Below are 57671 nucleotides of genomic sequence, written 5' to 3' on the forward strand. Positions count from 1 at the left end.
GGGAGAGTAGGCCGCCGCCAGTTTTTATTTTATTTTTAAAAATCCTTTATCTTATTGATAAAGGATTTTTTTTTGCTTTATACCCAAGCAGGGAACACCTAAACTCATACATAATGAGCAATGAGTAATAATTGATAAACGATACATCAATCAACTATCATTGATCAACTATCACTTATCATTTATTACTTATGCTGGACAGCATACACTCCAGTTGTCACTCCGCAGGAGTCTGAACAAAGTATTATCAAATAACTCAGTATTACTTTTGCTTTTTTAACCTTTGAACTCTTAAGACTCTAATAAAGTTGGCTGGATTCCTGCGGAATGACACAGTAGGAAAGAAGCAGTCCAAATAAAAAGAAATAACCCCATTGCAACCAATAACGCTATTGGAAAAGATAACCACGGAACCCGTACCCTGACCTTGTCACATCATTTTATAATTTATCATTGATGATTCATTCACCATCCTAGCCCCGATAGGAATGGTTACCCCACAGCTTGTGTTGGAGGGTGAATGGGTTTGAGTGTGGGAAAGCACAGGCGCGAGGAGTATGAATGGATAGCGGGAAACAGCTCCTGAAATCTCAAGAGTCCTTCAGTAAACTATTTCCTCCTATAACCCTATTTTACTCGAATAAATTCAATAAGTTTGTACTAGTTTTCCAAAAATAATTATAATGTCAGGAAATATTCTGATCATCGATGATGAGATCAAACTCCTTAAATTGTTAGGAATGATCCTTTCCCAAGAGAATTTTAATGTAAAAGAAGCTTCTACGGCACGGTCGGCAATGACAATGCTGGAGCAATATGAGTTTGATGTTGTTCTGAGCGATGTGCGCCTGCCTGATGCTTTTGGTGTAGAGCTGGTAAAGTCTGTCAAGAATAAATATCCTCAAATTGAAATTATTCTTATGACTGCATTTGGTAATATTACGGATGCGGTGCAGGCTATGAAGAATGGAGCTTATGATTATCTGGTGAAAGGAGATGATAATGAGAAAATAATTCCATTGGTATATAAAGCTCTTGATAAAGTGAAAGATAACAAATCAAGAGTTGTTCAGCAGGCTGTGACAAAAGGATTTGATCAGATTATCGGTAAATCTCCATTAATTTTGCAGGCTAAGAAATTGGCTGAAAAAGTGGCTTTAACGGATGCTGCTGTTCTTCTTACAGGTGAAACAGGTACGGGTAAAGAGGTTTTTGCCAGCGCTATTCATGAAGGGAGCGACAGAAAGAAAAACAGCTTTGTGGCTATCAACTGTTCAGCATTTAGTAAAGAAATTCTGGAGAGTGAACTTTTTGGTCATAAACAAGGTGCCTTTACCGGAGCAGTGAAAGATAAAAAAGGATTGATTGAAGAAGCTAACGGAGGTACTCTGTTTCTGGATGAAATTGGTGAGATGCCTATAGAACTCCAGGCAAAGCTTCTCAGGGTTTTGGAAACCAGGGAATTTATCAAAATGGGTGAAACTAAAGTTTCAAAGTCAGATTTCAGATTAATTGCAGCAACCAACAGAGATCTGGAAGATGAAATAAAGCAGGGAAACTTCAGAGAAGACCTCTATTTCAGACTGAATGTATTTGAAATCACACTTCCTCCATTAAGAGAAAGAAAAGAAGACCTAAAGGCAATTGCCAGGCATTTTATTGATATTTTTTCTCATAAACTTCATCTGACAGCGGTTCAGGTAGATCCGGACTATTACAAAGCACTGGAGAAAAATGACTGGAAAGGGAATATCCGTGAATTGAGAAATGCTGTAGAACGAAGCCTGATTTTAATGGATAACAATGTCCTTGATGCAGAGAGTCTTCCTCATTATTCTGAAAAAACAGCTCCGGAAAGTGATTCCCTAAGCATCAGGTCGCTTGAGAAGATACATATACAAAAAGTATTGCAGTATACTAAAGGAAATAAAGCAGAAGCTGCCCGTCTCCTTGAGATAGGAATTGCCACCTTATACCGGAAGCTTGAAGAATACGGATTAAAATAAACCGATTATCATTTTAATAAAGAGCCTATCATTTTGATAGGCTTTTCTGTTTTTATACAGTGAGATGTTTTAGTTTAATATATTGTTAATCAGTGTTTTGAATGTTTGTTTTTCAAAATGGACCTTCTTTTGGCATATAGTCTCTGAATAAAATATTTAAAAATGACAATTTCAAGAAAAACGTTTAAAAAACGGGAGCACTCGACTTTTAGTCTGCTGATTGTATCGTACGTATTGTTAACCCTTTTAACCCTAATGATTAAGATATGATGCTCATAAGTTTAATGCTGCTTTTTGCAGTATTGTTTTGGCTTTTATATAAATCAGTTGAATTTTTTGATAGAATATAAATTATGTGGAGTTTATTTTTCCTCTCAATACTTGCCTTTGTGTATATCTGTTATGTTTTAATGAAACCTGAAAAATTTTAATTGATCATGAATACAGAAATTTTAGGCGTTATAGCAATGTTTGCTATTACATTAGTTATCGGAATTTTTTTAGGGAAATATATAGCTAATGTCTATGGATACAAAAAAACTTTTCTTGACCCGGTTTTTGAACCTGTTGAAAAGTTAATTTATAAAATATCGGGTATTAATCCTACCCGTCAGATGAATTGGAAACAGAATATGTACGCCATGCTGGCCATTAATCTGATCTGGTTCATCATAGGTTTCCTTCTTTTAATGAATCAGGCGTGGCTTCCTTTAAATCCTGACGGAAACCCGAATATGTCGCCTGATCTGGCTTTTAATACCACCATTTCATTCTTAGTGAACTGTAATTTACAGCACTATTCAGGAGAAACGGGAGTAAGTTATCTGAGCCAGCTTTATCTGATGTTTTTACAGTTTGTTACGGCTGCAACGGGAATGGCGGCTATGGCTGTTCTTTTCAAAGCTTTTAAAGAAAAAACAAGTACTGAACTTGGGAATTTCTATGATTTTTTTACAAAATCAATGATCAGAATTCTGGTTCCGATAAGTGTAATTGTTGCTTTAATACTTTCCATCAACGGAAGTCCGATGACTTTCGAAGGAAAGGATCATGTTATAACACTTGAAGGGCAAAAAGCAAATGTTTCCAGAGGGCCTGTATCTGCATTTGTTGCCATTAAACATTTAGGCACTAATGGAGGTGGATTTTTCGGAGCGAACTCAGCACATCCGCTTGAAAATCCTAATTATATGACCAATATGACAGAAATGGTCACTCAGATGATCATTCCGTTTGCCCTGGTATTTGCCCTGGGTTTTTATCTGAAGAAAAGAAAATTGTCATGGGTGATTTTTACCGTAATGACCGTTGGTTTTCTGGCGCTTACCATTCCGAATATTGTAAATGAAACGGGAGGGAATCCTTTGATTACACAAATGGGAGGAGACAGCAGCCTCGGTGCCATGGAAGGTAAAGAAATCCGTTTCGGAAGTGCAGCATCCGGTTATTGGAGTATTGCAACCACGGTAATTTCAACGGGATCAGTGAATTCAATGCATGACAGTACTATGCCTCTTTCGGGGATGAATGAACTTTTGGCGATGATGATCAACTGCTTTTACGGAGGCTGCGGAGTCGGAATTCTGAACTATTTCATCTTTATCATTCTGGCCGTGTTTATCAGTGGTCTTATGGTAGGAAGAACGCCTGAGTTTATGGGTAAAAAGATTGAAGCCAAAGAAATGAAGATTGCCATGATCGTGGCTTTATTCCATCCTTTCTTAATTCTTGCAGGGACAGCTTTAACAGCTTATATGCCGGAATTTGGAGCAAAAACATTGAATAACCCAGGTTTTCATGGTTTCAGTGAAATGCTGTACGAGTTTACCTCTTCAGCAGCGAATAACGGATCCGGATTTGAAGGATTGGGAGACAACACACCATGGTGGAATATCTCAACCGGAATTGTACTGCTGCTCTCAAGATTCATCCCGATCATAGGACCGGTAGCCATTGCAGGACTGCTGGCACAGAAGAAATATATCCCTGAGAGTTCAGGAACACTGAAAACAGATACGGCTACTTTCGGATTCATGACTCTGGCAGTGATTTTACTGATTGCAGCATTGTCTTTCTTCCCTGCATTAACCCTAGGGCCTATTGCAGAGCAGATTCAGTATTTCTCAAAATAAATGTGAACATTAAAAATTATAATCAATATTCAACCATTAAGTATGCTGAAAAGTTTGAGGAAGCTAGTCTCATACTTACGAAACGTTCACTTAATATTATCCATATCTATCCTTATTATTTGGCAGAACTTAATGGTTACTATTGATTTACAATGATATAAATTCTTTCAAAAAAATGAAAAATCAGTCACAAACATTGTTTCAAAGAGATTTGGTAAACGAAGCGATCAAACAGTCCTTCGTGAAACTGAATCCGAAAATTATGTTTAAAAATCCGGTAATGTTCCTGGTGGAAATCGGAACCATTGTCATGTTTATCGTAAGCATGTTCAGCCTTACCGGTGATCAATCTCAGGGAAGCTTTTCCTATAACTTTTTAGTATTTATTATTTTATTTTTCACCGTTCTGTTTGCCAATTTTGCAGAAGCTATCGCAGAAGCAAGAGGAAAAGCACAGGCTGATACCCTTAGAAAAACAAGGGAAGAAACTCCTGCCAAATTAGTGTTGGATAATAGACCCGGTTTTCAGGTAGAAACAAGGCTGAAGATGTCTGCTGAAATGACATTAGGCGATATTTTCCTTTGTGAGGCCGGAGATCAGATTCCAATGGATGGGGAGATCATAGAAGGTCTTGCTACCATTGATGAGTCTGCTATTACCGGGGAAAGCGCACCTGTTATCCGTGAAGCGGGAGGAGACAAAAGCTCTGTAACAGGAGGTACAAAAGTGCTGTCAGACAGAATTAAAGTAAAAGTAACTACAAAACCGGGAGAATCCTTTCTAGATAAAATGATCGCTCTTGTAGAAGGAGCATCAAGACAGAAAACACCAAACGAAATCGCATTAACCATACTTTTAGCGGGATTCACTCTTACATTTATTATTGTTACCCTCACTTTAAAGCCTTTTGCAGACTACGCGCAGACTCCGATTACCATAGCGGCATTTATATCTCTTTTCGTTTGTCTTATTCCGACAACCATCGGCGGTCTGCTTTCTGCAATCGGGATTGCAGGGATGGACAGAGCATTGAGAGCCAATGTAATTACAAAAAGCGGTAAAGCCGTAGAAACTGCGGGAGATATTGATGTTCTTTTGCTTGATAAAACCGGAACAATCACCATTGGAAACCGTAAGGCAACCCAATTTCATCCTGCCAATGGAATTCAGATTGAAGAATTCATTAAAGCCTCTGCACTAAGTTCCGTAGCGGATGAAACACCGGAAGGAAAATCAATCATAGAACTGAGTGCTTTGAAAGCCGAAGATTTATTGGTTTCCAATCCTACTTATATTGATTTTACTGCGGAAACAAGAACTTCAGGAATTGATTTTGATGAAACAAGAATCCGTAAAGGAGCTTATGATACGATAAAAAAACTGACTGAAAAAGCCGGGAATATCTTCCCGCAGGAAACCCAGGATGCGGTAACCAAAATTTCTGAAAACGGAGGAACTCCTCTAGTAGTAGCTGTTAATGAAAAAGTATGGGGCGTTATTGAACTTCAGGATATCATCAAAACCGGAATTCAGGAGCGTTTTCAAAGACTTAGAAAAATGGGAGTAAAAACGGTAATGGTAACCGGAGATAATCCTCTGACAGCAAAATTCATTGCAGAAAAAGCAGGAGTAGATGATTTTATTGCGGAAGCCAAGCCTGAAGATAAGATGAATTACATCAAAAAGGAACAGCAGGAAGGTAAGCTGGTAGCGATGATGGGAGACGGTACGAATGATGCTCCGGCACTGGCACAGGCCGATGTAGGTGTAGCTATGAACAGCGGAACGCAGGCTGCAAAAGAAGCAGGTAACATGGTAGACCTTGATAACGACCCTACAAAACTGATCGAAATTGTGGAAATCGGAAAGCAGCTGTTGATGACAAGAGGAACACTGACAACTTTCAGTATTGCGAATGATGTAGCGAAGTATTTTGCCATTATTCCTGCACTATTTATCACTTTCATTCCTTCCCTGCAGAAGCTGAATATTATGAATCTTCACAGCCCGGAAACAGCCATCTTATCAGCGGTGATTTTCAATGCAGTGATTATTCCGTTCCTGATTCCGCTGGCCTTGAAAGGTGTGGCGTACAAACCAATCGGTGCGAGTGCCTTATTGAGAAGGAATCTTTTGATCTACGGCCTTGGCGGAGTAATTGTTCCGTTCATAGGGATCAAAATCATTGATCTGGTAATCAGTTTATTCTATTAAAATTTAAAAAATGAAAAATCATATTGTTTCAGCATTCAGATTAACACTTGTAATGCTGGTGGTGACAGGTATTTATCTGGCTGTAGTATACGGAGGATCTAAAATACTTCCCAACAAAGGAAACGGAGAAGTTATTTATGACAAAGGGCAGAAATTTTATGCCAATATCGGGCAGGAATTCAAATCTGAAAAGTATTTCCACGGCCGTCCTTCTTCTGTCAATTATAATGCAGCGGGAAGTGGTGGAAGCAACAAAGGTCCAAGTAATAAAGAATATCTGGAAACTGTACAGAAAAGAATCGATACTTTGAAAATGGATAATCCTGAAATGGTAAATGCAAAAGTCCCTATAGAGCTTGTTACAGCCAGTGGAAGCGGCCTGGATCCTGATATTTCTGAAGAAGGAGCATTGTATCAGGCGAAGAGAATTGCAAAAGTGAGAAATATTTCAGAAGCGCAAATTAAAAGCTTAATTAATAATCAGACTGAAAAGCCGTTGTTAGGGCTTTTCGGACCCTCAAAAGTGAATGTTCTGAAGCTTAATATTGCTTTGGATCAATTAAAATAATACATTTAATAAACGATACTCATGGTAAGCTTTTAAACCTTGACATGATTAATATACCTTATAATAAAAGTGAAAAAATATCTAGCTATAGCTACGCTATCAGGGCTGTTTTTAGCCAAAGCACAATCATCAGATTCTTTAAAAACTGGCAATAAAGTTACGTTTTCCGCTTATGCAGAACTCTTTTATACCTACGATTTTAATGAGCCCGGAAATCATATGCGTCAAAATTTTCTCTATTCCTATAACAGACATAATGAAATGAATCTTAATCTGGGATTGGTGAAGGCCAATTACCAAAGCGAAAATATCCGCGCCAATATTGCTTTGATGGCAGGAACTTATGCACAAGATAATATGGCTGCGGAGCAAAATGCATTGCGGTATATCAATGAAGCCAACGTAGGGATCAGAATATCAAAAAATAAAAATCTGTGGATTGATGCCGGAATCATGCCTTCACATATCGGCTGGGAAAGTGCCATAGGAAGGGATAATTTGAATCTGACAAGAAGTTTGGCTGCCGAAAACTCACCCTATTTCGAAACCGGAGCCAAAATTTCTTATACCTCAGATAATGGGAAATGGTTTTTAAGCGGATTGGTACTGAACGGATGGCAGCGTATTGCCAAACCTGAAGGAAACCAGAGTATTTCTTTCGGACATCAGTTGACTTATAAACCGAATGATAAAATTACCCTGAACAGCAGCTCATTCATAGGAAATGATAAAGCAAAAGAGGACAAAAGGATGCGTTATTTCCATGATTTGTATGGAAGCTTCCAGATAACGGATCAGTTTTCTGCGGTATTAGGATTTGATATTGGTGCAGAGCAAAAATCAAAGGGTAGCGAGCAGTATAATATCTGGTACAGCCCGAATGTTCAGATGAAATATCAATTGGACAACAAATGGGCGCTGGCAGGAAGACTGGAATATTATAATGATAAAAATGGTGTGATTATCAGTACTGAAACACCTAATGGATTTCAGACTTTCGGATACTCTCTCAATGTAGATTATGCAGTATTCAAAAATGTAATTTTCCGCACAGAAGCAAGAGGCTTTACTTCAAAAGATGCCATTTTTGCTAAAAATGATGAATTTAAAAAAGGAAATTTCTATATAACATCGAGCTTAGCAGTCTGGTTCTAAAACCGGTTTAGCCACAGAAAAAAGTGCTTAAAGTAAAATTAAAAAGAATAAAATCAATGTCATCAGCAAAAGATTTTTTAGAACTGATTCAAAAATCCCGTAAAGGAAAATTCAAAATTTATATCGGGATGAGTGCAGGGGTAGGAAAGAGTTTCCGTATGCTTCAGGAAGCGCATTCTCTTTTGCGAAATGGCATTGATGTAAAAATCGGGTATATTGAAACTCATGGACGGGAAGAAACTGAAGCTCTGGTAGAAGGTCTTCCTCAAATTGAAAGGAAATCGGTTTTTTATAAAGGAAAGAATCTTGAGGAAATGGACCTTCAGGCCATTATCAATGAACATCCTGAAGTTGTTTTAGTGGATGAGCTGGCCCATACCAACGTAGAAGGCTCTAAAAATAAAAAAAGATGGCAGGATGTGCTGGAAATTCTTGATAACGGAATCAACGTGATCAGCGCCATGAATATCCAGCATATCGAAAGCCTGAATGAAGAGGTAAAGAAAATTACAGGAGTAGAAGTAACAGAAAGAGTTCCGGATAAGATTCTGGCCCTGGCAGATGAAGTAGTTAATATTGACCTTACGGCTGATGAGCTGCTGACCCGCTTAAAAGAGGGGAAAATCTATAAAAAAGAAAAAATTCAGACGGCTCTCAGTAACTTTTTCCAGAGCGGACATATTCTGCAGCTTCGTGAATTGGCTTTAAAAGAAGTAGCTACTCACGTGGAAAGAAAGGTGGAAACTGAAATTAAAACCGAAAATTTTAAACCTGTAAAATTTCTGGCCTGTATCAGCAGTAATGAAAAAATTGCCAAAACAATTATCCGCAAAACAGCAAGATTGGCCAGTTATTACAACAGTCCATGGACTGTTTTGTACATTCAGAAACCTTCTGAAAATCCGGAAAAAATAGCATTGGATAAACAGCGGTATTTAATTAATAATTTTAATTTAGCACAGGAATTGGGCGCCAAAGTAGTCCGGATCAAGGAAAGCAGTGTTCATAACGGAATCCTGGAATATGTGATTGCTCATAATATCACCACGGTCTGCATTGGAAAGCCTCATGCCAGTTTCTGGCAGCGAATGTCAGGCTACAGCTGGATCTATACCCTTATGAACAGGCTGAATGAAAGACAGATAGATATTATTATTTTATCATAAAAATAATGAAACTTAAAACGAAACTTACCTTAGGCGTGGGCCTTTTATTTCTGCTGATCGTGCTTCTTTCAGTGATAGGTTCTGTATACATCAACAAATTAAAATCCGATACTGAAAAGATTCTTACGGCCAATTATAACAGTCTGGAATTTTCCAAAAATATGCTTCTGGCACTGGATAATATCAGTACAGACAGTACCGTAGCCATAGCAGACTTTCGGAAAAATAATAAACTGCAGGAAAAAAACCTTACAGAATTTGGAGAAAAAGAAGCCACGCAAAACCTTAATATGCATTTCAACAGCTATCTGAAAGCGCCTGATATTCATAAAGAAAAGCTCATCCGGGAAGATCTGGCGAAGATTATGTCTTTGAATATGAAAAGTATAGAAAGAAAGAGTGATATCGCCATTATTACAGCAGAAAACGCTACTTTCTGGATTGTAAGTTTGGGAACCGTATGTTTTCTGATTGCTTTTATATTGCTTTTCAATTTACCCCAGACCATTGCTGAGCCTATCAATCAGCTTACGTTCAGTATCAAACAGATTGCCGACAAAAACTATAATGAAAGAGTTCATTTTAAAGGAAGTGAAGAGTTCAGCAGTCTGGCAGATTCATTCAATACGATGGCAGAGAAACTTCAGGAGTACGAAAGCAGTACACTTTCCAAGCAATTGATGGATAAAAAACGGATCGAAACCCTGGTCAATAATATGCATGATGCGGTTATTGGTCTGGATGAGCATCATTTTATCTACATGATCAATGACGAAGCGCTGAAGATCACCAATCTCCATAAAGAAGATATTATTGGAAAAACCGCGCATGAAGTAGCCATCAACAATGATCTGATGCGTGAACTGCTGAAAAATATAGATCATCCGGTAAAAGATCCGATTAAAATTGTTCGCGATAACAAGGAAAATTATTTTGAACAGGATATTATTCCCATCAATATTGTAAAAACCGGCGAAAAAGAGAAAAAATATATCGGAAAGGTAATTTTGTTAAGAAATATTACCCCTTTTAAAGAACTGGATTTTGCTAAAACCAACTTTATTGCGACCATTTCCCATGAATTGAAAACTCCGATTTCTGCGATCAAAATGGGTGTTCAACTTCTTGGAAACCAAAAGTTCGGAGAACTGAACGAGCAACAGCAGGAATTGTTGAAGAGCATCAATGAAGACGGACAGCGTTTATTGGATATCACAGGAGAATTGCTTAATCTTTCCCAGGTAGAATCCGGAAATATAAGACTGACAGTGGAAAAATGCTCTCCTAAAGAAATTGTGCAGACTGCTGTAAAAAATGTTGAAAAGCTTGCCGAACAGAAAAATATTTCCATCAGTACAGAATATCTTCTGGAAGATAACGATGCTGTGACTGCTGATTTTGACAAAACCGTCTGGGTAATGAATAATTTTCTTACCAATGCGGTAAAGCACTCTTTTCAGGACGAAAATATTAAGATTGTAGTAGAAAAGCTGGATTCTTTCATTCAGTTCAGTATTATTGATACCGGAAGCGGGATTGATGAAAAGTACCACCGTCAGATCTTTGACCGCTATTTTCAGGTGCCGGGAGAACATCAGAATGGAACAGGATTAGGCTTGGCTATTTCAAAAAACTTCATTGAAAAACAACACGGAGAAATAGGAGTAAAAAGTTCCCTGAATAATGGAAGTACGTTTTATTTCAGACTGCCTGTTTCGTAAGGATTAAATAACGTATTCAAATACCTTATAGGTTTTATAAACCTATAAGGTGTTTTATTTTAGTGAGAAAATATTGTGGAAACTTATTGTTTATCAGTCAAATCCAGGAACTGTTGTTCATCCAGAATCTCAATGGTTCCGATATCCTGAGCTTTTTTAATTTGCTTCAGGCTTTTTCACCCATCAAAAAGAAATTATTCTTTAATTATTTTTATTGTGTTCTTTTTATCGTCATATGTTAATGAGATATAATATATTCCGCTTGATTTTGGTAATTTGATTTCTATTTTTTTGCTATTATAAAATTTTTGGTTTGTAATAATTTGTCCATTTATTCCAATAACATTGATTTCTATAGATTTATGATTTTTTTCAAAATCGATATTTAAATCATTTTTTGTAGGATTAGGATAATATTGTATGGTAGACAGGTTATTTTCTTCAGTTTGTAATGATGAATTGCCTATTTTCCAAATATCATTATGTGCACCAATACGCTGATTACTATTATTTAATTTATGACCCACTATATAAAGTTCGTTTTTAAAGCTAATTAGATGACCACGCTTATTTTCATAAAATTGTGGAGCGGTATATGTAATTAATGGGGAAGCTGCAACGGTAGTAAAAAAATTAAAAAAAGTATTTACCAATAGTAAAGCATTTGTATTTTCAGAATATCTATATAATTCTGTATTAAATTGACCGGAAGCATTATATTGATAAGTTTTGGTGATATACAGAGTATTGTTGAATTCGCACAGTCCAGAATAATAATCTACTGAATTATAAGTGCTTTCATGAATGATTTCCGGGGGGGTATTGCCATCATATTTATATAAATAGTATTTATTATTATAGAAACAGGTGAAATACATTTTATTATTTACAATAGTTAATAAATTTGGATATGAAGAAGCTGTTCCGGGATTGATATCTATACAGGTTTCAGATGTGCCGTCGAATTGAAATAACTCTACTCCTGCATTGTTGTTTTTATTAATATAATATAATTTATTAGAAAAAATAATTTGACTGCTGGGGTATGGGTTATTTGGATATGGAGAGCTTGTTATAACTTCAGTAGTATTAGAAGAAGGATTATATTTTTTAATTAAAGGACTGTTAACAGTGTCCGATATAGTTGTATAATAAAAGTTCCCATTAAAATCAGAATTACTAAAAAACCTGACACTTCCATAAGCAAAATTACCATCTCTGAAATCATGAAATAAAAAATTAGAAGAATTTGAGCCGGGGTTATAAAAACAATTATCATTTACAAAGGATTCATAAATAATACCATTATTAAACTTTGCCAGGTTCTTGAATTCTTTACAATCTGCTGGAAAGTTATCTGTTATTACTTTCGATAAATGAGTTGTTGAAATAGCTGGATCAAAAAAGTACAGCCCATCTTTTGAATTTTCTGCTGAATCACAATTTAAATATACCCTTTCACCAACTTTTACGATATCATTATATGTTAAAGTTCCTAAACTGTTAAAATCACTGCCATCAGGGAATTTAATTTTATAAGGACTGGCTGTCCCATTATATGCCCAGACCGAAAAAGTTGAACTATTATCAGGCAGATAGCATCCTCCTGGCGAACGAATCAATAGAAAATCACCTATTTGTGCAAAACCGGTATAATTTATAATATTACCTGAAATATTTTGAGTTCCACAAAAATTGGTTACGTTGATCAGACTTGATTGTGCAGACAGAAAATTGACACAGACAAGAAAAAAGAATAATGTTTTTTTCATATTTTTAAATTTGTATTTTTTGATAATAATTACCAGTTTAGTACTGGATCTTTGAAGTTTTCTATAAAAGGGGTTATGTGGGAATCATTGATAAGTTGATGTATAAAGAGTAAAGCAGATTGCATATTAGATTTTAAAATTACTCATTATGTGGGTCTGATTTATAGAATGTTCGTTAATCTATTAATTTTAAATTTTTGTTTTTTATATTTAAATAACTGAAAAGCATTTGATTATTTTAAAATTGGATATTTTTATTTTTTTTGGATTAATGAATCTTTTGTATTTTTGTCAAAACACACAGATGAAAAATTTACAGATCTTTAAACAGGAACTTGAAGTTTCAGGGTATACTGAAGCTACAATAAAAACATATTTGTCAACATTAGCCTTATTTTTTAAAACTTTAGAGGATGCTTCAATAGAAAAAGTTGATGAAAACAGTGTAGAAAAATATATCTGTAATGAAATAAAAGAAAAAAAAATTTCTCAATCCTATCAGAAGTTTATTCTGGGAAGTATTAAGTTGTTCTATAAGTTGATGTTCAATAAGAAGCTTTCACTTTCTCACTTATATCCCAAAAACGTTAAATATCCACTTCCTGAATATCTCAGTCAAGAAGATATAATAAGAATGTTGGATCTTGTAGAAAATCTAAAACATAAATCAGTTATAAGTCTTTTGTACGGGTGCGGTTTAAAGGTAAACGAGCTGGTGAGTTTGAAGACCTCAGATTTTGATGTAAAATCATGTATGATCTCTGTTACTTCACCAAATGGAAAAAACAGATATGTGATGCTCCCAAAAACTATTTTGCCTTTACTAAGAGAATACTTTCTGCAGTATAAACCTAATGTATTTCTTTTTGAAGGGAGTAGAGGCAATAAATATTCAACAAGAAGTGTACAGCAGATTGTAAAAAAAGCAGCAGCTCATGCTAAAATATCAAAATTGGTGACACCTCATATTTTAAGGCATAGCTTTGCAGCACACCTGATAGAAAATGGGATAGATATTAGATATATACAGGAACTATTAGGGCACAATAGCCTCATTACAACTCAAATTTATACACATATTACAGACGTGAAAAAAAGAGCAATACAAAGCCCTCTTGATTCTTTAAAATGATAAAGGGACTTTTATTTAGATCTTACTCAAATATTCTCTTTGGTAAATTTTACTTTTTTATATATAATGAGCTAATTTCATTTTGAAAGCGAAAGATAATGAAAATAGGTAATTCCCATATTAAATGAAATAGTCCTAAAGAATAAAGTTGATATTTTGGGGTAAATCTAGGAAGTATTAAGAGAGAAATAGATACGATACAAAAGATCGGATTTACTTAATTCCGCTAGCTACTATTCACAATTAAGCCATTAAGACTATATCTCAATGGCTTAATTTATTGATTGTTATTGAAAATGTATTATTTATTGTTTATCAATCAAATCCAGGAACTGTTGTTCATCCAGAATCTCAATGGTTCCGATATCCTGAGCTTTTTTCAGCTTGCTTCCTGCCTTTTCCCCTACCACAAGGTAATTGAGGTTCTTTGATACGGCAGAAATATTTTTTCCGCCATGCTTTTCTACCATTTCCTCAGCAGATTCTCTGGTAAATAATGATAATTTTCCGGTGAAAAGGAATGTTTTTCCTTCCAGAACATTGGATAAAACTTCGTTGGTACTTTCTCCTTTTTCAAGCTGTACTCCGTAAGACTTTAAACGCTCGATCATTAAGACGTTTTCAGAATTCTGGAAGAAATCAACAATGCTTACTGCAATTTTAACTCCGATATCTTCTACCTGGCAAAGCTCTTCTACCGTAGCATTTTTCAGTTCTTCAATTGTTGGGAAGTTTTTTACCAGTTTCTTGGCAACCGTTTCTCCTACATGTTTAATCCCGATTCCGTACAATACTTTCTCAAAAGGAATTTCTTTAGATTTTTCAATTCCTGTGATGATATTCTGCGCGGATTTCTCAGCCATTCTTTCCAGGGGAAGAAGCTGTTCTTTCGTTAAAACATAGAAGTCAGCAGGGTTTTCAATCAGTTTCTCTCTATACAGCTGTTCAATCGTTTCACTTCCCAGATTGTCAATATTCAACGCTTTTCTGGAAACATAGTGAATCATTCTTCCTACAACCTGTGGCGGGCAATGAAGTTCGTTCGGACAGAAATGAATCGCCTGATCTTCAATTTTTACCAGCTCAGTACCACATTCAGGACAATGTTTGATATATTCTATTTCTTTGCTTTCTTCCGTTCTCTTATCTGTATTTACGCCTACAATTTTCGGAATGATTTCACCTCCTTTTTCTACATACACAAAATCATTCTCATGAAGATCCAGCTTTTTGATGATATCTTCATTGTGTAGAGAAGCTCTTTTTACGATGGTTCCGGCCAGTAAAACAGGTTTAAGATTGGCAACAGGAGTAATAGCACCCGTTCTTCCCACCTGATAAGACACACTCTGAAGTTCTGTCTCTACCTTTTCTGCTTTAAATTTATAAGCCATTGCCCAACGTGGAGATTTGGCTGTATAGCCAAGCTGTCTCTGCTGCTGTAATGAATTCACTTTTAAAACGATTCCGTCAATTTCAAAAGGAAGATTATGACGTTCGGTATCCCAAAACGTAATAAATTCCTGTACCTCAGCCATCGTTTTACATAATTTGGCCTGCTGTGATGTTTTAAAGCCCCAGCTCTGAGCTTTCTGAAGCAGCTCCCAATGGGTTTCTGCAGGAACTTCATCAGAAATAAACTGATACAATACCGAAGAAAGTCCGCGTTTTCTTACCTCAGCGCTGTCCTGCATTTTCAAACTTCCGCTGGCTGTATTTCTTGGATTCATGAAGGGATCAAGACCTTCTTCTTCACGCAGTTTATTGATTTTGTCAAAGTTTTTTCTGGTCAGATAAATTTCCCCACGCATGAAAAAATGAGTGGGGAAATCACCCTTCAAAGTCAGAGGAATATCTGAAATAGTTCTCACATTCGGGGTAATCTCATCTCCCTGAAAACCGTCACCACGGGTAACCGCCTGTGAAAGTTTTCCGTTTTCATAAAGGATAGAAATGGATGCACCGTCATACTTCAGTTCAGCAACAAACTCCACAGGATCTTCAATGGTTTTGATGATTCTCTTTTCCCAGTCTTCCAGATCATCAAAATCATAAGAATTATCCAGAGAATACATCCTGAATTTATGCTGAATGGTAGGGAAAACCTTGGTAACACCACCACCTACACGAACGGTAGGAGAATTTTCATCATAAAATTCGGGATACCTGGCTTCCAGATCCTGTAGCTCCTCCAGAAGCATGTCAAATTCATAATCTGTAATAGTAGGAGTATCCAGTTGGTAGTAGTTTTCGTTATGCTGGTGAAGTTCCTTGCGGAGCTGTTCTATCTTTTGTTGAATGTTTTCAGACATTGGGTTTCTATCTTTTGGGCAAAAATAACTAAAGTAATTGCATTTAAAAAATAACAGAATAAAATACTACAGGAAAATTAAAAATGCTTAATACACCTTAATACATTGGTTTTACAGAAATTAAAACACTTGTTTAAAGTAATTTAACATAACGTTCTGATTTAATTAAAAAAATGTTAAAGCTTTCTTAAACACCCTGCTGCTAAAGTCAAAATACCTTTGCACGTCCAATTAAAAGAAACCTCAGATTAATCTATCAATATGAAAATCAAAGAGGTTTCCTGGCGAATATCAAAAAATTAATAATATAGATCTTCGGAAGAAATGAAAAAAGTAAAGATTGTACTGGGATTATTGTTTTTAGGGCTTGGGACAATGGCTTATGCACAGACCACACAGGCTTCTATTGTAGGGAAAGTTACCGGACCGGGAAGTACGGTTCAGGAAAAAGTGAAAGTAACGATCGTGAACGAGTCCACAGGATTCAGAACGGAAACCGAAACTAACTCAAAAGGAGAATATATTTTTAAAGAAATTCCTCTTGGCGGGCCTTACACTGTCATTGTAAAGGATGATAAAAAAGAAGGTTACAGTGTGAACTTCGGAGATCAGGTGACCGTAAATATGGATCTGGGAAATGAAAAAGCTATTGAGGAAGTAAAAATTACAGGAAACCTTAAAAACAAGATCGGAAACCTTGGAGCGGCTACAGCAATTTCTGCTAAAAACATCAGCATGCTTCCGGTGAACGGAAGGAACTTCACCAATCTTACGGAACTTTCTCCTTTAAGTGGAAAAGGTGGAAACCTTTCCGGACAGCTTGGTTCTTCTACCAACTTTACCATTGATGGGATGACCGCAAAAAATCCCACTTCCGCAGGATCAACCACCAGCCGAAGCGGTGCTCCGTTTTCAATCTCCATTGAAGCCGTACGTGAATTCAAAATCACAACCAACCAATATGATGTTACGTTAGGAAGAAGTGGAGGAGGAACAGTAAGTGCTGTTACCAAATCAGGAACCAATAAATTTTCAGGAAGTGCCTGGGAATATTTAAGAACCAACTGGCTTTCCAGTCCCTATGATATCAGAGGAAATAAAAGAAACAATGATTTCTCCACTTCGCAGTTCGGGTTTTCATTGGGGGGTCCGATCATTAAAAATAAATTACATTTCTTCGTAGCATGGGATCATCAGCTGGATTCAAGACCATTGGTGATTGCTGATATCAAATCTCCGGATGATGAGAAGAGATTCAATACAACCACGCAGACGCTGAATCAGTTCCTGGATATTGCAAGAGCAAAATATGGAGTAGGAAACAGCCCGCAGTTCGGAACGTTTGATAAAGTGAGAAATTCTGATGCCGGATTTCTACGTTTAGACTGGCAGATCAATGAAAAGCATTTATTAACCCTTAGAAATAACTTTACTTACGATCTTAATAAAAACGGACTGGGCGACAATACCAATATCAACTTTTTTGAGTCGTACGGAAATGATAAAAACCTTGACAATAGCTTATTATTAACTTTAAGGTCAAATCTGAGGCCTAATTTAACCAACGAATTAAAGGCACAGTACCTTTATACATTCCAGGATAGTTACCAGAACAATCAATTGGGAAAACCTGTACCAAGAGCAATTGTGGAAGGAGTAGCTTCAGGTGCCGGATCTACTAATATTCAGATCGGAGGGCACCGTTTTGCACAGGAAAGCTTTAGGAATAATGTATTCCAGATCGTAGACAACCTATATTACAATACGGATAAGGTAAAATATACTTTCGGAGCTGATTTGATGTATACAACAGCGAAATCGGTATACGGAAGTGAGGTAAACGGTAGGTTCCATTTTCAGGGAATGAGTAATTTTGATGCAATGACGCCCTACAGATTCTACAGAGAAGTTCCTTTGATGGCAGATCCGTCTGTAAGATCAAATATATGGAACATCGGTCTGTACGGACAATTCCAGACCAAAGTGGCTAAAGGTCTTGATTTAATGGCTGGTTTAAGATTAGATTACGGTGGTTATCCAAAAGCAGAATTTAATCAGAAATTGTTTGATGAAATGGGAATCAGAACGGATAATCAGATCAAATCATTTGTGATCCAGCCAAGATTCCAGTTTGACTGGAATATCAATGAAGGAAATAAAGACTTCCTTAAGTTTGGTGCCGGAATTTTCTCTTCGGATATCAACAATTATATGATCATCAACAATCTTGTATTTGACGGGAAGCACCTTGCAACTGTGGATGTGAATCCTACAGCTATTGGTCTTACGCCGGATTTTAACAGCTATAGAAATGATTATAATTCGGTGCCTTCACTTTCCCAGTATCAGATCCCAACCATCAACTATACCGGTAAAGACGCAAAAATTCCAATTGTTTATAAAGCGAATATCTCTTATACCCACTTCTTTAATGAGAGATTCAGAGCGGGAATCGCAGGATACATGGCTTTAGGCAGAAACAACTACTATTACTATGACAGAAACATGGTGGCCAATCCTTTCTTTACCTTAGCTAATGAAGGAGGAAGAGGAGTATTTATCCCTACAACTGCCATTACCAATAATGCCAATAACAGTGTAAGTTTCGACTGGAAAGCAGGAAGAATTAATAAAAATTTCGGAAGAGTACTGGAATTAGTGAGTGATGGTAAAGTAAACCAGTTCTCATTCGTATTAGATACAAGTTACCGTTACTGGAAAGATGGAGAAATCACAGCAAGTTACACATGGTCGGACATTAAAGACAATACTTCTTACAACGGAAATGTAGCGAACTCTGCAACATTGTCTACCATGATTCAGAGTGACCCGAGAGATTTAAGAATGACCTATTCTGACAACCAGTTCCGTAATAAAGTCGTTATTTATGGTAACTCGCCTACGATTGCCGGATTTACACTGGGAATCAGATATTCAGGAATAGGTGGAACGCGTTTCTCTGCAACTACAGGAGGAAACATCAATGGAGACTTCGTAGATTCCAACGACCTTGCTTTTATCTTCCCGAACCTCACCAAAGCTGTTCTGGATGATCCGCAGGTAGGGCAGGCTCTGAAAGATTATATCAGCGAATACAATGGAAAAATTGCAGAACGTAACGGAGGTAAAAACGGTTTCTACGGAGTTTGGGACGTTCGTGTAGCGAAGAAAATTAAATTTGATAAAGTGGGAGCTTTCGAACTTTCCGTAGATATCTTCAACGTAGCCAATCTTCTCAACAAAGAATGGGGGGTAAACAAATCATATAATAATACATCTTTGTATAAAGTAACCAAGTTCAATAAAGACACAATGCAGTACGAATACACCAAAAACGTAAGTGGAGGTGGACTGGTTCCTCTATCCGGAAATCCATATCAGATTCAGATCGGAGCGAAATACTCCTTCTAATATCTTTTTTTAAAACCACAGAAGACATAAAAGAAATTGAAACGGCAGATTAATGGGTATTGAAACCTTAGTTTTAGCCAGAAAATCTTTTATGTCTTTGTGGTTTCCATTTTGTAATAACTACCTTTATCAGGAAGTTTTACGACTTTATTTTTAATAATTTAAATTATATTATGAAAAATTTTATCTTAGGGTTAGCAGTTTTAAGTACAGTTATGATGAAAGCACAAACCCAGATTATTGCCCATAGAGGATATTTCCAGGCTCAGCCTCCAACAACGGAGAATTCACTTCAATCACTGGAAAATGCCCAGAAGTTAAAAGTATATGGGTCTGAATTTGATGTGAGAATGACAAAAGATGGTGTATTGGTGATCAACCACGATGAGCACCACGGTAAAATGGAAATTTCAGAAACCACTTTCAAAGAGCTGGAATCATTGAAATTATCCAACGGAGAAAAATTCCCCACCTTAAAAGATTATTTGAAACAAGGAAAAAAAGATAAGTCTCTGAAACTGATTGTGGAGATCAAACCTGCAAAAACTCCGGAAATTGAAAATGAGATTACGCAGAAAACCATCAAAATGATCAAAGATATGAAGTTGGAATCTCAAAGTGAGTTTATTTCTTTCAGCCTTAATATCTGTAAAGAGATCAAAAAACTTGCTCCATCTTTTAAAGTACAATATCTGAACGGAGAACTTTCTCCTGAACAAATCAAAAAAGAAGGATTGGATGGAATGGATTATCACTACAGTGTTTTCCAGAAAAACCCAACCTGGATTGCTGATGCAAAAGCATTAGGATTAATTACCAATGCCTGGACAGTGAATGACGTTGCTGTATATGATGAACTGAAAAAACAGGGAATTGGATTTGTAACAACCAATATTCCTGATCAGTTAAAGAATAAGTAACTATTTTAAGCTTCTCACAAAGAGTGTAACGAAGGGCAAAATATTCTCCTCCTCCGGGAGTTGTAAAAATTTAAAAAATTTTTGACGAGTGGGTTTACAACACTTCTCAATGAAACCAACAATAATTATAATTTACACAGTCTGCCTCCTTTTAAAGGGCAGACTGTTTGTTTTTAGACAATAAGCTCTTCTTTGTAATGATAATGAAAATAAATATTATTAAGATAATATTTATTTTATCTGTAAATCAATTTGTTACATGTTTTGTGTGGTATTATCTCAAGAAAAGACAATAAAGATACATAAATACAGCCGGAGACTGGTATTAAAAATGATTAATTAATTATTTTCTTGATAATTAATAATTTATGTAATATTATTAAGGTTTGATTAATATGTGGTTTAATTAATTTTTAAGAAACGTTAAAATTGTGTTAAGGTCATCCTTGTAATGTCGTTCTAATTTTGCGCAAACAAAAAGGAAATGCGTAAAGAGACACAAAAACTGTTGGTTTTGTCGCTGTTAGGATTTGTCAGTGTCAATCTGGCAGCTCAGCAGAAAGCTAAAAAAGACACAGTTAAAGGACTTGATGAAGTAGTAGTTACTGCTTTGGGAATTAAGAGACATGACAGAGCTTTAGGCTATGTTGCAGAAAAAGTAGAAGCCAAAACATTTGAAGAAACCCAGAACAACAACTGGGCGCAATCAATGGAAGGAAAAGTGGCAGGTCTTAAAATCCAGACTGCCGGAGCAGGACCGCTTGGGACTTCCAGAATTACCCTGAGAGGAGAGAAATCAATTATGATGGATCATAACTATGCTCTGATTGTGGTGGATGGTGTACCATTGGGAAATTCTACTACAGGTTCCGGTACGGCGGCCTACGGAGCTGGTTCTGGAGGTGATGTTCCCATCGATCTTGGAAACGGACTGAACAGCATCAATCCGGACGACATTGAATCTGTAACCGTATTGAAAGGAGCTTCTGCTGCTGCATTATATGGTTCCCGTGCTGCCAATGGAGCCTTAATGATCACCACAAAATCCGGCAAAACAAAGAACGGAAAACTAAAAGTCACTTTTAACTCTTCCTCAAGCTTTGATTCCGTATTGAAATGGCCGGACTGGCAATACGAATACGGACAGGGAACACTGGCCACAAATGCCGGAAGTTTTTACTACTCATATGGTCTTTCTCCGGATGGTCCAAGTACCGGAGGTACCAGTAGTGCTTTCGGACCTAAATTCGCCGGACAGTATTATTTCCAATATGATCCTGAGGTGATGGGACAGAGCAAGGAAAGACAATTGTGGAGGCCTTATGAAAATAATATCAAAGGTTTCTGGAGAACAGGTTCTACCTACTCCAACAGTATTTCAGTAGAAAGCTCCAATGACAAAACAAGTTTCAGGTCTTCACTAACCTATCTTAATAACGAATGGATGATGCCTAATACTGGTTTTGACAGATTCAATTTTGCTTTGTCATTTGCCCATCAGCTAACCAAAAAATTAAAAATATCAACCAAATTTGCTTATAACACTACTTCCAGTGATAATCTTCCTGCGACAGGATACAACAATCAGTCGATCTCTTATTTCATGATCTTCCAGAATCCCAATGTGGACCTTGAATGGTATAAGCCGATCTGGAAGCCGGGCCAGGAACAGGTTGATCAGATCCATCCGTTCAGTTCCTATATTGATAACCCTTATATGATTGCTTACGAAATGCTGAATGGCGTGAGAAAGAAAACCATTACAGGAAATATCACTGCAGATTATCAGTTTAATAAGAATTTCAGTCTGATGCTGAGGTCAGGAATTGAAATTCTGAACGAAAAAAGAACTACCAAAAGACCATGGAGTTCTGCCAATTACCTGAAAGGTTTCTATAGAGAACAGTTTATCAAAAACCAGGAATATAATAACGACCTTTTATTTTCTTATAAAGGAGACTGGAATAAATTCAGTATTTCCGCTTCTGCAGGAGGAAGTATCCGTTATAATGAATACCTGTTGAATGATTATCAGGCCATCGGATTGAAAACTGCCGGAGAATATAGTCTTACCAATGCACTTAATATTCCGGTTAAATATCCGGCACCAAGAGATAAACATGTTGACAGTGTGTACGGATTGCTTACTCTTGGATATGACAATAAAATATTTGTGGACGTTACCGGAAGAAATGACTGGAGTTCTACGCTTCCGAAGCAGAACAGATCATTCTTTTATCCTTCAGTAAGTACCAGTTTCATTTTATCAGATATTTTTAATCTGAAAAGCAATAATCTGAACTTATGGAAACTGAGAGCTTCATGGGCAAAAGTTGGGATAGACAGTGATCCTTATCTTCTGGATAACTATTATTCAGCAAGTAACATTACAGGAAGTGTAGTAGCACCTACGATCTTTAATAATCCTTCTCTTAAACCTGAAAAAAATACCAATATTGAAGCCGGTATGGATTTCAGCCTTTTCAAAAACAGATTGAATCTTAATCTTACTGCGTATCAGAATTTCAGTGAAAACCAGATTATCCCTGTTTCGCTGCCCTCAGAAAGCGGATACTCAAAAAGAATTATCAATGCAGGGAAAATCCGAAACAGAGGTTTGGAATTTTCAGTGGATATCTTAGCGGTAAAAGGTAAAGACTTCTCATGGAAAGTAGGGGGAAACTGGTCTACCAACGAAAACAGAGTGATGACCTTACCTGAAGGGTTTGATGGTATCGTTTCCAACGTAGGAGATGTAGTATTCTATAAAATGGAAACAGGAGGCTCACTTGGTGATATGTATGGATTTAAATTACTGAGGACTCCGGACGGAAAAGTAATTTATGGCGACAACGGACTTCCTGCAAGACCTGCAGATATTGAAAAAGTAGGAAATGCATTCCCGAAATGGAGAGCTGGTCTTCAGAATGATTTCCGAATTAAAAACTTTACAATAAGCTTCTCATTTGACGGCCAGTATGGTGGTATTGCTTATTCTCAGTCACATCATAAAATGTCTGAACAAGGCAAGCTGAAATCTACCCTTCCGGGAAGAGACAATCCTGGTGGAATGATTGTAGGAGATGGAGTGGTTCAGAACCCTGACGGATCTTTCAGTACGAACACAAAAGGAGTACTTGTATCTTCTTATTACGGAGATTATTACAGAAGGGCCAATGTGGAAACCAACAGCTTCAGTACAGATTTTATAAAACTGAGAGACGCAAGAATTGCCTATTCCTTCCCGAAAGAAACCATCAAATCTATAGGTCTGGATGATCTTACCATTGCCATTTTCGGAAAGAACCTGTGGATGTGGACCAAATTTCCAATGTTTGATCCCGAAGTGGCTACTTTGGATAATGCAACCATCACTCCGGGAGTGGAAATGGGGCAGCTTCCGACAGCAAGAACAGTTGGTTTTCAGTTAAATATTAAATTCTAAAATCTTAAAAAATGAAAAAAATAATCATACATCTGACATGGGTAGCTTCTGTTTTCATGCTTCAATCCTGTGACAGAACTTTCGAGGAAATGAATACAGACACCAGCAAAATCAAAGACCCTTCCGTTGGAAGCCTTCTTGCTCCCATCCAATATGAAATGTCGAGTTACGGCTATAACAGGGCAGATGATTTCACTTTTGATATCATGCAGATTGCTTTGGATTTTCCCAATGAAGGAAATTCTTACAGCAGATATTATATGGACGAAAAAAGTGGCAATGGCTACTGGAATACTTCTTACAGATGGCTTAAGCAGGTAAGTGACCTGAGAAAATATGCAGCCAAGGAGCAGAATAATAATTATCTGGCGATTTCAATGGTCCTGAATGCATGGATTGCCTCCAACCTTACTGATGCTTTCGGAGATATACCTTTATCTGAAGCAATAAGAGTTGAAGAAAATATTTTAAGACCAAAATATGATAAGCAGAAAGATGTCTATATTCAGCTGTTAAATGACCTGAAAACAGCCAACTCGTTATTCAATACCAATCAGGTATTAACGGAAACAGATTTGTTTTATAATGCCAACACCAATAGCCAGACCGGAATTTTAGGATGGAAAAAATTCTGTAACTCTCTTTCATTAAGATTACTGACCAGAATTCTAAGCCGGAACGGAGAAGTGAATGTGTATGAAAGAATCCAGGAAATTGTCAATAATCCGGCTCAATACCCAATTTTCCAGAACAACGCAGACAGTGCAGTGCTGCCGCTTTCCGGAATATCTCCTTACTTGCCGCCGATAGCCCGCCCGCAGGATTTTACAGCTTACAGGGCAGCAGGCGAATTCTTTGTAAATGCCATGAAAGACAATAATGATCCAAGGCTGAGCCTGTTTTTTACGAAAGCTAAAGCAGGAACAGGAGAAGATCTTGGCTATAAAGGAGCGCCTTCAGGATATGCTTTGGGAACATCTTTCAACTATCAGCCTTCCAACCTGAACCAGAACCTGGCGAAAGCACCTTTAAAGATTTTAATCATGACCTATTCTGAAGTTCAGTTTATCCTGGCAGAATTAGTCAATAAAGGAATTGTCGCAGGAAATCAGCAGACCTATTACGAAAACGGAGTGAAATCTATTATCGAACAATGGGGAGCAACAGTTCCTGCCAATTATTTCAGCAATCCAAAAGTAGCTTATGATGGCTCGCTGCAAAAGCTTATGCTTCAGAAATATATTTCCCTGTTTTTTGTTGACCATCAGCAATGGTATGAATACAGACGTACAAAACTTCCGGTACTTCCCAATAACGGAGGTCTTCAGAATGGCGGACAGATGCCCGTGAGATTCATGTATCCTACCGCTACAAAAGTGATGAATACAGATAATTATAACGCAGCCGTACAATCCATGGGAGGCGATAATATCAATATAAAAATGTGGTGGAATAAATAATAACCCCCAATTAAATAATAATAAAAATTTAAAAATTATGAATATCAATATAAAATTTTTAATGCCTTGTATGCTGGTTTCTGCAATGGCGTTCTCACAAGCTTCTGTTTCCGGATATGTCTACGAAGACAGCAACAAAAATCAAAAGAAAGAAAACCGCGAAAAAGGAATTGAAGGAATAGCTGTTTCTAATGGAGTTCAGGTTGTTCTTACGGATAAAAACGGAAGATACAGCCTGCCGGTTCAGGAAGATCAGACTATTTTTGTGATCAAGCCTTCAGGGTATCAGACTGCCTTAAATGCAAACAATCTTCCACAGTTCTATTACCATCATAAGCCCAAAGGTTCTCCGGCAGATTTCAAATACAAAGGAGTAGCTCCCACAGGAGAAATTCCAAAAGAATTGAACTTCCCGCTTTATGTGCAAAACGAAAATAAAAACTTCGATATCCTCGTTTTCGGTGATCCGCAGCCTTACACAGAAAAAGAACTGGATTATTTCAAAAGAGGAATTGTAAATGAAGTGAAGAATACCAAGAAAAATGCAGTGCTGGGAATCAGTCTGGGAGACCTCGTAGGAGATAATTTAAATCTTCAGAAGCCTTATGCAGATGTAATGAAAGAAATAGGGCTTCCTTGGTATAATGTGATGGGAAACCACGATATGAATTATGATGCGAAAGAAGACAAACTTTCCGATGAAACATTTGAATCCAATTTTGGTCCTGCCAATTACGCTTTCAACTACGGTAATGTACACTTTATCATTTTAGATGATATTCTTTACCCGGATCCGAGAGACGGCAAAGGATATTGGGGCGGATTCCGTGAAGACCAGCTTCAGTTTATTGAAAATGATCTGAAACTGGTTGACAAGAATAAACTGATTGTCATTTCTTTCCACATTCCGTTGGAGCATAACAACGAAGACAACTTCAGAAATGCAGACCGCCAGAAGTTATTTGATTTCTTAAATCCTTTCCGGAATGTATTGCTTTTATCAGCACACACCCATATTCAACAGCAGATTTTCTACGGTAAAAAAGCAGGCTGGAACGGAATCAAAGAACTGCATGAATATAACGTAGGAACTACTTGCGGGGATTGGTACTCAGGAACACCAGATGATGCCGGACTTCCTACTTCAACGATGAGAGACGGAACAGCAAAAGGATATTCTTTCATCAGCTTTGCAGATAATCAGTATAAAGTGAAATACAGAACAGCCGGAAAACCGGAAGATTATCAGATCAAATTATATGTTCCGAAAGTGATTTCTTCCTCAAGAACCTCAGCAAAATTGTTGGCTAATTTTTTCATGGGAAGCAAAAAAGACAAGGTAGAATACAGAATAGATGGTGGAAAATGGGAAGAAATGAAGTACGATGAAACCATAGACCCGAATTTTGCTCTTTCTGTTTTCAAATGGGATTCTACAGAGAAAATTCTTCCGGGAAGAAGACCTTCCAACCCCGAAATGTCAAAACACATCTGGGAGGCTGATTTTCCCAAGAAATTAGCATTGGGAAAACACAAAGTTGAGGTGAAAGCAGCCGATATGTACGGAAATGAATTCTCAGCTTCAGAAGAATTTGAAGTTCAGAATTCAATTCAGATTCCTTAAGCTTTTTATTTTTTTTACTATACTTTTTTTAGATTTTGAAACCGGTTCTCATGAGCCGGTTTTAATTTTTATCGAGGTTTACAAAAAACCATTAAAAAACTATTAAATCCATGTTTTTGCTGTTTCGTAAAAATGTTCTTTCGTAACTTTGTACTAAGAAAAGTATCATTACTATGAATATAAACGGAAAAAATGCCATCGTAACAGGTGGTGGAAGAGGACTAGGGAAGGCTGTGGCACTAGCTTTAGCGAATGAAGGAGTAAATGTTGCCATTACAGGAAGAAATGAGGAGAACCTTAAAATGACGGTTGAAGAAATTAAAAAACTGGGAGTAAACTCAGCCTATGCAGTTTTTTCTGTAGACAATGAAATTCAGGTAAAGGCTGGAATAGAATCTTTAGCAGAGCAGTTGGGCGGAATAGATATTTTGATCAACAACGCAGGAATAGGAGACTTTGGTTCCATTGAAGAAATGCCTTCCGAAACATGGGAACAGGTTATTAAAACCAATCTTTTCGGAGTATACTATGCAGCCAAAGCAGCTTATCCATTCATGAAAGCTAAAGGAGAAGGTGATATCGTTAACGTAGCTTCTACTGCAGGTTTGAAAGGAGGACCGAATATGTCAGCATATGCCGCTTCAAAAGCAGCCGTAGTATCGCTGTCTCAATCTATGATGGCAGAATGGAGAAAACAAAATATCCGTGTGATCACACTGACGCCAAGTACTATTGCTTCTGATATGAGCATTCAGGGAGGTCTTACAGACGGAAATCCTGATAAAGTATTACAGCCGGAAGACTTTGCAGAATGGGTAAGAGATATCCTGAAAATGAATAGAAGAGCACTGATTGCAAACGGTTCTATTTTCTCTACAAATCCATAATAAGTTTTAAAATTTAAAGTTCAGGGTTTAGAGTTTAATGTTTAAAGCTTTTGGCAAAGGATATTTTAATCTAGTTTGAATGATAGAAAATCAATAGGAGCGGGCTTTAGTCCGCTCTCTTTTTACAGTTTATTGTATGGCTTCAGCCAAAATTTAGAATTTTCCTGCAATACAAATTTGTGTAATCTTTGAGACAAACCGTCACAAATAAACTTTCTCGTAGCATTCATTCAAAAAATTACAAAAAATCCCCGGTTTCAGCCAAAAATTCCCCCATCATTTTTTTAACCGTAATAACATTAGTATTTTTGCAGCAAATTAGTCACATGCAAAATTATTTAGAATTCAATTTCAGGATTTCTCCATTGCAACCTTGGAACGAAATATTAATGGCAGAGCTTATAGAAATAGGTTTTGACAGCTTTACAGAAGAAATTGACGGAATTTTAGGATATATCCAGACAGAATTGTTTCACGAAGATCAGCTGAAAGCACTTCCGATCTTTGAAAACGAAAATGTAAAAATCGAATATTCTTTCGAAGAAATGCCGAACATCAACTGGAATGAAGAATGGGAAAAGAATTTCTCTCCAATCAATATTGATGATAAAGTATTGATCCGGGCAGAGTTCCATGAATCTGTACCGGGAATGCATGAAATTATCATCCAGCCTAAAATGTCTTTCGGAACGGGACATCACCCAACGACCCATTTGATGATCCAGCAAATGATGGACATTGATTTCAATGGCAAAAAAGTACTGGATATGGGATGCGGAACTTCTGTATTGGCCATTTATGCAAAACAGCAGGGCGCAGGAGATACAAAAGCTATTGATATCGACGAATGGTCAGTAGAAAACTCCAAAGAAAATGCGGTAAGAAATAATGTAGAACTGGATATTGAACAGGGAACTGCCGAAAACCTGGGAAAAGAAAATTATGACATTATTTTAGCCAATATCAACAGAAATATCCTTATTTCAGATATTCCAACCTATGTTTCAGTATTGAACAAAGGTGGAAAACTGTTGCTTTCAGGTCTTTGTTTCTTTGATGTGGACGATATTCTGGAAGTCTGTAAAGAAAGCGGACTGGAGCTTAAAAAGAAGTTACAGCGTGAAGAATGGGTAAGTCTTCTGCTTGAAAAATAACACAACAAAAATAAAATACGAATATAAAAACTTTATGGAAAGCTTTATTTTTAATGACGCTGCAACTTTTTGCAGCTCAGGAAAATGAAGGATATGCAGATGGAATCTTTGGGTTTGAAGAAAATAAAACGCAGAAAATCTTTATATTACAATTAGATCTACTGTAGTTTATTAATTCTTATAACTAGGGATAATATCGGTAAAAAACAGATGGGATTATTAACCCCATCTGTAAAGTTTTTTGATCATTTGTGTGTTTTGATCGGAATTTGACCGGAATTTCGGAAAAAAAAAGAATCAAGAAAAATAATAGAGTACATCACGAGTACATCATATTTTTTTTACTTACCTGTAAGGGAAAATTATTAGGTTGTATAAATGATGTATGTTCGTGGTTTTTGTGCGGTGTAAATGGGGTTTGCAATATTTTGTAAAATTAAAGATGTATTGTATTTTGCGCTTGATCCCTTTTTTTCTTCAAAATAAATATGAAGTTCTGCATCATGGGGTTCTGCATTGAGGATATCAAAGTGCTGAACTAAAAATTCAGGAAGTAATAATTTAAGAAGGTCCTGATCGCTTAGCATAATACAAAAATAAACCTACTAAACATCCCTCTCAACTTTTAAGCTTGATCCATTATTTTGCTGTAAAAGGTTTGGGATACAACAAAAAAGACCTACTGGAAACAGTAAGTCTTTAAGTGAGCGCGAAAGGATTCGAACCTTTGACCGTCTGCTTAGAAGGCAGATGCTCTATCCAGCTGAGCTACGCACCCTAAATGTTTTTTTTAAAGTCGGGGCGGCAGGATTCGAACCTGCGACCTCCTGGTCCCAAACCAGGCGCGATGACCGGACTACGCTACGCCCCGAGGGTGTCATCAGTAACGAATTTTACTTCGTTTTTGCGGTTGCAAATGTACAATACTTTTTGGAATAAAAAAATAAATTTATGAATAAATTTTAATTATTTTTTCATGAACGCTCTTTGATTAGGTATACTTATTTAAAAATCACGTTCTTGGATTATTTTGTTATCCCTTACTAAAATGGATGTCTTTTACCCAAACCGGAGAAAAAACAAAAGACTCACTGTTTCCAGTAAGTCTTTAAGTGAGCGCGAAAGGATTCGAACCTTTGACCGTCTGCTTAGAAGGCAGATGCTCTATCCAGCTGAGCTACACACCCTAAATGTTTTTTTTAAAGTCGGGGCGGCAGGATTCGAACCTGCGACCTCCTGGTCCCAAACCAGGCGCGATGACCGGACTACGCTACGCCCCGAAAGGGTCATCAATAACGAATTTTACTTCATTTTTAGGGCTGCAAAGTTGCGATTCTTTTTTTAATAAAAAAAGAAAACGAAGTATAATTTTTAATTAATTTTTTATGCGCCCGTTTTTATTACCTTTACCCTGTTAATAACCATGTATTTATCATATTTAAAAGATGGGAATTTTCTTTTTTTTCCTTTTTTGAAATTTGAAACCTTTTGTTCATGTTTTCTGTTTTAGTAACGAATTTTTCACTGTTCATTCTACTAAATTAAAGGATATGAGTTTTTTCTTATTGTTAAAAATTTTTTAAATATCTTGTGGTATCTGTTTCTTTTGTAAATTTGCAAAAAAAAACTAATAGCACTATAATCCTATGAATAAATCATCTATTTCTGTTTCTTTCTGTTGTTATATTCTGAATTTTTAAGATATTTCATTTTTTTCGATTAATTTCAAACTAAACTTCAGTTGGCTGCTGCTGACTATTTATTCGTAAAAAAACTAATATGTATAATCCTTTTTATTCTAAGGCATTCACGATAATTTGTTTATCGTACTCTTTGTCTGTTTATTCTCAACTGGTTGGATCTGATGCCCAACTATGGGAAAAAGCCAATCCAACACTTCGCGAAGTAACGAAGTGCAAAGATGAAAATTTGCTCAATTTTCATTGTGGTATCAGGGATAAGCTTTTTAAAAAATATATTAAATATAGTAAAAATAAGAGTCATACTCTTACAGTTGTCCATCGGTCGAAGGATGATGAGCTGATATGGGAAAATACTGAAAAAAAGATTTCCCTGGAAAATAATAATTTTAAAACCAATGGAGAAAAAACTGTTGAAATCAGAAAAAGGCCTAGTATTTTTTCGTTTACAGCAGCTGCAGATCCTAATCGTGAGAAATCTGATAGTTTGAAAATTAAATTTGAAGATCAGAATCTTTATGAGATGATTTTTTTTCCAAAGAAAGTAAAATCTTCAGATCTGGGTAAAATACATTCCTATCTATCCATTAAATACGGAATTTCACTTGAGAAAGGTAAATATTATAGCAGTGACGGAGAGATAATCTGGGACCCGGAAAAGCATAAAGAATTTAAATATAAACCTACCGGATTAGGAAGAGATAATGGTAATGAACTGTATCAGAAACAATCTTCCAACCAGGCTGATTTGTTTTTAACGATTGGAAAAAACTCTATTGAAAGAACAAATATAGAGAATCAGGCTATTTTTGATAATAATCAATTTGTTATATGGTCAGATGATAATAAAGAATTGGCTCTGAAAAATGATGGGAACTTTGATGTTCTGCAAAAAAACTGGGAGATTAGTTTTATAGGTAATAAGGTATCTAAAACCGATTACAGTATAAGAATTTTAAAGGAAATAATGAATCCTGATTCTTTACCTGCTGTCTACTGGATGTTTTTGAAAAAACCTGATGGAAGCATTCAGAAAATTCAGGGAAGTGAAGATGAGCGTTATATCATTTTTAATAAAGTTGATTTTCTTAATGCATTTGATAGTGGTGATACTGCTCATTTCACCTTTGCAGTTAGTCCTGTTAAAGATTCTAAAAAAGAAGGGATCGGGCGAAATCAACATTCAGACTCAGAGTTACCAATGAATAGCAATGAATCATCACTGGATTTGACCAAAATTAATCTCTATCCAAACCCTGTTAAAAAAGGGCAGACGTTCACTGTTACTTTCCCTCCTATGGAAGGACTTGGAATTTCCATTTATGATGGAGCAGGAAGGCTTGTAAAGCTTGAGAATATAGACAGGAAGTCAACCCATTATACAGGGCAGCTGGATGTTCAGAGTGCTTATATTATCAATCTTGTCCAGGACAAAAAAATTATAAAAACGTTCAAATTAATCGTTGATTAAAACTATATCATGAAAATAAATGCGGATCAATTTCCTGTTACCAGGAAATCACTTCTGTTAGTAGGTTTCTTTGGCTGTATGTTTGTTTTTGCAAGCTTTACCAGAGATGACAAACAGAAAGTACGGGAATTCAAAAAAGAGTTTCTCAGTAAATGGACTCGTAAAACAGTTGATTTAACTGGTCAAAACGTAAAAGAAAATTCTCAACTATTATCATTGTCAGAAAAATTTTCAATGAAGAATCTTCTGGAAGGAAAGCCTTCTGGATTTGCTGATTCAGAAAAGAGAAAAGATAAATATTCTGAATTAACAAATGATGCTGGAAGCAGTATCAATAGTTTCTATCCTTCTATAGAAAAAGAAGGAACAATCGGAACTTTTACTGACCAGGAGGAAGATGAAGTTTCTGATAACTTTTTCACGATAGATATTCCTGATGTGAAGGAAAATACATTAGCTTATCTGGAATATGATTTATTTGGCTTAGCTTCTCACGAGTCTGTATCCAGGTCTATCAATCATAATATTGCTATAGGAGGAGGAATTATTGTTCCGAGTCCGAAATGGAACCATCAGAAAGAAGCCCTTAATTCAGGGCTTATTAAAGCAGGTTCCAATTCTGTATTATTTACTTCACCTGCTGCAGGAGTAAAATATAAGGTGAAAAATTTACGTCTTGTTTTTGAGAAAGATGAAAAATCACATACTGCTCCCATAATCAGCTCAATTCTTTCTGGTGATCAGCTGTATGTAAAAGGAAATACAGGATCTTTGGCAGATGTAATAGTAAATAATGAAATTGTTACTGTAAGGAAAGGCGAATTTGAAAGAGTAATCAGGCTTTCGGAAAAACATAAAACGGACGGTTTATTCTCTTTTACAGCAGGAGGAATATCCAAAACCTTTAAAATTCCGGCTTCCACAAAAGCGTTTAAAGTAGTTGATCATAATTATACAAAACCAAAAGGAATTGAAGTTTCAAAAGATAAGGAATTTAGCATAAGCTATGAAGATATGAATGTTTCCATAGAAAAAGGAGCATCCGAATCGGCTTATATTGAAGTTCTGAAATTAAGAGAAAAAGATATTCCGGCAGTATCTAATGGACTTAAAAATGTAACCCTGAATAATGCTGCTTACAGATTTTCTGTAGTATCAGGGAAGCTGGAGAAAAAAGCCAGAATTACTATTCCCTATGATACGAAAAGACTGGGATTATCCTCTCCGAAAGATATTAAGATCTTTCACTTTGATTATGCTAAAAAACAATGGGTTGCGGACAAGTCGGTTGTTGATGAAAAAAATAAAACAGTAACAGTAGAAGGAGACGGAGACCATGATTATATCAACGGAATTATTTCCGCTCCGGAATCTCCTCAGACAACAGCCTTTTCACCTACAAGTATCAGCGGATTGAAAGCTGCTGATCCAATGGCAGGCATGCAGCTGATGAATGCCCCTATGGCAACTCAGAAAGGTGATGCCAGCATGAATTATCCTATTAAAGTTCCGGCAGGACTGGGAGGATTACAGCCTTCTTTAGCGATAGGGTACAACAGTGGTGCCGGTAACGGATGGATGGGTGAAGGATGGGATCTCCAGGGATTATCTGCGATTACAGTAGATACAAGATGGGGAACCCCTATGTTTGGCAGTCAGGAAACGGAACTTTATACATTAGATGGAGAGATGCTTGTTTATCCTGGCGGCTACCTGCCTCACAGACATAATAATGTAAGTGAAACATCTACAGATATTACGACAGCAAGACAACCAAGAAATGCAACAGGAAAAAAACAGTTTTATCTTAGAAAGAATCATGATTTTACCCTTATAGAAAGAGAGGGAAATAGTATAGGTACTTATTCATGGACGGTTACTTCTACCAATGGTACTAAAAGCTATTATGGAGGAAGTGATAATTCTGTTATAAAAAATAGTGAAGGCCAGATTGTTCATTGGGCATTGAGAATGATAGAAGATACCCACGGCAATAGAATGCTTTTTACCTATCAGAATAATACGAATGTTAATATTGGTGCTGGAAATAATGCTAACGGAGGAACTTATTTTCATATTCAAAAAATAACCTATGGTAAAAATCAGGACTATAGTGTCAATTTTGTTACTGAAAATAGTGTAAGCAGAAAGGATATTAATATTAATGCCAAACAAGGAGTAAAAAGGGTGGAACCTTATCTTTTGAATAGTATTGATGTCAGTTATAAGACCCAAAAAATCCGTAGTTATAAATCGGAATATGAAGAGGGACAGTTCTCAAAAACAAGATTAAGAAGACTATATATTCAAGGGTATACTATTAAAGACCCTGCTTCGCTTCCAATTGTTGATGATTATGTTTTTGAATATTATAATGAAATCGAAAACAATCAGATTTTTGGCCCGGATAATACGATTCAGGTTAGCAATGGAGTTAGCAGCCCTTATGGCAGCATTATTGGAAATATGCTGAAGCCTTCAAAAATTAATGGGAATATTTCCACTGAGAGTGGTCTGAATTTTAGAGCGGCGGCAGGGTTGAATTTTTTCTATTCATCCAATGATGCTTACGGTCATCTTATGTTTGGTTTCCCTTTTGGATATTCAACGGCTGAAGCTAAAAATGTGCAGCAGCTTATCGACTTTAATGGAGATGGTATACAGGATATGATCTATAGAACATCTTCCGGTCTTACATATAGTGAAGGTAAATTAGATATATATGGCAAATTATCTTTTCTTCCGGCTAAACCAATTTTGAATTATAACAGTAATTTTTCTTTTACTGAGACAAAAACCAATAATTCAGGATGGGATATGGGTGCAATTGTATATAGCAAGTCTTCTATTACCTCCACTTCAAAAGGAATTACTTCCACTTATCTGATTGACGCCAACTCTGACGGGTTAGTAGATATTGTAAATGACGGTAAGGTTTGGTTTAATAAATATAATCAGGGAGGAAATCCTGAAATGACTCAACATTCAGAGTATACAGAGAATATGGTGGTTAAGGTCAAACCTATAGCACCTCCTCTTATTCCACCTCCAGGGCCTAAAGTTCCACCTATTGTAGAGCCTGAATACCCTCCAACTCCTATTGCTGATGTAGTAAAAGTATGGATTGCTTCACAGGACGGATACATTACTATTAATGATAATGTGAGTATAAGTGGTACAGATCCTTTAAACCCTGTCACTGTTCTAAAACCAACTGATAAGGCATACTATTCTGTTGAAATAGCAAACCCTGATTATGTGCCAGGTGGTACCCAGCCTAATAATTTCTATCATGCCAGGGTCTTTTTAACACAGCTTAATCCTAATAATCTGTCAGAGTCTTTCACTATTTCGAAATATAATGATTATTATTCTCAGATTATTAATGTACCTGCAGGAAATACACAATATAATATACATGGTGCCATTAATAATCCAAACAGATTATTTGTAAAAAGTGGGGATAAGGTATATATAAGGCTTCACAAGAATTCGGAAGATAATCTGCAAATAGACTCTAATCCAACGGTTACTTATATTGATCCTGCCACCGGGCTGGCATTGAGAGGAAGAAACATGGAGCAGGATCAGTTTCGATTGAATAATGGAAGTTATGGAAACAACTTTTTCCTGAATAATCTTATAGCACCTATATATCTTGATGCTAACGGAGCGGCAAACATTGTCGTTTCCAGTGTTGATTTTCCTTCTTCTACGGATGATTTTACCTTTAAGGTGATCAAGGAAAATGCAATTACCGGTGCTGTTACTGTTTTGCACTCTGAAAATTATGCTCAAAGCGATTCACCATTCAGCACACAGGAATATATTGGTTCAATATCTGTAAATGCAAGTGAACCGGTTTATTTGAAGTTTATTGTAGAATCAGATTCATATACAAATTTCCTTACTAACAACTGGAAAAATTCAATTTCTGTAGGGTATAATGCAACTACATCCACAAATGGAAATATCAGTATGAATTTTAAGCCTGCAGCTCAATATCCTTCATTTGCAGTCACTAAACTTAAGGAGAGGCTTGACATCAGGTTGACACCAACAAATCCTCCGGTTACCGGAATTCATGAATTTGGGGTTCAGATTAATAAGGATATAGCGAATGCTACTACCTTGGGAACAGGAAGTTTTTATTATGTGATCAAAAAGCAAGGCCATGTTCTTGCCAAGAGAAAAGTATCCATTACAGCAGCACAAGGTACTGCGCCCACTTTGGTGGAAGAGAACATGTTTACAGGGCAGCCTGTTCCGGGAATAGATCCGGCTACGATTTATACAGGGAGCTTAACGCAGCCTACCTTTGATTTAGGATTTAGTGTGCAGGTTTATTGTCAGACAGGTGCTGAATATGCTTTATTTAACAAATACTCAGAATATTTTCAAGGGAAACCTTTTAATATTTATTATGATACTACCAGCTTGTTGACTACTGTATGGCCTACTTCAGTAAATACAGCAATGTATAATACAAAATCGGCTATTTATAATAACTGGGGTCAATTTTTATACAAACCGAACAATTTCGTAGATTATAGCTATGGAACACCTATTGAAGCTGAAGCATTCACTGGGGATGTTGCTTTGCAGAATACGTATTCTGCTTGCCAGGGATTGACAGGACAAGCGTTGACAGATTGCGTGGCAACAAACGGTAATTCAACGTGCCAGGGGTTAACCGGGCAGGCTCTGACAGATTGTGTGGCGTTAAATGGTAATCCTAATCCTGGAAATAATACGGTATCTCAGTATGTCTATCCTATGAAACCGTTTTCAGAATGGATTATTAAACCTCGTCCTCTACCAATGGTTAGAGTTGACAAGTGGATAGGTACAGGAGGTAGACAACAGTATTCAACGGCTTCTTCTTTCAGGGATCACGAAGAAATAAATTATTTTTCAAGTCCTATTCCAAACCCGCCGGCAATTTCGCCGACCACACTTGTGAATGGAGCTCTTTCATTGGATACGACAATGAAAGCAATCAGCAAAAAGCAAAGCAGCCGATCCAGGAATACAACCAATGGATTAAGTGTTGGAACTGTAAGTGCAGGAAATTCCGAAACTTTACCACTGAAAGATGGTAGTATTGAAACCCAGACATTTTCTGATATGAATGGAGACGGATATCCTGACATGGTATATCCTGAATCTATACAATACACAAATTCTGTGGGAAGCTTGAATGATATTAAGCTTGTGGCAACTGGGGATTTTCCTACAAATACATACAGTTATTTAAAGGTTAATTCTTTAGGCTTTTCTTTTAATGTATTTTCAGCCAGCGGAAGAATTAAAGTAAATGGCTCCAATGGGAATGACTCCCATGCCAATAATTCAATGCCCTGGTCAGTTGGAGTAACAGCCGGAGCCGGAGTCAACGATTATTTTAATTCATATGATTCGGGAAGATCGTTTTGGACGGATGTTAATGGTGATGGATTGCCAGATAGAATTATTGATTATAGTACAGTAATGTTTAATCTTGGGAACAGTTTATCTGAGCCTACTACTTATCAGAATATGATTCCCTACCGTTCCCGTCCTATAAGAGGCTTAAACTTTTCAATAGGAGGAGGTCTGGGATCTTTTGCCAACCTAAGTGCATTAAGCAGTTTTGGTTTTGGAATCAGTGCCAGCGCCGGAGGATCAGGGTCTAAAGGAACAGCAGAAGTAGCGTATGAAGATATTAATGGTGACGGATTGATTGATATTCTTGAAGTGGATAATAATAATCAGTCTGCCAAAGTACGTTATAATCTGGGTAATAAATTTGATAATGCAGTTCCATTGCTTAAATCAACAGGAAAAGTTGATTTTACAGAAGAAACAGGTTCTTATAATGGTTATGTATCTTTTGGAGGAAATCTGATGCTGAATTTTGGGCCTATTCCAATTATTCCACCTGCAATCCTGGTTATTTTCATAAAAGCAGGTGCAGGAGCTACAGCCAATCTGGGAATCAATGTTTCTGAAACCAAGAAGGCTTTCAGAGATATGAACGGAGATGGTTTCCCGGATCTGGTAGTAGATACGAACGATGGTTTCATTGTTAACTATTCATTAATCGGAAAAACAAATAAACTTAAAACAGTTACTCATGCAGTAACAAAAGGACAGTATGCAGTAAATTATAAATTTACACAGCCGAATTATCAGGATCCTCACGCTAAGCTGGTGGTGGATGAAGTAAAAATTTTGAACCCTGATGTATTCAGTACCAACTATACTCAGTCGGATGCAGCGAAAGATATTGTAACGAAATATACTTTTGAAAAATCTAAATACGACAGAAGAGAAAGAGACAACTTTGGATTTGAAAAAGTAACACGTGAAGAAATCAATATCGATGGAAATCCTTACCGTAAAACAGTAGATACGTATTATAATAAAAGTTATTTCTTAAACGGATTAATTAAAGAAAGCAAAATCCTTTCGGGGAATGATGAGCTAATTTCCAAGGTTATTTATAACTATCGTTTATATAAATTTAAAGATAATGCAGCCAAAATAGATCCTAATTACTTAACGGAAAGTTTTGATACCGGAGGAACAGAAGGAAGAAGAATGGCTACGGTTCTTTTAGATAAAAAGATCAATACGAGATTTGAAAATGGCGGGGAAATAGAGACTACAGAAAAAATGGAGTATGATTATAATACCGGATTGGTTTCAAATTATACCTACAGCAGCCCTACCAATTCCTATAAATCTGTGATCACTTATTGGACCGGACTGAATAAAAATATGATCGCAGTACCAAAAGAGATCAATGTATATGACGGAACGGGATCTACTCTTTTGAGAAAGAGAAAAACCCAGGATGTAAATGTTAATACAGGAGATATCGGAAAATACATCGTATCTGATGGTTCTCAGGATATCATAACAGATTATACTTATGAACCTTCCGGTAATGTTAAAACTGTAACTTATCCACCTGATGAATCACAGAACAGATATTCCATATCCTACGAATATGATGCTGAAACCGGTAAGTATGTAATAAGGACAATGGATGCTTTCGGATATATTTCTTTTGGACTGTATAATCCTTATTTGGATGTTTTAATAAAAAGTACAGATATCACAGGAAATGTAATACAATATGGATATGATGACTATGGAAGACCAATATCCATCATTGAACCTTATAGTCCTGCAAATGTTTCTACGATAACACACTCTTATTATTTTGATCATTATGGCATGCCAAGTTCGAATCAGAATATTAAAATATTCCGTGCCAGAACCTCACATTATGATGCAGATCATCCGAATAACCTGATTAATACAGATTCTTACTCAGATTTTATGGGTAGAGTAATACAGGTGAAGAAAGATATTGATATTAATGGAACAGAACGCAGATCTGTTTCAGGAAGACCAATATTTGATGTATTCGGAAGACAGCTATATCAATATCAGCCTCAGGAAGGTGATATTCAGGATAATAATCTGAATCTGAATCTCAGCCAGTTTATGTTGTCCAATACGTACGACCACTCTGATAGGATTACGAATATTAAATATGAAGACGGTGTTGAAAAATCAATCAGCTACGAGATAGAAGGGAATCTGTTTAAAAGTATCGAAGAATTGGATGTTACCAGGACAGAGACTTTCACCAATGCAGAAGGACAGGTTGTTGAGAAAATAAATTACCTGAATAGTGACCCGCTGTCTACAAAATTTGAATATAATACAATAGGTGAACTGCTTAACGTAACTGACCCGCAAGGTATAAAGACAACTTATAAGTATAACCTTGCCGGAAGAAGAACAGAAATGGTACATCCTGATAAAGGACGTACAACTTATGTATATGATGCTGCGGGACATCTTACCTTGTTTGGAACTCCAAACCTTGCGAATGATCCTACGATACAGACGCATCAGATCCATTATAAATATGATAAGAACAGACTTACTGATATTGAACTTCCTAACCTTCCGACTGGTTCAGTAAATCCTAATAACGTTCATTACGATTATATGCCTGCCAATTCAGGAAATAATTCCGGAAGAATCATCACGAAAACAGATGGTACAGGATATACTACTTATAACTATGGTAAATTAGGAGAGGTAATATCGGAAACCCGCAGAATATTCGGTTACAATATTCCGACTATGGAGTTCAAAACAGATTATGTCTACGACAGCTGGAACCGTCTTAAAAAACTGACATATCCTGACGGAGAGCAGCTTACTTACAGCTATGACCTGGGAGGAAATCTTAAAACTGTAACCAACGGAAGTTATAATTATATTCAGAATGTCAAATATGACCATTATGAGCAAAGAACAGCTGTAGATTATGGAAACGGAATGAAAACCAACTATTCATATATTGATACCAACAGAAGGTTAAAACATTCCGGTTTATTGAGTCCTGTAGACCAATTCCTATCTAACAGCTATGAATATGATAAGAGAGGAAATATTATCCGTCTTGCCAATGACGTAGGAGTAACTCCCAATCAAATGGGAGGAACCTATGCTTTCAAATATGGATATGATACTTTAAACAGGTTAATTGGTACGGAAAGTGATATGGGGCTTAATGATAAAGGAGGAACTCCTACAACACCCAATACTTCTCCATATGCGCAAAGTAATTCACATTTTGAGCTTAGAAAGGTAACATATAACGAAAGTGGAGGGATTGTATTGAAGGAGCAGGTGCATCAGATCGACCAGCAGCCGAACCCATTGAATACGTATTCCAATAACTACAAGTATATTCCGGAAACTCATAAAGTGAAGACGATTATTGACGGTAATATCAGTGGTACGCAGCAACTTTTCGAATATGATGATAATGGGAATACCATTAAACATGTTGATGAATTTGGTGCCAAGCAAATGTTCTGGGATGAGCAGGATCGTCTGAAAGCATTTTACAGTGACGACTCCGGAGTATATCAGTATTATGCATACGACGACAAAGGAGAAAGAACGATAAAGTACAACCTTCATGGAAGCTCTCAGCTGTATCAGAACGGTGAGTTGGTAGATCCGGGTAGCTTAAGCTTAACTGATTATACTTTGTATCCTAATCCATATGTGACGGTATCCTTAAACGGACAGTATACCAAACATTATTTTGAAGGAGCAACCCGATTTGCCAGCAGGGTGATGGATGGAGGCAATATTTTTATTCCATTAAATCTCAGAACATCAGATCAGGGAACCACAATGAGAGAACCAGACCCCTCTGTTGATTTCAAAACGTATCTTGAAAAAGCAGGAGTAGGTGATATTTCCTTGGCAGAGCTGAATACTTTAAACGGACCAACCAGCCAGTTAGGATTGTACTATTTGCATAATGACCATTTAGGAACGGCAACATTTGTTACCAATTCCAGTGCTCAGAGTACGCAGTTTTTCTTAAATTTACCATTCGGGGAAACAATGCTGGAGCAGCAAACAGGAGTATATGATAACCCATATAAGTTTAATGCAAAAGAACTGGATAGAGAAACAGGGCTGTATTATTATGGAGCGAGATATTATAACCCGCGAGCAAGTATTTGGTATGGTGTTGATCCACTAGCGGAGAAATATCCGAGTTGGTCGCCGTATGCATATTGTGGAAACAACCCTATTAATTACATGGATCCTGATGGAAATTTTAGATTACCGGCAAATGCTACGAGAGAGGAAAGAAGATTATATAATGAGGCAATAAAAACTGTAAAAGCGGTGTTTCGAGATTCAGGATTTCGAGAAGCGTTTAAAGAGAGATTTAAGGTAGATGATAAAATGATACAGAAAATGCTCAAAGATGAAGATGGGCCCACTGTTGTAATGAATAAAAGTATGGGACATTTGGGGTTATTTGATCAAAAAACAGATCCCAATGCTATTTATATTGATCCTGGCGTAATAAACACGGTTTCAAAACATAAAGGAGATAGAAAGTATATTGATAATTTAGCAGAAATAATAATTCATGAAGGTGGTCATTGGGCAGACTATGCATTTGACCATATTTCCGAGGAATTTACCCTAGGTTTTAGGACGAGTTTTCAATCAAAAAGTGGTTTGCCAGATGCGGGAGATAATTGGGAAATTACTTATTTTGGAACAGATACTCAATTTTCTGCTTCAGATCGTGATATAATTACTGAAAAGTTTGATGGATTTAGGATGAATAATTTTAGAAAAAATTTTAGGCAACAAATTGAAATCAGGGACTTGAAATCACAAAAAATGCCATCTGTTTTAGATAATTATAAAAAACCAAAAGATAATTTGCGAACAAGACCATGTTATTAACCCAAAATCCCTAAACAATATGAATTTTAATAAAATAGTTATAATTTTATTATCCTCTTCATTACTTACGAATTGTAAGGAGGAAATGAAAAAATGTGTAAGTCAATCTACCGATACTAATGTAAAACTATATAATGATTTAACAGATCAGTTGATACCTTATTTTTTTCGAGAAGATTATTTAGGTGAAAAAAGATATTTTGATAGTTTAAGAGTTCATGATGAGGATTTATATATCGAAGAGAAGACAAAAGCGCACAACGAAATTTTTAATCATCCTGAAAAATTTTGCAATTTGTATATAGATTCTATTAAAAATAAAAATACTGATTTTGCTACAGGTAGTACCGAAGATAATATAAAATACATACAAAGAACGAAGGATTTTTTTAAAGACTTTTCCAATAGTCCAGATATTATTAAAAAATTAAGTACACGAAGTTCTATAAAAGCAAATCAATTTAATTTGTGTACCGCAAAAGTGCTGGATCTGGCAGAGTATGATAAACACACAAATGAATGTGAGATAGGTGTTGTCTATTTTTCAGAGATTGTATTTGATCCTTCTAAAAAAATAGCATTAGTTTTTGTTGACCATCGTATAAAAAAAGATTATTACGGTAGAAATGCTATATTTAAACTAAGATTGCATGATAATTATTGGGAAATAGAAGATGTTATGTTAGTGTCAACTTCCTAATTTTCCCGCCGCTTCCGCACGAATCCTTTCGTGTGGTAGTTTGGAAATTATCATAAATTTACCATTCGGAGAGACCATGCTGGAGCAGCAAACAGGAGTATATGATAACCCATATAAGTTTAATGCAAAAGAACTGGATAGAGAAACAGGGCTGTATTATTACGGAGCAAGATATTACAACCCAAGAGCGAGTATTTGGTATGGGGTGGATCCGTTGGCTGTTTACAATCCGGCGATGGAGACTGAGTTTTACGGTGAAGGACAGCATAATGGAGGAGTATTTTATTGGGGTAACCTAAATCCTTATATTTATACATATCAGAATCCGATTAAATATGTTGATCCTAATGGTAAACAGACACTAAGCTGGAATATTTATGGAGATAATCCTCAGACAAGATCTCAGGTTGCTGGTGAGTATTTAGAATTGTCTAAAAATATTAATATGGCTTCCTTTGCGTTGGTAGACACATTCTTAACCAGAGGTTTGGGAACTAAGATTATGATTGCTTACGCTAGTGGAGAAGCCGCTCATAGTATGCAGATGCAGACTCATTGGCGAGATAGAGGTAATGAGGCTCAGGCAAAAAAATATGAACAGGAAGGAGCAGAAGCTACTAAAGAATTGTTTATTTTTGGTGGAGTATCTGCTGTAGGAAAAATTGCAAAAAGTATGCAATCTGTCGGACAAATTCTATGTTTTGTAAAAGGAACATTGATTAAAGTGTCAGGAGGATATAAAAAGATCGAAGATATAAAGATTGGAGATGAAGTTCTGTCTTATAACCTACAAACAAAGAAAACTGAATTTAAAAAAGTAAATGAAGTAAGTGAAAATTTATCACGTGACTTGATGGAAATTACTACTCATAATGAGATAATTTTATCAACTCCTGAACACCCCTTTTATATTGGAGCAAAATGGGTTAAGGCTTCGGATATTAAACCAGGCAATTTATTATCGAATTACAAAGGTGAATATATTCAAGTAACTTCAATAAAAAAAGTAAAAAAATTAAATTATGTCTATAATTTTATAGTAGAAGATAACCATAATTATTTTGTTACTAATTCATCTATTTTAGTGCATAATGGTGGACCATGTGATATTGCCTGGAAAAAAGTTATGAGTTCTAAAGAAGTTATTAAACAATTGGAAAAAAATGGGTTTGAAGAAGTTGCCCAAGCAGGAAGTCATAAGAAATTTAAATATCCAGGTTCAGAACTATACGTTACTGTTGCTGACCATGGTAAAAAAGACATTCCAAAAGGCACTCTATCAAATATCAAGAAACAGGTTAATAGTATAATTGATGATGTTGCTAAGAAAGAAATTAAAAAATAATGAAAGATATATTTGAATTTAAAATTTTAATTAATGGACATAAATTTGATACTTATGAAATAAATAGTTTTATTGCTTTTGTAGAACATCATTCTATTTACTGGGGAGGAGGTTATAGTAGTAATGAGATAAATGGTGGGTTATATGCTGATAAAAATATTATAATTAATATTAATGATTTTATTAAAGAATTTGTAACTTTTTTTTTAAATCTTAAGATAAGTATTGATATAATTGAAATTAATATTGAACATTTCTATTTCCAATATTTTGAGTATGGTAATTTTATGAAAGCTTACCCTTCATTGCCAATAAGTGTTGGTCACTGCAAATATAAGTAGGTCTTATAAAAACCTTCCCTTCAAATAACTTAATTCAATATTATGAAACCTCGCATTTTGCGAGGTTTTTATTTGTAATAATGACTATCCAAATATTTGTCCCATGAAACGATTAATGCTGCTGTACCTACTTTTCCCTGTATTTCTATTCTCACAGACTACCGGAAAAGTGAATTAAAATTTCAGATGAAAAATACCATTACTTTACTGTTAAAAGGCAATCAGCAAAAAAAGATCAGATTAGCCGAAGCCGATTGTCCGGAAAATGTGCAGGCATTTGGGAAAATATTATGATTTGTAGAAAATAACAATGACCGTTAAGGTAATATTATCTGTATACTGACCATTTAGGAACAGCAACATTTGTTACCAATTCCAGTGCTCAGAGTACCCAGTTTTTCTTAAATTTACCATTCGGAGAGACCATGCTGGAGCAGAGAACAGGAGTATATGATAACCCATATAAGTTCAATGCGAAGGAGCTGGATAGAGAAACAGGGCTGTATTATTATGGAGCGAGATATTATAACCCGCGAGCAAGTATTTGGTATGGTGTGGATCCCTTAGCTACTTATAATCCTGCAAGAGAAACTCAGTTTTATGGTGATGGAGAACATAATGGAGGAGTATTTTATTGGGGTAACCTAAATCCTTATATTTATACTTACCAAAATCCAATTAAATATATTGATCCAGATGGTAAGCAAACGACGGGCTATCAGCAAAATGGATTTGATGAATTGGAAATGGGGTTTGCTATCCAGAGTTATACTTGGAGTTTTATTGGAGATGCAAGAGCAGGAGTTTTAAATTTAGCAAGTCGTATAGCTGGGAAAGATCAAAGGTATCAGGGAGATGGTTTTTTTGGGTATTATGAAATACCAAAAGCTCAATCTAAAACAATAGCTGGAGATCTGTTAGATGTTACAATAGGTCTTGCTGCATCTAAATTTGGAGTAAAAGGAGGACTAGCTCAAGAAACAGCAGGCAGCTCAGCTTCTACAGGTAAAAGTTTGGTGAGATTTGGTCAGGAAGCAGAAACTACAGAATCACTAGCTAAACAAGCAAAAGCAGCTGAGGAAGCTGGTTTTCCTCATGGAATCTCAACAATGTTGAAGGATAAAATTAAGGGGTCTGATTTACAACATAAAAGTGCACCTAAATCTACTGTTGAATCATTTTTTAAGGTTGTTCAAACAGGAAAAAATCCTAAACATCATACAGTGGTACTACCAAAACCTGTCACTTCTAAAGTAACAGAACAAATTAATGAAATATTTAAACCTGTTCCATTGGAGCAAATATTTAAACAAAATAAAAAATGATAATTACTAAATTGCATGTAATTGATTGGTATGATGACATTATAACATCAATTGTTTCATTTGACAATGATATATACATATTCAATTGTATTCATAAAAATTTTATTAATGGATTGAAAACATATTATTGTGTAAAAATAGATGACGACTCTTTTAAACAAATTGGAAATATAATAGAGAAAAAAAGTCTTACTAAAATTGATTGGAATTTTATAAATATGATTTTTAAAAAAAACAATATAACTAATAATGTTTTTTTATTGAATATTGACTCATTATCTGTTGGACTAGATATTATTTTTAGCAAAGCAAGGAGTTCAGATATCATAGATATAAAGTTTCCTTTTGATATTTCAAATTTATATTAAGTTAAATACTCCCGCTCCGCAAAGTGTCCCGACTTTGAGGTGAGAAAAGTCAAAAATAACATAGTTCAATATTAAAAAAACCTCGCATTTTGCGAGGTTTTTTACTTTAAGAATCGTCTTTATGTTACCAATTCCAGTGCTCAGAGTACGCAGTTTTTCTTAAATTTACCATTCGGAGAGACAATGCTGGAGCAGCGAACAGGAGTATATGATAACCCATATAAGTTTAATGCAAAAGAGATTGACAGAGAAACAGGGCTGTATTATTATGGAGCGAGATATTATAATCCGAGAGCGAGTATCTGGTATGGGGTGGATCCGTTGGCTGTCTATAATCCTGTGATGGAGACTCAGTTTTATGGTGATGGAGAACATAATGCTGGAGTATATTTCTGGGGAAATTTGAATCCTTATATTTATACTTATCAGAACCCTATTGTTTATGTAGATCCAAATGGAAAGCAAAATTATTCTTCTGTAATAAGTGGTAAATTTTCAGCTTTAGGAAGGGCAATTGATGATGGAGTAAGAGAAGTGGCTTCACAAGTTACAACAAGAGGATTGGGGGCTGCACAAATGGTAGGGGGGCTACTGAAACTGTGATTGGTGGAGTTGGAGGGTTACTTACTGCAGAAACAGGTGTGGGAGCAGTTATAGGGACTGCAACACTAGCAAATGGAATAGACAACACAGTCACTGGAGCAAAGCAAATGTGGACAGGAGAAAGTCAGGATACTTATTTACATAAAGGCGTAGTTGCAGGATCTAAAACTTTAGGAGCTGATGATCAAACTGCAGAAAATATAGCAACAGGTGCTGATTTAGCAACTTTAGCTTTAGGAGGGGGGAATTCTCTCAAGAATACAAAAGTTTTAAGAGAATCAGGAACAGGTAATATTAATGGAATTTCTAAAGGAAGTAAACCAGGATATGGAGCACAAAAAAGATTTGATATACATCCACTTAGGCATCCGAGTAGAAGAACTTCAAGATTAACATTAGCAGATTGGATAAAAGATAATAAAATTCCCGTTCCACATTATCATAGAGGGAAGGGAAGTAATTTAAAATACCACAGACCTTGGGAAAAAGGGCCTGATGGAAAAAGAAGATGGTAGAAATGGAAAAAAAAGAATTTTATAAATTATATATACCAGCATTAGAATTAGCATTAAAGAATGATTCTGTTAATTATGGTTTTTATGTTAAATCTCCTGAAGATTATCTGGATGATAAAACTGCGAGACAGATTATTGACTATTTAGATGATAATGAAGATGATTTTACAGAAAGAGTATCATATTATTTTGATGCTAAATCACATAACTTTCCATCAATCCAAAATATTGATATTGATGAGTATAAGAAAGATTTGATTGAAAAAATTTCAAAAATTAAAAAAGATTTTTTAATTTATTAAAGAAAGTTTTAATTTTATTAATAATCATAGCCCTGCTCCACCAAGTCTCCCGACTTTGAGGCAAAAAAATCCAATAACTTAATTCAATATTATAAAAACCTCGCAAAACGCGAGGTTTTTTAATTAAACAAAATGCTCTAATCTCTATATTTGCCTCATGAAATGGTACATACTTTTCCTTGTATTTCTATTCTCACAGACTACTGGAAAAGTGATTAAAATTTCAGACGGAGACGCCATTACTTTACTGTTAAAAGGAAACCAGCAAAAAAAGTAAAGTTAAGGCTGGTTGAAGCCGAATGTCTGGAAAATAGAAAAAGGAGCTTTGTTTCGTGAAAAATAATAATGAGTGTTAGAATTATATTGCTTAATGATCATTTACGAACAATTAATTATATCACAATACAGGTGCTCAGAGTACCCAGTTTTTCTTAAATTTACCATTCGGAGAAACGATGCTGGAGCAGAGAACAGGAGTATATGATAACCCATATAAGTTCAATGCAAAAGAGCTTGACAGAGAAACAGGGCTGTATTATTATGGAGCGAGATATTATAACCCGAGAGCGAGCATTTGGTATGGCGTGGATCCATTGGCTGTTTACAATCCAGCGATGGAGACTCAGTTTTATGGTGATGGGCAGCATAATGGAGGGGTATTTTATTGGGGTAATCTAAATCCTTATATTTACACCTACCAAAATCCTATTAAATATATTGATCCTAATGGTAAACATGTGTATTTTATGACACCAGGTGCTGTTAATAAAGAGGGAGCTAACTTATTGGTTGATTTGACTCCAGGTGTAGGAGATGTAAAAGGAGTTGTAGAAGGACTAGCGGGTCGTACTATTTAGGAGATAAACTCTCAGAAGAGGATAGAACTTTATCTGTACTTCTTTTATCCGAATTCAGGGTTGGTAAAGAAATTAAAAATACTGTGGAGGCAGTTGGAGCTGCCATAAGAACAGTATCTGAAGGAGATAAAGCATTTTCCAGTGCAAGAGCGGCAAGAAGAGCAGCGATGAGGGAGAAAAATATTCCAACTTCGCAAACGTATCAGACTGTAGTAGAAAAATTGTCTAAAGAAGAGCAAAATTCAAAGCAATTTCAGTTATACAAAGAAAAAATATTTAGAAATAATAAAGAGGTAGGTGAAGTTTCTTTACATAAGGATGGACACCTTTTTATGGACCAAAAACCTAAACCAGTATACGAACCTCCTCATTATCATAATAAGAAAGGAGCCCATTATACTTTTAAAGGACAAATGCCTCGCTCTACAAATAAAACAGGAAAACAACATTAATTTTTATGACATCCTATATAGATTCCAATAATTATTATCTGTCGAAATTTTTTAATTATGAATTACTCAATTACGATATTTTTTGGTTATTTTACAGTCAAAGAGATGGTATTCAAATGGCTGATCTTTTTCCCAATCAGAAGGTTTATTCTTTTTTATGGGAATATTCAGATGAAAATATTTTAATAAAAATAGATGAATGGAAAAGGGCTTTCAGAAGAAATAATATTAATATCTCACTAGGTGCCAAGTTATACACTCAAAACTATTTATCAGCTGACAGGATAGTTTATTTGGATTGCTTGGAGACAGATCTTAAAATATCTGATGAACAATTTAAAGATCTTACAGCTTATAATATTGGGCAACATTTTTTTCAAATAGTAACCGAAATGCATACATCATTTGTTGATATCAATCTAAACTTTCTGGAGATTTCAGATAGAGTTGAAAAATTTAAAGAATTTGTTAGAATCTTAGATACAGATGGTGTCCAGGCATTAATTTTAAACGGATATAGCCATAATGGAGAACTAATAAAGCTTTGTATTTGTAATAAAGGTTGTACACTGTTAAATGTAGATAAAACGTTACCACTAGATATTTTTGAAAATACATTTGTAGCTATACCATTTCACTGATAGGATTGAAATGCCTGTTCCGCAAAGTCTCCTTATGTTAAGGTGAAAAAAAATCCAATAACTTAATTCAATAGTAAAAAACCTCGCAAAACGCGAGGTTTTTTAATTAAAAAGCCCCACTAATCCCTATATTTGCTCCATGAAACGATTAATGCTGTTGTACGTACTTTTCCCTTTATTCCTGTTCTCACAGACGACTGGAAAAGTGATCAAAATTTCAGACGGAGATACCATTACTTTACTGTTAAAAGGAAATCAACAAAAAAAGATCAGATTAGCCGAAGTCGATTGTCCGGAAAATGGGCAGGCGTTCGGTAAAAATGCCAGGCAGTTTACTTCTGCTCAGGTATTCGGGAAAACGGTAAGCTTTGTTGAAACCACTACAGACCGTTATGGAAGATCCATTGCGAAAGTGTACTATGATGACGGAAAATACCTTTCCAGAGAGCTTATCAAAGCCGGAATGGGATGGTGGTATTTTTCCTATTCCAAAGATGCCTCTTTGGGAAAACTGCAGGAAACCGCACAACAGAAGAAAATAGGTCTGTGGCAGGATAGTAATGCTATTGCTCCGTGGGAATATCGTAAAATCAAACGAGAACTTAGAAAGACGAAGAAAATGGAAGCTGCTAAAAATGGAGCAAAAATAAAAGATGTTGCATTTATAGAAGGTTAGTGTTTAATCTGATAAGTGGTAAAAAATGAAAACGGTCAATTAAGCCTCCATCAATCATGCAATTGATGCTCATAATGAAGGGACTCTGAAGAATGTATAAGATAGAATTATCCAAAGTTTCGGAATAAATTACATGAAACTAAAATAAACAAAAAACCTCACAATAAGAATTGTGAGGTTTTTGTGAGCTTGGAAGGATTATCTTCGAACCGTCTGATACAAGATTTGAATTGGATTTTGAAGTTAAATATTTGATTATTAGTTGTTTGTGTGAGTGTTCGGATAGTTCGAATCCTTTTGAGATATCTTGACGGGAGCAATTTTTCGAACCTTTGTTCTAATATTTTAAGGAATCTATTTTTCAATAGATTGGTTTTTAATGTTTTAGGATTAATAATTCAAGTTCGAATCCTCTTGCCATATTGATTTTATTAAGTTTTTGGGACTATTATAATAACCAAAATACATAATTTTCAGCTTTGAGTTGATTTATTATCAGCTCAAAGCTCATTTATAAAAAGCTATGAACTTTTATAACTTTTAATTATGGCGTTGATTCAGTATTGAAATTTCTTTTTCAAATGAAAGGTAAGGATTCTAACCAATACTTTCATTGCACTTTAAACCTAATTTTTAAAGATATTTTTAATTACTGCCCCGAAATTTGCCAATAATCATTTTGGTAGATGTTTTGAAATAAATATTTGTCAACGACTCTAAATAACAACTAATTTATTTCGCCAAATATAATTTCCATTTTAATACTAATGACAACACTATAACTTGAGATGTTATGGCGTGAATCATACTCTTATTTTTCTAAAATTATCTGAGTTATTTTACCTTCTTCCAGTCTGATATTTAATCTAATTCTATAAAAACTCTTTACATCTTCATCCATTTCAGAAGTTGGCGTAGATGTTTCTAAAGAAATAATTATATCCTTTTCCATAAATGACCATGACGATTTTATTTTAAAATCCCTTCGGCATATTTCTTGGTAAGAAGAATCAATATAATTTTTAAACTCTTCTAAACCATTAGTAATAAGTTTTTGCTTCCAATTGATCCTTATTTCGAAAATTAGGTTCTCAGATAAATCCTTTAAAATAGATTCCTCAGCAAAGTTATTACAAGCTTTTACAAACTCACGGACTATTTTCCTAGGAATTTTTTCACGCTGTTGTTTTTCTTTCTTTTTTATCTCCAAATAGTCCTTGAAATCTCGGTCTACAATATTTTCCAACTTGTCTTTACCTCTATAAAAGGCATCAAGCTGAGTTTTATAAAGTTTATCTGGAAAAAAATCAGCTGTTTCAGGATCTGCCTCATGCTTAAATTCATCTACGAGTAGGAATCCTTTTTCTTGTGTAGAATTATTAATACCAGGAATGATATTTATATGATAAGTTTGCTCATCTGGTCCAAAAAGGACTTTAATTACCGGATTAAACTGAATGGAAGCTTCTACGCTCTTTTTTATGAGGTACTTGGTTTCATTTAGAGGATTGTCAATAGGGTTCCCCCAATCAGTTTTACACAATTCAGATTGGTATCTTGAAATTTCTACTCGAATCTCTTTTCTTCCATGGCGCAGATCAGTTGTAAATTCATATCCAGGAAATGCCTCACTTATTAATTTGTCAAGTTCCCATTCTTCGTAGCTACTGGTAAAATTTATTGCAAAATTTCCTACGAATTCTGTTAAATAAATAGGAGATTCTATTTTGTTCCTAATTAATATACTTTTGATTGTATTTATATCAGCTTTTCTATTTACTGAAATATTTATTTGTGTTTCGATCATTAGTAAAAAAATTAAGTTTGAAATATAACTATATTTACTGAAACATTGATAAATGAGTATCCCCAAAAACCATCACTATATATCTCAAATCCATATTAAGAACTTTTTCAATAAAGACGATGGCTGTATTTATTTGTATGACAAACAGCAAAATAATTTGTTTAAAAGTAATGGAACACGTAATATTTTTAGTGAAAGAAATCTTAACACTAGACGAGTATCCGAAAATATAGATTATACCACTATTGAAAATCAACTGAACGATAAATTTGAAAAGGATTTTGACAGACATTTGCAAACTGTAAGAGAATTTATAGATTCGAAAGAATTTTCTGAAGAGCTTGACACAGCACTTATGTATTTTGCCCGTTACGGCGTAATTGGTGAATTTAGGACTCCTCATTATAAAAAAAGAATGGACGATGGCATATTTAATGGAATGAAAGATATTATGGAACATGCCATTGATGATCTTAAGGAAGATTTTTATAAAGCATTTAATTTTGATAATGAGATTAAGTACACTAATACTAATAATTATGAGGAACTTGCCGAGCACATAATAGAATCTATGGGCGAGATGAACTGGATTTTGACTGTTCCAAAAAGTAACGATGATTATTTTTTGCTTGGAGATTTTGGAGCGGCAACTGTAAGGGATAAAATCAATGTTTATTTCAATCCGGATGTGAAAGAGATTGCATATATCGGCTTAGCTTTAAGCAGCAAAGTTTATTTACAATTATTTTCTACCAAATGGAGTAAGAGTCCTCAATCGTCAATGATTCATGCATTAGACTCAACTCACATTTATGATATTAATAAAGCTAATTTTATATATTCTAGAAAATTCTTAGCCTGTGAAAATGAGAACTACCTAAAAACCTTTATTTTTCAGGTAAGAGAAGAGCTTACAATTTAGGTATTTTAATTTATTGATTTTTCGGATTTTCAATTTGAATGAGTCGAGAACAATGGCCCAATTTCTTAGTAATCTAACTTGCGCCGCCCTTCATTTAAAAGTATTCGTCAAATTTCAAATATATATTTTTATGGACCAAGTTAAAATTTAATATTAATTACAATGATTATATGACTGGGACATTAGAATTACGGTTTCCAGTAAGGTAAATTAAATTTAGGAAAGTAGATTTGCTTCTTTGAAAATAGCATAAATTAGTTGTTGTAATTTAAATCTTTTTTGTATTTTTCACTCAAACTAAAAGCCATATGATCAATTTAATCTTCCAAAGTAAAGCTTTTTACTATGCTTAATCTTAAATGTTTTAAAGCTGGGAAGGGTGATAGCTTCCTTATGACTTGGGAATCAGAAATTAAAAACCGTTTATTAATCGATTTTGGCTTCGAAGGTACTTATCGTTATCTTGGACCATTAATCAGTGATTTTGGGGTAAATGATTTCGTGATTATTACCCATGTAGATTATGATCATATCGGAGGATTTTTTAAATGGTTAAGCGATAAACAGCATCCTATTAATAGACAGTTGACCGTATTTTTAAATACTCCGAATCTTATAGTTGCACCAGATTCCTCAGAAAAGGTTGGAATTAAACACGGTGTGAATCTCGAAATACTATTGGAAGAAAGAGGAATTGTTCCAAAACCACTTTTTGTAGAAAGCGAAAATTATAATACTCTTAAAATTGGTGATGTGGAATTAGTAATATTATCACCTAGTATAGATATTTTATCAATGTTGATTGAAAAATGGACCGCAAATAAGATTTATCAAGAGTACCTAAATCAGAAATTGCAAACAAATGATAGAGTTGGTGTAGATGTCCATAAAAAGCTTCGATCAAAAGAAGAAATTTTAAAATCTCCGCCCCAACCGCATAAATGGGAAGATGATTTATTAAATTCTTCCTCCATTGCATTTTTGTTAAAATATAAAGGAAATCAATTATTGTTTTTGGGAGATTCAAATCCTAATATAGTTTGCGAACACCTAAAATGTAATGAGAGCGAACCCTGCGAAATAGATTTACTAAAAATTAGTCATCACGGTTCAAAACATAATACAACTGTACAGCTTTTAAAAAGTATAAGGTGTTCAAAATATTTAATTTCTACAGATGGTAGTGGTCCATATTATCATCCTTCAAGAGAAACTTTAGTTTTGATTGCTACATATGGTCGGAAAAATGAAGATGAATCGATCACTATTTATTCTAATTATTCACTAGATAAGGACAAACTCTTGACGAAAGATGAGCAGAAAAATATAATTTTTAAGGAGATCGAAGAACTAGAATTTGATAGTAAATTTTGACCATGGAACATTTAAATAAAACTACAGGTCTCATTTTAAAAAATGAAAAATATGTTGGAGGTTCAGTTATATTTCCTTGGGGGGAAGAATTATTATGTATAACCGCTGGACATAATTTATATGGTAAAAATTTTGATGAAATTCCAAACCTTGAAGAATGGTCAGTAAGTGATTATTTAGGAAATTGTCACGGAGTAAGAGAGTGTCTAGGAGATATTGATCATGCTAAAGAATATGATATAATTGTCCTTAAACTTAATTCAAAGGAAGATTTATCGTTATATTTATGTCCTTGTTTCTATACTATTCCTAGAAATCCCAAACATTCTTTTTTGTTTAGAGGAAAGTATGAGTCAGCCAATGAGCCCATACTACAGAAGAATCTAAGTTTTAATGTTGTCTGTCAAGATTCTATTCATAAGTTTCTTTGTGATATTGATAAGGAAAAACTTATAAACAGTTCATTTAAAACTGGAAGCACGTGGTTATCTGGATGGTCCGGGTCTGGTTTGTTTCTTGATAATCATGACGAATTGATTTGTTTCGGTGTAATGATTGAAATACCTAACGATGGAAATGATGGGCAATTAAAATTTACAAGTGTTACCGCAATAGATATTCTTGGTCTTGACTTAAAAACTCAAGATTCAACTTTACTCAATTATGATAAAAAATTAAGTAAAAATTCCTTGACCTCAATTATTGACCAGACAACTGATGAAGCTATTTCAAATTGGTAGAAAGAACCAATCAATAAGCCGCAACTTGATTATATCAATCTAAAATTGCCGAAAGTATATCAAGATAAATTATTGGAAGAAAAGAAAAACTATGTTATTAAGAGGTTAATAGTCGGTCAAACTTTTCTTTCATCAGAACTTAGAAAAAATCAAAGTATTTTCAACTGTTACGACGAAGCGTATAAAGTGTATAATTTGGTTGACAAAGAAATTGATGCTGATTCAAAAAAAGAGGCGCGAATAGGTTTAAATAATATGATATCTGAATATGAAGATTATTTGAAAGATCAAATTGGTGAATTGTTAAATGTTGCAGAAATTAAAACTTTGGCACTCTATGGTATTAGTAATTGGATTGCAAATTGTAGTTTAAGTTTTACAGAAGATGAGTGAGAAATTAAAAATTAAAGGCAATAAAATTAAAATTTTAGATGCCTATTGGGAAAATGACGAAGTAGCAATAATCATAATATTGCTAATTGTGAATTATTCTATTTTTGGAAACTCTAAATCGGTACCCCTGAAAAAAATAGCATTTATTTTTGATGCGTTAAAGAAAAATTTACCAATTTCAAAGCTTTCAGTGCAGCTTTCTTCACCTTGGGATATTTCTGATGGACTACGTAAAAAAATAATAGTAGCCTTTGAAAGGGAACTTTTGGAAATTAAAAACCCCCAAACTGGAATAAGTTTCTCATTATCATTAAAAGGTAAGCACTTAGTTGATCAAATAGAGAATAAAAATATCTTGCCTGAGCTTTCAAATGAAATTAAAAAGTGGTCGGTTGAAGTGACAAATGATGAACTTAAAAATCAATATTTAATCTGGTAAAATGATAACAATAAATTCCATTCAAGCTATTGTTGAAAATAAGGAAGGAAAGAAGTTCGGTTTTAAATATAGCTTCAATTCTGGGCTTAATATAATATCAGGTGATAATTCAAGTGGAAAGTCAACTATCCTTTCGTGTATATATTATTGTTTAGGTTTGGAGCAACTGGCTAGCTATGGTAGTTCTGACGGTCTTAAGGAATGTCTTAAAAGTAGTTTCAAATACGATAATATTAATATTACGGTGAACGAATCCTATGCAGAATTACATCTTTGTAACGATAGAGGAGATGTGGCATGTATAAAACGTTCCATTAAATCAATTTATGGATATGAATCAAATAAGCTCGCCGTTCAAATAAATGATGGTCTGGCCGAAGAGAAGTTCATTCATGCAAATGGTGATAGTGATCATTCCGAAGGATTTTATAAATGGTTATCTGATTTTTCTGGAATTGCGATTCCCGTGTTTAAGGGTGAAAATGGGAATCAAAAAATACTTTATCTTCAACAAATATTTGCAAGCTCTTTTGTTGAACAGACCAAAGGTTGGTCTGACTTCTTTGCTCAAGTACCGTCATTTAGCACAAAAAAAGCAAAGCAGAAAATTGTTGAATATACTTTAGGCTTAAGCGGATTAATTGAGGAGTTTGAATTAGATAAATTAAAGGAAGATGATAAACAATTGAGGGTGGTATGGAATAATACTGTTGATACATTTCAATCTCTGGTTGCTTTTTATAATTTTTCAACAGCCAATTTAAATAGTATATTTTCTTTGGAACTTTCTCCAAAGAAAATCGAAAAGTTGAAATTGCAAACTAAAAATTTAGATGGTAGTTTTTCGACAATTGATGATAGTATAACTAATATTGGTATTCAGTTAGAAATAATAAATAGCAAAAATCAAATCATTTATAATGTAAGGAATGTCAATAATCCAGATCTCTTAAATCAATTAGCAGAGGCAGAGACTAATTTAGCGCACCTTAAGGATGAGTTTAAAATTGTCCAGAAAGAGAAAATAAATGAAGATATAAAAATCAATAAGTACAAATTAAGGTTAGAAGAACTGGACAAAGAGATAGAAGTATTGAATGGATTGAATAAAATTAGTCAGCTAGAATCATTTAAAATAGGTTCTGTGGAAAACTGCCCAGTTTGTAACTCATCCTTACATAATTTTGATATAGAGCTTAAGAATGTAGATCGTGTTAATTCAATAAAGTCATTAGATTTTTATAAATCTGAAAGAAGTTTGTATAGCTCATATATAAAAAGTTCAGCCAATTTATTGGAACGGTTTGACAAAACACTAATT

The 57671-nt window shown here is 35.2% G+C and carries 36 protein-coding genes, 4 tRNA genes and 1 pseudogene (1 of these 41 running past the window's edge); 34 read left to right on the forward strand and 7 right to left on the reverse strand.

Going from position 1 to position 57671, the window contains the following annotated elements; genetic code table 11:
* Positions 1 to 683 precede the first annotated feature (683 nt).
* From BW946_RS18415 to BW946_RS18445, 7 genes are all read left to right on the forward strand, one after another.
* Complete coding sequence (locus BW946_RS18415) at positions 684 to 2006, forward strand: sigma-54-dependent transcriptional regulator (protein WP_076597557.1); 1323 nt, start codon at positions 684 to 686, stop codon at positions 2004 to 2006.
* Between the two features lie 437 nt (positions 2007 to 2443).
* On the forward strand, positions 2444 to 4138 hold the full coding sequence (gene kdpA, locus BW946_RS18420) for a potassium-transporting ATPase subunit KdpA (protein ID WP_076597558.1): 1695 nt from the start codon (positions 2444 to 2446) through the stop codon (positions 4136 to 4138).
* Between the two features lie 175 nt (positions 4139 to 4313).
* Positions 4314 to 6353, forward strand: coding sequence for a potassium-transporting ATPase subunit KdpB (kdpB, locus tag BW946_RS18425; RefSeq protein ID WP_076597559.1), 2040 nt, complete (start codon positions 4314 to 4316; stop codon positions 6351 to 6353).
* Positions 6354 to 6363: 10 nt separating this feature from the next.
* A complete protein-coding gene (gene kdpC / locus BW946_RS18430; protein WP_076597560.1) occupies positions 6364 to 6921 on the forward strand; it encodes a potassium-transporting ATPase subunit KdpC in 558 nt (185 codons plus the stop codon).
* Positions 6922 to 6990: 69 nt separating this feature from the next.
* On the forward strand, positions 6991 to 8076 hold the full coding sequence (locus BW946_RS18435) for a porin (RefSeq protein ID WP_076597561.1): 1086 nt from the start codon (positions 6991 to 6993) through the stop codon (positions 8074 to 8076).
* Positions 8077 to 8132: 56 nt separating this feature from the next.
* Positions 8133 to 9242, forward strand: coding sequence for a histidine kinase (locus BW946_RS18440; protein ID WP_076597562.1), 1110 nt, complete (start codon positions 8133 to 8135; stop codon positions 9240 to 9242).
* Positions 9243 to 9247: 5 nt separating this feature from the next.
* Positions 9248 to 10963 carry an ATP-binding protein gene (locus BW946_RS18445; RefSeq protein ID WP_076597563.1) on the forward strand — a complete coding sequence of 572 codons (1716 nt, stop codon included), beginning with the start codon at positions 9248 to 9250 and terminating at the stop codon, positions 10961 to 10963.
* Between the two features lie 194 nt (positions 10964 to 11157).
* On the opposite strand, the gene BW946_RS18450 is transcribed toward BW946_RS18445, so the two are convergent.
* Positions 11158 to 12735 (reverse strand): T9SS type A sorting domain-containing protein, encoded by a 1578-nt coding sequence (locus BW946_RS18450; RefSeq protein WP_076597564.1) that lies wholly within the window; start codon positions 12733 to 12735, stop codon positions 11158 to 11160.
* 304 nt (positions 12736 to 13039) lie between these two features.
* On the opposite strand from BW946_RS18450, the gene xerA reads away from it, so the two are divergent.
* Positions 13040 to 13867, forward strand: a complete 828-nt coding sequence (xerA, locus tag BW946_RS18455) for a site-specific tyrosine recombinase/integron integrase (protein WP_076597565.1) — start codon at positions 13040 to 13042, stop codon at positions 13865 to 13867.
* A gap of 305 nt (positions 13868 to 14172) precedes the next feature.
* Here the strand turns inward: xerA and ligA are convergent, their stop codons facing one another.
* Entirely contained in the window at positions 14173 to 16179 is a 2007-nt protein-coding gene (ligA, locus tag BW946_RS18460; protein WP_076597566.1) for an NAD-dependent DNA ligase LigA, read from the reverse strand.
* A 324-nt stretch (positions 16180 to 16503) separates the two neighbouring features.
* Here ligA and BW946_RS18465 point away from each other — a divergent pair, with 324 nt between their 5' ends.
* The 7 genes from BW946_RS18465 (at position 16504) to prmA (ending at position 29080) form a co-directional block, all read left to right on the forward strand.
* The gene (locus BW946_RS18465) at positions 16504 to 19590 is read left to right on the forward strand and encodes a TonB-dependent receptor (RefSeq protein WP_076597567.1); all 3087 of its coding nucleotides are present in this window, start codon (positions 16504 to 16506) and stop codon (positions 19588 to 19590) included.
* A 173-nt stretch (positions 19591 to 19763) separates the two neighbouring features.
* A complete protein-coding gene (locus tag BW946_RS18470; RefSeq protein WP_076597568.1) occupies positions 19764 to 20510 on the forward strand; it encodes a glycerophosphodiester phosphodiesterase in 747 nt (248 codons plus the stop codon).
* A gap of 484 nt (positions 20511 to 20994) precedes the next feature.
* On the forward strand, positions 20995 to 23955 hold the full coding sequence (locus tag BW946_RS18475) for a SusC/RagA family TonB-linked outer membrane protein (RefSeq protein ID WP_076597569.1): 2961 nt from the start codon (positions 20995 to 20997) through the stop codon (positions 23953 to 23955).
* A gap of 11 nt (positions 23956 to 23966) precedes the next feature.
* Positions 23967 to 25415 (forward strand): SusD/RagB family nutrient-binding outer membrane lipoprotein, encoded by a 1449-nt coding sequence (locus BW946_RS18480; RefSeq protein WP_076597570.1) that lies wholly within the window; start codon positions 23967 to 23969, stop codon positions 25413 to 25415.
* Between the two features lie 61 nt (positions 25416 to 25476).
* Entirely contained in the window at positions 25477 to 27039 is a 1563-nt protein-coding gene (locus tag BW946_RS18485; protein WP_139326038.1) for a calcineurin-like phosphoesterase C-terminal domain-containing protein, read from the forward strand.
* A 173-nt stretch (positions 27040 to 27212) separates the two neighbouring features.
* A complete protein-coding gene (locus tag BW946_RS18490) occupies positions 27213 to 27926 on the forward strand; it encodes a 3-ketoacyl-ACP reductase (RefSeq protein ID WP_076597572.1) in 714 nt (237 codons plus the stop codon).
* Positions 27927 to 28252: 326 nt separating this feature from the next.
* The gene (gene prmA / locus BW946_RS18495; RefSeq protein ID WP_076597573.1) at positions 28253 to 29080 is read left to right on the forward strand and encodes a 50S ribosomal protein L11 methyltransferase; all 828 of its coding nucleotides are present in this window, start codon (positions 28253 to 28255) and stop codon (positions 29078 to 29080) included.
* 704 nt (positions 29081 to 29784) lie between these two features.
* Here the strand turns inward: prmA and BW946_RS18505 are convergent.
* The 4 genes from BW946_RS18505 to BW946_RS18520 all read right to left on the reverse strand — a co-directional run bounded on the left by BW946_RS18505 (position 29785) and on the right by BW946_RS18520 (position 30360).
* Positions 29785 to 29858 (reverse strand) — tRNA-Arg (locus BW946_RS18505).
* Between the two features lie 18 nt (positions 29859 to 29876).
* Positions 29877 to 29951: transfer RNA gene (locus tag BW946_RS18510), tRNA-Pro, on the reverse strand.
* A gap of 242 nt (positions 29952 to 30193) precedes the next feature.
* Positions 30194 to 30267: transfer RNA gene (locus BW946_RS18515), tRNA-Arg, on the reverse strand.
* A gap of 18 nt (positions 30268 to 30285) precedes the next feature.
* Positions 30286 to 30360 (reverse strand) — tRNA-Pro (locus BW946_RS18520).
* A 499-nt stretch (positions 30361 to 30859) separates the two neighbouring features.
* Here BW946_RS18520 and BW946_RS18525 point away from each other — a divergent pair.
* From BW946_RS18525 to BW946_RS18595, 13 genes and pseudogenes are all read left to right on the forward strand, one after another.
* Complete coding sequence (locus BW946_RS18525) at positions 30860 to 32251, forward strand: T9SS type A sorting domain-containing protein (protein ID WP_083688919.1); 1392 nt, start codon at positions 30860 to 30862, stop codon at positions 32249 to 32251.
* Between the two features lie 9 nt (positions 32252 to 32260).
* On the forward strand, positions 32261 to 42550 hold the full coding sequence (locus tag BW946_RS18530) for a SpvB/TcaC N-terminal domain-containing protein (protein ID WP_076597576.1): 10290 nt from the start codon (positions 32261 to 32263) through the stop codon (positions 42548 to 42550).
* A gap of 19 nt (positions 42551 to 42569) precedes the next feature.
* Complete coding sequence (locus BW946_RS18535) at positions 42570 to 43250, forward strand: hypothetical protein (RefSeq protein ID WP_139326035.1); 681 nt, start codon at positions 42570 to 42572, stop codon at positions 43248 to 43250.
* A 76-nt stretch (positions 43251 to 43326) separates the two neighbouring features.
* On the forward strand, positions 43327 to 44595 hold the full coding sequence (locus BW946_RS18540; RefSeq protein ID WP_076597578.1) for a polymorphic toxin-type HINT domain-containing protein: 1269 nt from the start codon (positions 43327 to 43329) through the stop codon (positions 44593 to 44595).
* Entirely contained in the window at positions 44595 to 44936 is a 342-nt protein-coding gene (locus BW946_RS18545) for a hypothetical protein (RefSeq protein WP_076597579.1), read from the forward strand. Before BW946_RS18540 ends, BW946_RS18545 begins: the two co-directional genes overlap by 1 nt.
* Before the next feature lie 425 nt (positions 44937 to 45361).
* Positions 45362 to 46261, forward strand: a complete 900-nt coding sequence (locus tag BW946_RS18555; protein WP_076597581.1) for an RHS repeat-associated core domain-containing protein — start codon at positions 45362 to 45364, stop codon at positions 46259 to 46261.
* Positions 46262 to 46809: 548 nt separating this feature from the next.
* Positions 46810 to 47232, forward strand: a pseudogene (locus BW946_RS18565) (RHS repeat-associated core domain-containing protein); the annotation flags it as partial.
* Positions 47229 to 47747: a DUF4225 domain-containing protein gene (locus BW946_RS18570; protein WP_076597584.1), complete on the forward strand. Its 519-nt coding sequence runs from the start codon at positions 47229 to 47231 to the stop codon at positions 47745 to 47747. The pseudogene BW946_RS18565 and the gene BW946_RS18570, both read left to right, overlap by 4 nt.
* Positions 47748 to 47749: 2 nt before the next feature.
* A complete protein-coding gene (locus BW946_RS18575) occupies positions 47750 to 48049 on the forward strand; it encodes a hypothetical protein (RefSeq protein WP_139326037.1) in 300 nt (99 codons plus the stop codon).
* 455 nt (positions 48050 to 48504) lie between these two features.
* Positions 48505 to 48906 (forward strand): RHS repeat-associated core domain-containing protein, encoded by a 402-nt coding sequence (locus BW946_RS18580; RefSeq protein ID WP_076597586.1) that lies wholly within the window; start codon positions 48505 to 48507, stop codon positions 48904 to 48906.
* 83 nt (positions 48907 to 48989) lie between these two features.
* Complete coding sequence (locus BW946_RS18585; protein ID WP_076597587.1) at positions 48990 to 49358, forward strand: hypothetical protein; 369 nt, start codon at positions 48990 to 48992, stop codon at positions 49356 to 49358.
* A 5-nt stretch (positions 49359 to 49363) separates the two neighbouring features.
* Positions 49364 to 49999 (forward strand): hypothetical protein, encoded by a 636-nt coding sequence (locus BW946_RS18590; RefSeq protein WP_076597588.1) that lies wholly within the window; start codon positions 49364 to 49366, stop codon positions 49997 to 49999.
* 139 nt (positions 50000 to 50138) lie between these two features.
* The gene (locus BW946_RS18595) at positions 50139 to 50675 is read left to right on the forward strand and encodes a thermonuclease family protein (RefSeq protein ID WP_076597589.1); all 537 of its coding nucleotides are present in this window, start codon (positions 50139 to 50141) and stop codon (positions 50673 to 50675) included.
* Positions 50676 to 51486: 811 nt separating this feature from the next.
* On the opposite strand, the gene BW946_RS18600 is transcribed toward BW946_RS18595, so the two are convergent.
* Complete coding sequence (locus tag BW946_RS18600; RefSeq protein WP_076597590.1) at positions 51487 to 52482, reverse strand: hypothetical protein; 996 nt, start codon at positions 52480 to 52482, stop codon at positions 51487 to 51489.
* Positions 52483 to 52534: 52 nt separating this feature from the next.
* On the opposite strand from BW946_RS18600, the gene BW946_RS18605 reads away from it, so the two are divergent.
* The 6 genes from BW946_RS18605 to BW946_RS18630 form a co-directional block, all read left to right on the forward strand.
* Positions 52535 to 53404, forward strand: a complete 870-nt coding sequence (locus BW946_RS18605) for a DUF4238 domain-containing protein (RefSeq protein WP_076597591.1) — start codon at positions 52535 to 52537, stop codon at positions 53402 to 53404.
* A gap of 345 nt (positions 53405 to 53749) precedes the next feature.
* Positions 53750 to 54778 (forward strand): ComEC/Rec2 family competence protein, encoded by a 1029-nt coding sequence (locus BW946_RS18610; protein ID WP_076597592.1) that lies wholly within the window; start codon positions 53750 to 53752, stop codon positions 54776 to 54778.
* Between the two features lie 2 nt (positions 54779 to 54780).
* Entirely contained in the window at positions 54781 to 55518 is a 738-nt protein-coding gene (locus tag BW946_RS18615) for a hypothetical protein (RefSeq protein WP_076597593.1), read from the forward strand.
* Between the two features lie 45 nt (positions 55519 to 55563).
* Positions 55564 to 55911, forward strand: coding sequence for a hypothetical protein (locus BW946_RS18620; protein ID WP_076597594.1), 348 nt, complete (start codon positions 55564 to 55566; stop codon positions 55909 to 55911).
* Complete coding sequence (locus BW946_RS18625) at positions 55904 to 56350, forward strand: hypothetical protein (protein WP_076597595.1); 447 nt, start codon at positions 55904 to 55906, stop codon at positions 56348 to 56350. The genes BW946_RS18620 and BW946_RS18625 overlap by 8 nt, the downstream gene beginning before the upstream one ends.
* 1 nt (position 56351) lies before the next feature.
* Positions 56352 to 57671: the 5' portion of an AAA family ATPase gene (locus tag BW946_RS18630; RefSeq protein WP_076597596.1), read on the forward strand. Its footprint extends 771 nt past the window's final position; 1320 of the gene's 2091 nt are visible here — the first part of the coding sequence; the start codon lies at positions 56352 to 56354; the stop codon falls past the right edge of the window.

It is taken from the genome of Chryseobacterium sp. RU33C (genome assembly GCF_900156015.1).
GTDB classification, from domain to species: Bacteria; Bacteroidota; Bacteroidia; order Flavobacteriales; family Weeksellaceae; genus Chryseobacterium; species Chryseobacterium candidae.

Coding starts and splice junctions, on each gene's coding strand:
- BW946_RS18415 (WP_076597557.1), top strand. CDS start 684: ATGTCAGGAAATATTCTGATCATCGATGATGAGATCAAACTCCTTAAA.
- kdpA (WP_076597558.1), top strand. CDS start 2,444: ATGAATACAGAAATTTTAGGCGTTATAGCAATGTTTGCTATTACATTA.
- kdpB (WP_076597559.1), top strand. CDS start 4,314: ATGAAAAATCAGTCACAAACATTGTTTCAAAGAGATTTGGTAAACGAA.
- kdpC (WP_076597560.1), top strand. CDS start 6,364: ATGAAAAATCATATTGTTTCAGCATTCAGATTAACACTTGTAATGCTG.
- BW946_RS18440 (WP_076597562.1), top strand. CDS start 8,133: ATGTCATCAGCAAAAGATTTTTTAGAACTGATTCAAAAATCCCGTAAA.
- BW946_RS18445 (WP_076597563.1), top strand. CDS start 9,248: ATGAAACTTAAAACGAAACTTACCTTAGGCGTGGGCCTTTTATTTCTG.
- BW946_RS18450 (WP_076597564.1), bottom strand. CDS start 12,735: ATGAAAAAAACATTATTCTTTTTTCTTGTCTGTGTCAATTTTCTGTCT.
- xerA (WP_076597565.1), top strand. CDS start 13,040: ATGAAAAATTTACAGATCTTTAAACAGGAACTTGAAGTTTCAGGGTAT.
- ligA (WP_076597566.1), bottom strand. CDS start 16,179: ATGTCTGAAAACATTCAACAAAAGATAGAACAGCTCCGCAAGGAACTT.
- BW946_RS18465 (WP_076597567.1), top strand. CDS start 16,504: ATGAAAAAAGTAAAGATTGTACTGGGATTATTGTTTTTAGGGCTTGGG.
- BW946_RS18470 (WP_076597568.1), top strand. CDS start 19,764: ATGAAAAATTTTATCTTAGGGTTAGCAGTTTTAAGTACAGTTATGATG.
- BW946_RS18475 (WP_076597569.1), top strand. CDS start 20,995: ATGCGTAAAGAGACACAAAAACTGTTGGTTTTGTCGCTGTTAGGATTT.
- BW946_RS18480 (WP_076597570.1), top strand. CDS start 23,967: ATGAAAAAAATAATCATACATCTGACATGGGTAGCTTCTGTTTTCATG.
- BW946_RS18485 (WP_139326038.1), top strand. CDS start 25,477: ATGCCTTGTATGCTGGTTTCTGCAATGGCGTTCTCACAAGCTTCTGTT.
- BW946_RS18490 (WP_076597572.1), top strand. CDS start 27,213: ATGAATATAAACGGAAAAAATGCCATCGTAACAGGTGGTGGAAGAGGA.
- prmA (WP_076597573.1), top strand. CDS start 28,253: ATGCAAAATTATTTAGAATTCAATTTCAGGATTTCTCCATTGCAACCT.
- BW946_RS18525 (WP_083688919.1), top strand. CDS start 30,860: ATGTATAATCCTTTTTATTCTAAGGCATTCACGATAATTTGTTTATCG.
- BW946_RS18530 (WP_076597576.1), top strand. CDS start 32,261: ATGAAAATAAATGCGGATCAATTTCCTGTTACCAGGAAATCACTTCTG.
- BW946_RS18535 (WP_139326035.1), top strand. CDS start 42,570: ATGAATTTTAATAAAATAGTTATAATTTTATTATCCTCTTCATTACTT.
- BW946_RS18540 (WP_076597578.1), top strand. CDS start 43,327: ATGCTGGAGCAGCAAACAGGAGTATATGATAACCCATATAAGTTTAAT.
- BW946_RS18545 (WP_076597579.1), top strand. CDS start 44,595: ATGAAAGATATATTTGAATTTAAAATTTTAATTAATGGACATAAATTT.
- BW946_RS18555 (WP_076597581.1), top strand. CDS start 45,362: ATGCTGGAGCAGAGAACAGGAGTATATGATAACCCATATAAGTTCAAT.
- BW946_RS18575 (WP_139326037.1), top strand. CDS start 47,750: ATGGAAAAAAAAGAATTTTATAAATTATATATACCAGCATTAGAATTA.
- BW946_RS18580 (WP_076597586.1), top strand. CDS start 48,505: ATGCTGGAGCAGAGAACAGGAGTATATGATAACCCATATAAGTTCAAT.
- BW946_RS18590 (WP_076597588.1), top strand. CDS start 49,364: ATGACATCCTATATAGATTCCAATAATTATTATCTGTCGAAATTTTTT.
- BW946_RS18595 (WP_076597589.1), top strand. CDS start 50,139: ATGAAACGATTAATGCTGTTGTACGTACTTTTCCCTTTATTCCTGTTC.
- BW946_RS18600 (WP_076597590.1), bottom strand. CDS start 52,482: ATGATCGAAACACAAATAAATATTTCAGTAAATAGAAAAGCTGATATA.
- BW946_RS18605 (WP_076597591.1), top strand. CDS start 52,535: ATGAGTATCCCCAAAAACCATCACTATATATCTCAAATCCATATTAAG.
- BW946_RS18610 (WP_076597592.1), top strand. CDS start 53,750: ATGCTTAATCTTAAATGTTTTAAAGCTGGGAAGGGTGATAGCTTCCTT.
- BW946_RS18615 (WP_076597593.1), top strand. CDS start 54,781: ATGGAACATTTAAATAAAACTACAGGTCTCATTTTAAAAAATGAAAAA.
- BW946_RS18625 (WP_076597595.1), top strand. CDS start 55,904: ATGAGTGAGAAATTAAAAATTAAAGGCAATAAAATTAAAATTTTAGAT.